59 protein-coding genes (1 of these 59 running past the window's edge) are annotated in these 56,827 nt (G+C 43.6%); 16 read left to right on the plus strand and 43 right to left on the minus strand.

Annotation, left to right across the window (positions count from 1 at the left end):
• From AC50YO_RS22405 to AC50YO_RS22440, 8 genes are all read right to left on the minus strand, one after another.
• Nucleotides 1-554: the start of an ABC transporter ATP-binding protein gene (locus AC50YO_RS22405; protein WP_494850446.1), read on the minus strand. Its footprint begins 1,288 nt before the window's first position; 554 of the gene's 1,842 nt are visible here — the first part of the coding sequence; it begins with the start codon at nucleotides 552-554; its stop codon lies beyond the left edge, outside the window.
• Nucleotides 555-654: 100 nt separating this feature from the next.
• Nucleotides 655-1,605, minus strand: a complete 951-nt coding sequence (locus tag AC50YO_RS22410) for an ABC transporter substrate-binding protein (protein ID WP_494850447.1) — start codon at nucleotides 1,603-1,605, stop codon at nucleotides 655-657.
• A gap of 170 nt (nucleotides 1,606-1,775) precedes the next feature.
• The gene (locus AC50YO_RS22415; RefSeq protein ID WP_494850448.1) at nucleotides 1,776-2,837 is read right to left on the minus strand and encodes a helix-turn-helix domain-containing protein; all 1,062 of its coding nucleotides are present in this window, start codon (nucleotides 2,835-2,837) and stop codon (nucleotides 1,776-1,778) included.
• 348 nt (nucleotides 2,838-3,185) lie between these two features.
• Nucleotides 3,186-4,493: an NtaA/DmoA family FMN-dependent monooxygenase gene (locus tag AC50YO_RS22420; protein ID WP_494850450.1), complete on the minus strand. Its 1,308-nt coding sequence runs from the start codon at nucleotides 4,491-4,493 to the stop codon at nucleotides 3,186-3,188.
• Nucleotides 4,494-4,703: 210 nt separating this feature from the next.
• A complete protein-coding gene (locus AC50YO_RS22425; protein WP_494850451.1) occupies nucleotides 4,704-5,534 on the minus strand; it encodes a helix-turn-helix domain-containing protein in 831 nt (276 codons plus the stop codon).
• 93 nt (nucleotides 5,535-5,627) lie between these two features.
• The gene (locus AC50YO_RS22430; protein WP_494850453.1) at nucleotides 5,628-6,539 is read right to left on the minus strand and encodes a CPBP family intramembrane glutamic endopeptidase; all 912 of its coding nucleotides are present in this window, start codon (nucleotides 6,537-6,539) and stop codon (nucleotides 5,628-5,630) included.
• A 242-nt stretch (nucleotides 6,540-6,781) separates the two neighbouring features.
• A complete protein-coding gene (locus AC50YO_RS22435; RefSeq protein WP_494850454.1) occupies nucleotides 6,782-7,360 on the minus strand; it encodes a cupin domain-containing protein in 579 nt (192 codons plus the stop codon).
• A gap of 213 nt (nucleotides 7,361-7,573) precedes the next feature.
• Nucleotides 7,574-8,587: a zinc-dependent alcohol dehydrogenase family protein gene (locus tag AC50YO_RS22440; RefSeq protein ID WP_494850456.1), complete on the minus strand. Its 1,014-nt coding sequence runs from the start codon at nucleotides 8,585-8,587 to the stop codon at nucleotides 7,574-7,576.
• Nucleotides 8,588-8,702: 115 nt separating this feature from the next.
• On the opposite strand from AC50YO_RS22440, the gene AC50YO_RS22445 reads away from it, so the two are divergent.
• Nucleotides 8,703-9,095 carry a winged helix-turn-helix transcriptional regulator gene (locus tag AC50YO_RS22445; protein ID WP_494850458.1) on the plus strand — a complete coding sequence of 131 codons (393 nt, stop codon included), beginning with the start codon at nucleotides 8,703-8,705 and terminating at the stop codon, nucleotides 9,093-9,095.
• A 130-nt stretch (nucleotides 9,096-9,225) separates the two neighbouring features.
• Here the strand turns inward: AC50YO_RS22445 and AC50YO_RS22450 are convergent, their stop codons facing one another.
• Complete coding sequence (locus AC50YO_RS22450) at nucleotides 9,226-9,957, minus strand: RNA polymerase sigma factor (RefSeq protein ID WP_494850459.1); 732 nt, start codon at nucleotides 9,955-9,957, stop codon at nucleotides 9,226-9,228.
• A 154-nt stretch (nucleotides 9,958-10,111) separates the two neighbouring features.
• Between AC50YO_RS22450 and clpP the strand changes: the two genes are divergently transcribed.
• Entirely contained in the window at nucleotides 10,112-10,696 is a 585-nt protein-coding gene (gene clpP / locus AC50YO_RS22455) for an ATP-dependent Clp endopeptidase proteolytic subunit ClpP (protein WP_494850460.1), read from the plus strand.
• Between the two features lie 89 nt (nucleotides 10,697-10,785).
• Here the strand turns inward: clpP and AC50YO_RS22460 are convergent, their stop codons facing one another.
• Together AC50YO_RS22460 and AC50YO_RS22465 are read right to left on the minus strand one after the other, a co-directional pair.
• Nucleotides 10,786-11,658, minus strand: coding sequence for a tetratricopeptide repeat protein (locus AC50YO_RS22460; protein ID WP_494850461.1), 873 nt, complete (start codon nucleotides 11,656-11,658; stop codon nucleotides 10,786-10,788).
• Between the two features lie 25 nt (nucleotides 11,659-11,683).
• Nucleotides 11,684-12,640 carry an ATP-binding protein gene (locus tag AC50YO_RS22465; RefSeq protein ID WP_494850462.1) on the minus strand — a complete coding sequence of 319 codons (957 nt, stop codon included), beginning with the start codon at nucleotides 12,638-12,640 and terminating at the stop codon, nucleotides 11,684-11,686.
• Between the two features lie 195 nt (nucleotides 12,641-12,835).
• Between AC50YO_RS22465 and AC50YO_RS22470 the strand changes: the two genes are divergently transcribed.
• Complete coding sequence (locus AC50YO_RS22470; RefSeq protein ID WP_494850463.1) at nucleotides 12,836-12,949, plus strand: YjcZ family sporulation protein; 114 nt, start codon at nucleotides 12,836-12,838, stop codon at nucleotides 12,947-12,949.
• A 101-nt stretch (nucleotides 12,950-13,050) separates the two neighbouring features.
• On the opposite strand, the gene AC50YO_RS22475 is transcribed toward AC50YO_RS22470, so the two are convergent.
• Entirely contained in the window at nucleotides 13,051-14,154 is a 1,104-nt protein-coding gene (locus AC50YO_RS22475) for a saccharopine dehydrogenase family protein (protein ID WP_494850464.1), read from the minus strand.
• A gap of 148 nt (nucleotides 14,155-14,302) precedes the next feature.
• On the opposite strand from AC50YO_RS22475, the gene AC50YO_RS22480 reads away from it, so the two are divergent.
• Nucleotides 14,303-15,391, plus strand: coding sequence for a helix-turn-helix transcriptional regulator (locus AC50YO_RS22480; protein WP_494850465.1), 1,089 nt, complete (start codon nucleotides 14,303-14,305; stop codon nucleotides 15,389-15,391).
• Between the two features lie 63 nt (nucleotides 15,392-15,454).
• On the opposite strand, the gene AC50YO_RS22485 is transcribed toward AC50YO_RS22480, so the two are convergent.
• The gene (locus tag AC50YO_RS22485) at nucleotides 15,455-16,084 is read right to left on the minus strand and encodes a type 1 glutamine amidotransferase family protein (protein ID WP_494850466.1); all 630 of its coding nucleotides are present in this window, start codon (nucleotides 16,082-16,084) and stop codon (nucleotides 15,455-15,457) included.
• A 426-nt stretch (nucleotides 16,085-16,510) separates the two neighbouring features.
• On the opposite strand from AC50YO_RS22485, the gene AC50YO_RS22490 reads away from it, so the two are divergent.
• The gene (locus AC50YO_RS22490) at nucleotides 16,511-16,750 is read left to right on the plus strand and encodes a hypothetical protein (protein WP_494850469.1); all 240 of its coding nucleotides are present in this window, start codon (nucleotides 16,511-16,513) and stop codon (nucleotides 16,748-16,750) included.
• 52 nt (nucleotides 16,751-16,802) lie between these two features.
• On the opposite strand, the gene AC50YO_RS22495 is transcribed toward AC50YO_RS22490, so the two are convergent.
• From AC50YO_RS22495 to AC50YO_RS22515, 5 genes are read right to left on the minus strand one after another with little or no spacing between them, the layout of a single operon-like run.
• On the minus strand, nucleotides 16,803-17,243 hold the full coding sequence (locus AC50YO_RS22495) for an SRPBCC family protein (RefSeq protein ID WP_494850472.1): 441 nt from the start codon (nucleotides 17,241-17,243) through the stop codon (nucleotides 16,803-16,805).
• A complete protein-coding gene (locus tag AC50YO_RS22500; protein WP_494850473.1) occupies nucleotides 17,240-17,689 on the minus strand; it encodes an SRPBCC family protein in 450 nt (149 codons plus the stop codon). The genes AC50YO_RS22495 and AC50YO_RS22500 overlap by 4 nt, the downstream gene beginning before the upstream one ends.
• Nucleotides 17,689-18,192, minus strand: coding sequence for a MerR family transcriptional regulator (locus AC50YO_RS22505; RefSeq protein WP_494850474.1), 504 nt, complete (start codon nucleotides 18,190-18,192; stop codon nucleotides 17,689-17,691). Before AC50YO_RS22505 ends, AC50YO_RS22500 begins: the two co-directional genes overlap by 1 nt.
• Before the next feature lie 54 nt (nucleotides 18,193-18,246).
• Nucleotides 18,247-19,410, minus strand: coding sequence for a sensor histidine kinase (locus AC50YO_RS22510; RefSeq protein ID WP_494850475.1), 1,164 nt, complete (start codon nucleotides 19,408-19,410; stop codon nucleotides 18,247-18,249).
• Nucleotides 19,403-20,092, minus strand: a complete 690-nt coding sequence (locus tag AC50YO_RS22515; protein WP_494850476.1) for a response regulator transcription factor — start codon at nucleotides 20,090-20,092, stop codon at nucleotides 19,403-19,405. The genes AC50YO_RS22510 and AC50YO_RS22515 overlap by 8 nt, the downstream gene beginning before the upstream one ends.
• A 117-nt stretch (nucleotides 20,093-20,209) precedes the next feature.
• On the opposite strand from AC50YO_RS22515, the gene AC50YO_RS22520 reads away from it, so the two are divergent.
• Nucleotides 20,210-22,183, plus strand: a complete 1,974-nt coding sequence (locus tag AC50YO_RS22520) for an ATP-binding cassette domain-containing protein (protein WP_494850477.1) — start codon at nucleotides 20,210-20,212, stop codon at nucleotides 22,181-22,183.
• Entirely contained in the window at nucleotides 22,183-23,982 is a 1,800-nt protein-coding gene (locus AC50YO_RS22525) for an ABC transporter ATP-binding protein/permease (RefSeq protein WP_494850479.1), read from the plus strand. Before AC50YO_RS22520 ends, AC50YO_RS22525 begins: the two co-directional genes overlap by 1 nt.
• Nucleotides 23,983-24,094: 112 nt before the next feature.
• Here AC50YO_RS22525 and AC50YO_RS22530 read toward each other — a convergent pair whose 3' ends face one another.
• The 5 genes from AC50YO_RS22530 to AC50YO_RS22550 form a co-directional block, all read right to left on the minus strand.
• Nucleotides 24,095-24,532 carry a rhodanese-like domain-containing protein gene (locus tag AC50YO_RS22530; RefSeq protein ID WP_494850481.1) on the minus strand — a complete coding sequence of 146 codons (438 nt, stop codon included), beginning with the start codon at nucleotides 24,530-24,532 and terminating at the stop codon, nucleotides 24,095-24,097.
• A 93-nt stretch (nucleotides 24,533-24,625) separates the two neighbouring features.
• Nucleotides 24,626-25,513, minus strand: coding sequence for a LysR family transcriptional regulator (locus AC50YO_RS22535; RefSeq protein ID WP_494850483.1), 888 nt, complete (start codon nucleotides 25,511-25,513; stop codon nucleotides 24,626-24,628).
• Nucleotides 25,513-27,078, minus strand: coding sequence for a M56 family metallopeptidase (locus tag AC50YO_RS22540; RefSeq protein WP_494850484.1), 1,566 nt, complete (start codon nucleotides 27,076-27,078; stop codon nucleotides 25,513-25,515). Before AC50YO_RS22540 ends, AC50YO_RS22535 begins: the two co-directional genes overlap by 1 nt.
• A gap of 2 nt (nucleotides 27,079-27,080) precedes the next feature.
• Nucleotides 27,081-27,443, minus strand: a complete 363-nt coding sequence (locus AC50YO_RS22545; protein WP_494850485.1) for a BlaI/MecI/CopY family transcriptional regulator — start codon at nucleotides 27,441-27,443, stop codon at nucleotides 27,081-27,083.
• 253 nt (nucleotides 27,444-27,696) lie between these two features.
• The gene (locus tag AC50YO_RS22550) at nucleotides 27,697-28,722 is read right to left on the minus strand and encodes an aldo/keto reductase (protein WP_494850486.1); all 1,026 of its coding nucleotides are present in this window, start codon (nucleotides 28,720-28,722) and stop codon (nucleotides 27,697-27,699) included.
• 156 nt (nucleotides 28,723-28,878) lie between these two features.
• Here AC50YO_RS22550 and sigZ point away from each other — a divergent pair, with 156 nt between their 5' ends.
• Nucleotides 28,879-29,397, plus strand: coding sequence for an RNA polymerase sigma factor SigZ (sigZ, locus tag AC50YO_RS22555; protein WP_494850521.1), 519 nt, complete (start codon nucleotides 28,879-28,881; stop codon nucleotides 29,395-29,397).
• 107 nt (nucleotides 29,398-29,504) lie between these two features.
• On the opposite strand, the gene AC50YO_RS22560 is transcribed toward sigZ, so the two are convergent.
• The 9 genes from AC50YO_RS22560 to AC50YO_RS22600 form a co-directional block, all read right to left on the minus strand.
• A complete protein-coding gene (locus AC50YO_RS22560; RefSeq protein ID WP_494850488.1) occupies nucleotides 29,505-30,242 on the minus strand; it encodes a hypothetical protein in 738 nt (245 codons plus the stop codon).
• A gap of 97 nt (nucleotides 30,243-30,339) precedes the next feature.
• Complete coding sequence (locus AC50YO_RS22565; protein WP_494850489.1) at nucleotides 30,340-30,783, minus strand: SMI1/KNR4 family protein; 444 nt, start codon at nucleotides 30,781-30,783, stop codon at nucleotides 30,340-30,342.
• Between the two features lie 41 nt (nucleotides 30,784-30,824).
• A complete protein-coding gene (locus AC50YO_RS22570; RefSeq protein ID WP_494850491.1) occupies nucleotides 30,825-32,039 on the minus strand; it encodes a hypothetical protein in 1,215 nt (404 codons plus the stop codon).
• A 19-nt stretch (nucleotides 32,040-32,058) separates the two neighbouring features.
• Nucleotides 32,059-33,081, minus strand: a complete 1,023-nt coding sequence (locus AC50YO_RS22575) for a hypothetical protein (protein WP_494850492.1) — start codon at nucleotides 33,079-33,081, stop codon at nucleotides 32,059-32,061.
• Nucleotides 33,082-33,105: 24 nt separating this feature from the next.
• Nucleotides 33,106-33,666 carry a DUF4303 domain-containing protein gene (locus AC50YO_RS22580; protein WP_494850493.1) on the minus strand — a complete coding sequence of 187 codons (561 nt, stop codon included), beginning with the start codon at nucleotides 33,664-33,666 and terminating at the stop codon, nucleotides 33,106-33,108.
• A gap of 120 nt (nucleotides 33,667-33,786) precedes the next feature.
• Complete coding sequence (locus AC50YO_RS22585; protein ID WP_494850494.1) at nucleotides 33,787-34,353, minus strand: Imm44 family immunity protein; 567 nt, start codon at nucleotides 34,351-34,353, stop codon at nucleotides 33,787-33,789.
• Nucleotides 34,354-34,381: 28 nt separating this feature from the next.
• A complete protein-coding gene (locus AC50YO_RS22590) occupies nucleotides 34,382-34,525 on the minus strand; it encodes a hypothetical protein (protein WP_494850495.1) in 144 nt (47 codons plus the stop codon).
• Between the two features lie 406 nt (nucleotides 34,526-34,931).
• Nucleotides 34,932-35,162: a hypothetical protein gene (locus AC50YO_RS22595; protein ID WP_494850496.1), complete on the minus strand. Its 231-nt coding sequence runs from the start codon at nucleotides 35,160-35,162 to the stop codon at nucleotides 34,932-34,934.
• A 337-nt stretch (nucleotides 35,163-35,499) separates the two neighbouring features.
• Nucleotides 35,500-35,847 (minus strand): hypothetical protein, encoded by a 348-nt coding sequence (locus AC50YO_RS22600; RefSeq protein WP_494850497.1) that lies wholly within the window; start codon nucleotides 35,845-35,847, stop codon nucleotides 35,500-35,502.
• Between the two features lie 201 nt (nucleotides 35,848-36,048).
• Between AC50YO_RS22600 and AC50YO_RS22605 the strand changes: the two genes are divergently transcribed.
• Nucleotides 36,049-36,777, plus strand: a complete 729-nt coding sequence (locus tag AC50YO_RS22605) for a VWA domain-containing protein (protein ID WP_494850498.1) — start codon at nucleotides 36,049-36,051, stop codon at nucleotides 36,775-36,777.
• A gap of 224 nt (nucleotides 36,778-37,001) precedes the next feature.
• On the opposite strand, the gene AC50YO_RS22610 is transcribed toward AC50YO_RS22605, so the two are convergent.
• The gene (locus AC50YO_RS22610) at nucleotides 37,002-37,472 is read right to left on the minus strand and encodes an Rv1443c family protein (RefSeq protein WP_494850500.1); all 471 of its coding nucleotides are present in this window, start codon (nucleotides 37,470-37,472) and stop codon (nucleotides 37,002-37,004) included.
• Between the two features lie 87 nt (nucleotides 37,473-37,559).
• On the opposite strand from AC50YO_RS22610, the gene AC50YO_RS22615 reads away from it, so the two are divergent.
• From AC50YO_RS22615 to AC50YO_RS22625, 3 genes are all read left to right on the plus strand, one after another.
• Nucleotides 37,560-37,943, plus strand: coding sequence for a hypothetical protein (locus AC50YO_RS22615; RefSeq protein WP_494850501.1), 384 nt, complete (start codon nucleotides 37,560-37,562; stop codon nucleotides 37,941-37,943).
• A 133-nt stretch (nucleotides 37,944-38,076) separates the two neighbouring features.
• Nucleotides 38,077-39,804: a MutS-related protein gene (locus AC50YO_RS22620; RefSeq protein ID WP_494850502.1), complete on the plus strand. Its 1,728-nt coding sequence runs from the start codon at nucleotides 38,077-38,079 to the stop codon at nucleotides 39,802-39,804.
• Nucleotides 39,805-39,945: 141 nt separating this feature from the next.
• Nucleotides 39,946-40,371, plus strand: a complete 426-nt coding sequence (locus tag AC50YO_RS22625) for a VOC family protein (RefSeq protein ID WP_494850503.1) — start codon at nucleotides 39,946-39,948, stop codon at nucleotides 40,369-40,371.
• 77 nt (nucleotides 40,372-40,448) lie between these two features.
• On the opposite strand, the gene AC50YO_RS22630 is transcribed toward AC50YO_RS22625, so the two are convergent.
• The 5 genes from AC50YO_RS22630 to AC50YO_RS22650 all read right to left on the minus strand — a co-directional run bounded on the left by AC50YO_RS22630 (nucleotide 40,449) and on the right by AC50YO_RS22650 (nucleotide 46,436).
• Nucleotides 40,449-41,672 carry an RtcB family protein gene (locus tag AC50YO_RS22630; protein ID WP_494850504.1) on the minus strand — a complete coding sequence of 408 codons (1,224 nt, stop codon included), beginning with the start codon at nucleotides 41,670-41,672 and terminating at the stop codon, nucleotides 40,449-40,451.
• Nucleotides 41,673-41,770: 98 nt separating this feature from the next.
• Nucleotides 41,771-43,252, minus strand: coding sequence for a nicotinate phosphoribosyltransferase (locus AC50YO_RS22635; RefSeq protein WP_494850505.1), 1,482 nt, complete (start codon nucleotides 43,250-43,252; stop codon nucleotides 41,771-41,773).
• 12 nt (nucleotides 43,253-43,264) lie between these two features.
• Nucleotides 43,265-44,068, minus strand: a complete 804-nt coding sequence (locus AC50YO_RS22640; protein WP_494850506.1) for a ribose-phosphate pyrophosphokinase — start codon at nucleotides 44,066-44,068, stop codon at nucleotides 43,265-43,267.
• A 148-nt stretch (nucleotides 44,069-44,216) separates the two neighbouring features.
• A complete protein-coding gene (locus tag AC50YO_RS22645; RefSeq protein WP_494850522.1) occupies nucleotides 44,217-44,891 on the minus strand; it encodes an MBL fold metallo-hydrolase in 675 nt (224 codons plus the stop codon).
• A 39-nt stretch (nucleotides 44,892-44,930) separates the two neighbouring features.
• On the minus strand, nucleotides 44,931-46,436 hold the full coding sequence (locus tag AC50YO_RS22650; RefSeq protein ID WP_494850507.1) for a cobyric acid synthase: 1,506 nt from the start codon (nucleotides 46,434-46,436) through the stop codon (nucleotides 44,931-44,933).
• Between the two features lie 163 nt (nucleotides 46,437-46,599).
• Between AC50YO_RS22650 and AC50YO_RS22655 the strand changes: the two genes are divergently transcribed.
• On the plus strand, nucleotides 46,600-47,004 hold the full coding sequence (locus AC50YO_RS22655; RefSeq protein ID WP_494850509.1) for a CBS domain-containing protein: 405 nt from the start codon (nucleotides 46,600-46,602) through the stop codon (nucleotides 47,002-47,004).
• Nucleotides 47,005-47,190: 186 nt separating this feature from the next.
• Here the strand turns inward: AC50YO_RS22655 and AC50YO_RS22660 are convergent, their stop codons facing one another.
• Nucleotides 47,191-49,032 (minus strand): eCIS core domain-containing protein, encoded by a 1,842-nt coding sequence (locus AC50YO_RS22660; RefSeq protein ID WP_494850510.1) that lies wholly within the window; start codon nucleotides 49,030-49,032, stop codon nucleotides 47,191-47,193.
• A 171-nt stretch (nucleotides 49,033-49,203) separates the two neighbouring features.
• Complete coding sequence (locus AC50YO_RS22665) at nucleotides 49,204-50,295, minus strand: DUF3626 domain-containing protein (RefSeq protein WP_494850511.1); 1,092 nt, start codon at nucleotides 50,293-50,295, stop codon at nucleotides 49,204-49,206.
• Between the two features lie 287 nt (nucleotides 50,296-50,582).
• Here AC50YO_RS22665 and AC50YO_RS22670 point away from each other — a divergent pair, with 287 nt between their 5' ends.
• The 3 genes from AC50YO_RS22670 (at nucleotide 50,583) to AC50YO_RS22680 (ending at nucleotide 55,001) form a co-directional block, all read left to right on the plus strand.
• Nucleotides 50,583-52,853, plus strand: a complete 2,271-nt coding sequence (locus tag AC50YO_RS22670) for a PA14 domain-containing protein (protein WP_494850512.1) — start codon at nucleotides 50,583-50,585, stop codon at nucleotides 52,851-52,853.
• Between the two features lie 191 nt (nucleotides 52,854-53,044).
• Nucleotides 53,045-53,500 (plus strand): MarR family winged helix-turn-helix transcriptional regulator, encoded by a 456-nt coding sequence (locus tag AC50YO_RS22675; RefSeq protein ID WP_494850513.1) that lies wholly within the window; start codon nucleotides 53,045-53,047, stop codon nucleotides 53,498-53,500.
• Nucleotides 53,501-53,627: 127 nt separating this feature from the next.
• A complete protein-coding gene (locus tag AC50YO_RS22680) occupies nucleotides 53,628-55,001 on the plus strand; it encodes an MFS transporter (protein ID WP_494850514.1) in 1,374 nt (457 codons plus the stop codon).
• A gap of 57 nt (nucleotides 55,002-55,058) precedes the next feature.
• Here the strand turns inward: AC50YO_RS22680 and AC50YO_RS22685 are convergent, their stop codons facing one another.
• The 3 genes from AC50YO_RS22685 to AC50YO_RS22695 form a co-directional block, all read right to left on the minus strand.
• Entirely contained in the window at nucleotides 55,059-55,241 is a 183-nt protein-coding gene (locus tag AC50YO_RS22685; RefSeq protein ID WP_494850515.1) for a hypothetical protein, read from the minus strand.
• A 108-nt stretch (nucleotides 55,242-55,349) separates the two neighbouring features.
• The gene (locus AC50YO_RS22690) at nucleotides 55,350-56,477 is read right to left on the minus strand and encodes a hypothetical protein (protein ID WP_494850516.1); all 1,128 of its coding nucleotides are present in this window, start codon (nucleotides 56,475-56,477) and stop codon (nucleotides 55,350-55,352) included.
• 172 nt (nucleotides 56,478-56,649) lie between these two features.
• On the minus strand, nucleotides 56,650-56,826 hold the full coding sequence (locus AC50YO_RS22695) for a carbohydrate-binding protein (protein WP_494850523.1): 177 nt from the start codon (nucleotides 56,824-56,826) through the stop codon (nucleotides 56,650-56,652).
• Nucleotide 56,827 lies beyond the last annotated feature (1 nt).

Genomic DNA, 56,827 nt, shown 5'->3' on the forward strand with positions numbered 1-56,827 from the left:
ATACGAGCCTGTAGCCAAAAGCCGAATCCGATCGGAATGAGCAGAACCAGCGCCAAACGCCAATCCAGCCAAAACAAATAGGCCAATAATAAAATGGGTATCATGATCGCACTGACGATATCGGGTAATTGATGGGCAATAAATTTCTCGATTTTTTCGACACTGACCTCGATAATTTTTTTTAATTCGCCCGTAGTCGTTCTCGTATGGTAGCCCATTGGCACTTTGGCAATATGCTCTGCAAGGCGTATCCGAAGCTGATAGAGAATATGAAACGCAGCGATATGTGAACACATCCCCCCGATATACAGAGCTGCCAGAGCTCCAATACAGGCTACAAACGCGAAGATACCCCAATAAAGTATAAGTTCCTTGTCGGCGCCCTTAGGACTTTGTGCATGGTTCAACAATTCCTCCACTATCTTATACACCGCGACGAAAGGAGCAAGCTGCAACAAGCTGGATAAGACAGAAAACAAGCTTGCGACCGTCAACAACCCCTTTTTCTCGCCGGCAATACGCAGCAGGCCCGACATTTCGGACTTGGAACTCATCTGCCCACCCCCTATCTTTTTTATTCTATTGAAAAACGAAATTATCCCTGCCCGAAAATCAAGCAGGGACACCCGGAGCTTCTATACGGACAAATTGGTTTTAGCTATTGGTCGCTTTATGGATTTCCAATATTTGCGCTCCGAATCGGTCAAGCAGCTCTTTACGACCGATAGCCGTGAAGGAATAATTGTAATTGTCTACATTCGATATTTTATAGACATTGCCTTTCTGTACAGCCTTGAGATTGTTCCAAACTTTACTGTCGTTCAATGTGTTTTCACTATTCTCCATTAGAATCAAGTTGTCAGGATCGATGGTCGCTAAGGATTCAAGGCTTATTTCCTTCCCTCCCCAGCTTTCAGGCTCTGGAATGCCTTCCGTACGTTTGAGTGCTAGTTCCTTATAAATAAGCTCAGCAGTTCCAGATGAGGAGTAGATAACAAGATTTTTAGGATAGGTTTCGATTACAGCAAAGGTTTCGTTCCCAAGAACAGGCTCTAATTTCTTGCTCCATTCTTCTACCTTACTGTCATACTCCGCTAGCCATTTATCCTTCTTCTCTTCTTCTCCAAAAAGCTCCGCTAAAAAGGTAAATCGGCTTCTCCAATCGTAATAGGGATATGGCACAATCACTGTCGGGGCAATCTTGGATAGCTGCTCGTATAAATCTTCATTAAATAGCGTTCCTAGTATAATCAAATCTGGTTTAGCGGACATGACTAGCTCCAGGCTAATCGGCTCTGCGTACCAGCCCAAATTGATGGTATCTGCACTTAAAAGATTTTTAATGGTTGGAGAAAATACTGCTCGATCGCCGAAATCGGCATTTCCTGAGGCAATCGGCTGTATTCCTAGCAGGAGAAGCTCCTCCGTTGATCCTGAGAGGTCAGCGATGCGCTTAGGATTAATCGGTATTTTAACCTTTTCTCCCTTGGCATTTTCAATCTCTCTAAATGTTGGTTCATTCTCGCCTCCATTGGTCTGCTGGTTTCCACATGCGGTTACTATCAAAATGCAACATAGGATGGCCAAAACAATTACTCGTTTCATTTTCTCTCCCTTTCACTTCTAGATAATGATAATCATTATCAATTGATGTATTTTTGAAAATGTATTACCGCTGCTTCCTAACAGCTGTCATGAACTAGTATCCCACTTCCCTCCTTAAGCCAGATACCCAAATCGGGAGCAAAAACTACAAATATGGATTTTGTTCCTTCTTAATGACGAAATTGCTGGAAGTACTCAGAGGGATTGACACCGTATTTCCTTTTGAATTGCTCTGAAAAATGACCTGTCTTCCCGAAACCTGCTGCATAAGCCGCCTCAGTAATCTTCATTCTGCCTTCTTCTAGCATGTGGAAGGCAGCCTCCAGCCTTCGGTCGATTACATAAGCATACACGGGCATGCCAAACAGCAATTTGAATCCTTTTTTTAGCTTGAATTCGTTCAAGCATACCAGCTTGGCGAGTGCTCCTAGACTGGGTGGGGAAATTAAGTCGGCTTCTAGTATATCTTTGGCGAGGTGAAGGCTTGCGACCTCCGTTCTGGTCAGGCCTACCGCGGGCGAAGAGTTATTCTTTTCCAGTATACCTTCGTATAGATACACCGCAATTAGCTCCAATACTTTTCCTTCCAAATAAATATGCTTGATATCACCATCGTAATAGCAATGCACGATATCATGAACGATACGTTTCATTCCAGATGTCATTTGACTGTTATAGAAAAGTCCCGCATTTCCCGATAAAGCGGCCGACATTTTGTGTAGTGGAAGATGCTGCAGGGCGCCCATAGACTCTATGTGGTTAAGCTTCAGAGATAGGCCTTGAAAGTGACTATCGACGTCATACTGGCATCGATTGCTAATTTGATTGTTGCCGAAAGCGGAGACCTCCCATGGATCGAGTCCAAATTCGCCCTTTCTCCCTTCTACGTTCCAACGGATGCTGTCTCCGAGACAAAATCCGAGATTAATAGTATTCCCTCCTTCTCTACTGCTCAGGGTCATCGTTTTAGTAAAGCGCACGTCGCATATTACTAGGTCTATAGAGGAATAGGTTCGAATACACTTCCAGTACCCCTTGCCCATCTCTTCTGGCACCTTCACTACCTGCTCAAAAGAGCATGTTCGATACATTTCATTTAGATTAACTGTGAGTGCGCAGTTCCTATTCTCTTCATTCGCAATCTCACAATATCGCTCAGCATTGTCCATAAATTCAACCCCGTTTCTATTAGAGGCCCTGCTCGCATTAGGAGCAGCTTCTCTAAAGACCATATCTTTCGCACTTTTTCTTCTTCCCTATCATCCAATCCTTACTTTGAAGAAAGTAAACTTAAGCAAATGTGGAATCTTTTTCTCAAGAATGCTTTTCATTGTTAATGATAATCATTATCAATATTTTAATCAATAGTAAAAGACTCCCGGGATGCTTTTACACCAGGATGCATAAATGAAAGCAAGGAGGACGCGATTGCTCGCTTCCCCCTACTCTCTCCATTAGTACGCACAAAAAACCTACTCTGCAAGAAGCAAAAACACGCCACATGGTCACATCAAAGCATTCTCCATCATGCGTCATGCAATCGCCTCACAGATCACAACCAGATTATAATCGCAACAAACTTATATCATCCCTAAATGTTCACGTAAAGTGGCCCCGCTATATTCGCTTCTGAACAAGCCTCTTTCAACCAACTGTGGCATCAGCTTTTCAAAAAATAGTTCCATAGATTGTTCAGAACCCCCTGGAAGGGCTATAAATCCATCAATAGCTCCAGCATCAAGCCGCTCCATAATATCGTTCAGCACATCCTCGGCCGTTCCAACAGATACCCAATGGGCAGATCCGACAACCTCCGGCCTTGCCAGTACCTCTTCCACTGTAGGCTGATGCTTAGTAATATACCGCCGCAACAGCTCGGCATGTGTCCGGCTGCGAACGGGCTGACTGGAATCGGGAAGCATATCGGCAGTGACCTGTTGCTCCAAAGGAAGACCTCTTAAATCAAGGCCAAGCACCCATTTAAGAGAGGCATGTCTGCGTTCATTACTTAAATGTGCATGCGCAACCTTATGCAACTCAAGCGCTTCTTCGCGCGTATCGGCCAGGAAAAAATATAAACCTGGCAAAACTTTGATGGCATTCGGATCGCGCCCCTGTTCTGCGGCTCTTCTTCTTAGATCATTGCGCAATTCCACTCCCGATTCAATATCCGGCATTGCCGCAAAAATAGCATCCGCTACGGAAGAGGCAAAATTCCGTCCAATATCTGAAGCGCCGGCTTGAAACAAAGGAATGGGCCCCGATTTATGAGAAGGCAAAGTAAGCGGCCCTTTCACACTGAAAAACTCACCGGAATGATCAATAGCAGTCACTTTATCCTTATCAGAAAATAAGCCTGACTCGCGGTCAATAACAACGGCCTCAGCAGGAAAGCTTCCCCATAACTTGCTTACAACATCCGTAAATTCCATTGCCTTGGTATACCTTTCTTGCGGGGAAGGCATGGGAGAATCCCCAAAATTTTCAGCCCCTTCAATAGAAGTGACAATGTTCCAGCCTGCGCGTCCATTGCTCAGCCAATGCAAAGATTGAAGCTGCCTTGCAACAACATACGGCGGATTGAAAGTGGTAGAAATTGTCGTAACCAGTCCGATTCGCTCGGTTTCACGGGCAATTGCAGCAAACATCATAGTAGGATCAGGGCTTCCGAAGCTAGCGGTATCACCGATCATCTGTTGGCTAACGTACAGATAATCCGCTCTGAAAAGAAAATCGAGCTTTGATTTCTCCGCCATCTTTGCCACATCAATGTAATAATCAATGGAACCCATTTTTTCCACTTCGCTATCTGGGTGCCGCCAGCCGTTTCCCTTCATCCAAGTTGCATTTAAGGACAAGCCAATACATAATGGTCTATTTACAGCCAATGCTATCAACCTTTCTTATAGAAATAGATTGCCTCCTAGACAACGCTTCGATCAAATAATGCATCTAGCAGACTATTTTGTGATAATGATTCTCATTATTAAATAAAGTTTAACAAGCACTCAAACAAATGCAAATACACAAATCACAAATTCTATATGCATAATTATCTAATTCAGGCTTGAGGATTTAGCTGACCATAAATCAGAAACTCAATAGATGTGATGATCTAATTTATGTATATATGCGGACGGGGACAAACCGAATTTCTTTTTAAATAATCTGCTGAAATATAGCGGATTGGCATAACCGACACTGATAGCAATATCACGTATAGGGAAATTGCCTGCTTTGAGTAAGTCACTGGCTCTTTCCATACGATAATTAATCACATAATCGATTGGACGCAGCCCGGTATATTTGTGAAACAAGTATGAGAAGCGTTTGGTGCTCATGGCATGCAGTTCAGCTAACTCATCAAGTGTGAGTGGATTCATATAATGTCCGTTAATATAGGCAATGGCTTCCTCTACCACCCTTTTGCTTGGAGAACTGTCACTCTCACGATAGCTGCAGCCAATCAGAACCTGATGCATAATGCTTAAGAATAATTCCTTGACACGAAGCTTTCCAATGCCTGCAGCTGTATGGGCATTCTGATGGAGCATAATCAGTAATTCTATTACTCTCGGATTTGCTCCCGGTTCCAGCTTGAAATGAGCGTCGCATTCATGAGTAACATTTGCATCGTCTAACTTATCCAATCTATAAAAAATTGAATAATACTCGAACTCAGATTGCCCTATAACTTGCGATTCCAGTTGCATACCTGGAGCCGCATGAAATACTGATCCTGGCTGTAACTCGTAGTCTGTTCCATTCACAGATATTCTAGCTCGTCCACGAATAATAAAAAGAAACCCATACTTTAAGGTGGTAAATTCACGTAATATACTTTTTGGCTGGATGACTAAACGGTAGACATCTTCTATTTCATAAGTGCTATCAGCAAATATCTCGGCTAATTTATCCAAATAGTTCATCGCTCTACACCTGCTTTCTTCCATCAACATAATAAAGTCTATGGGAGTCATCCCATAGACTCTCTTGCTTGCGTTACCGATTAACCTACATTTTTATTCGGGCGTTCTCTCGTTCCAGTTCACGGTATTCCTTCTAAGATAAGCCCCTGTCAACACAATTACAATGGCTAGAATCGTGGTTCCCAATGAAAGCAGCAAGTAGCCATAAGGAGACAAGTACTCCACTTCAATAATGGCGTAGCTGCCAGGAGTAATAACGTAGCGAATCATTTCCAGCCAAGCAATATGAAAGCCTATGCACATCCACAGATTTCCCGAATAGATTCGGCATAGCTGGAGAACGGTTCCAAAGGCAATCAGATTAATCACATATTCCAGCGTAATAAGATCCCATGTGCCTATGCCTGCAGCTACCATAATAGCAGTCAATGCAATTGGAGCAAGTACAAACAACACGACTTGAAATAGCAAGGCAAGCCACCTTGAGTATCTTACATTCAAATTTCGGAACAAATACCCGCGAAAAACCAATTCTTCGGGAAAGGCCTCATAGAAAAAGGCAATGGGAATGTTGATTAGAATAACAAGAAGCGTTTCTACAGGCAATCGCAGCTCTACAACCCTCAGCCAACCTATAGCCTCTCCAACCACCAAAGCTAACCATGCTGATCCAGCAAGAAGCCCTACCCCTAGCATAAGATAAGGCAGGCCTGATGGAGGAGAACTCAAGCCGAGGCCGCTCCATGGTCGCTTATCTACATATTTTCGGAGTACATAAATAAGAGGAACGGCGATGGCAGTCGTGACGACCGCAAGTAAAAGCTGTATCGCAATTCTCGGGAACTCATACGATTGTGCAATTTGAGCTAAGGCGACCGCTGCCCCCAATCCAATAACGAAGGACAGCCAACCGAGCATAATACGCCATAATAGCTTAATTCGTCCGTCTAAAGCATACAAAATACGACTTCTGAACCTCTGGTTATTTGATGGAATTTGATTCATACCGTCTCCTCTCTGAGAATATAAAACTCTCCTTTTAATCGAATGAACTCTCTCCCAATATATTGCGCGAATGATAGAGATGTGCTGCCAATTACGCGCCCGAATTATAGCTTAATAGTATGTTCATCCCTTTTTCAAAAGAAATGGACTATATTTCCATAAAAACAAGCTAGCTTCAAATTTCGAAGCTAGCCTAAGTATTGCTGATTGAGCTGCCATAGGACAGCGTTGGAAGCATCGCTTTAATAGTGATGTTGAGGATAGTAGCTGGAGGCTTGGGTGCCTGCTGCATTCTGATAGCAGCCCGGCGGAGGTCCAAGAATAACAGATTCTTGTAAAGGTGCCACCGCTTTGGCATAATCACTTTCGCTAATACAGTAAGCACGCTGCATAACCTCTTTGGGCGTATTGCGCAAGAAATCTGAGCCATAGACGATATCTGGAGTAGGATGATCGAAGATGGTCAAGATATGCGCATGTGGGGACACCGCAATAATCCAGTGAAACCAGCCCTTTGGCAAAATGGATACCTGACCCGGCTTCAATTGATAGGTCATCAGCTTCTGAGTGAAGGGATTAAAAACCGAAGTCATAACCTCACCACTAATGACGAAGATCATCTCAGTTACATTCGTATGCCAATGAGGCTGGATGATAATGCCCTTGGTCAGATGAACGTTAAAGAAACCGTTTTTGATCGCAGGAAGCTGATCACCGAATAACTGTGTAATATAATTGTGGGAATCAAGCTTATAATTAAGCACTTGGTTGGAATCTGCCGCTAATTGCAAATCTGGGCATTCCAGAACGTGTTCCTTCATTGTTATACTTCCCCCTCAATAGGTATACGTCTATTCAATGTATGCCCGGAAGGAAGAAGTGACACTTATTCTCGATGACATCTTGGTTAGTCATTACCCTTGCGTTGTACAGGAAGCTACCTTGGGATGTATCCTAAAAAAAATGCTTCACAAAAGTTCTTGTACCATTGAAGCGTCCGTCAGACAAGACCAATATAGTTAAAGACGAGACATTTAGAACCGAATGCATACTTTCCCGAAATGGGAGCCCTTCGCCAAATAATGCAGCGCATCAACAGCCTGATCGAACGGAAATACTTGATCGATAACCGGGCGAAGCCCGCTTCGCTTAATTGCAAGGTTCATCGCTTCAAACATATCGCGACTGCCCACATTAATTGCTTGCAAACGTGCTTTTCTTCGAATGGCTGGGATTATATCAAAGCCTTCTACTCGAAAGCCTGATAAACCGCCTACTAGGCTGATCTGTCCGCCAACACGCAATGCTGCGATCGAACGATTCAACGTTGCAGCTCCACCCAGATCAACGACATGATCTGCCCCTCGCCCATCCGTCAGCTCTAGAACAACCCTATCCCAATCCTCTATTTCCTTATAATTAATTCCATAATCTGCGCCAATGTCCTTCGCTCGTTCCAGCTTCTCATCACTGCTTGATGTCACAATCACTGTCGCTCCTTGAAACTTGGCGAATTGAAGCGCGAACAAAGACACTCCTCCGGTACCCTGCACGACAACCGTTTGACCAGCCCTGACCCTGCCTTCTTCAACAATCGCATGCCAAGCTGTTACGCCTGCGCAAGGAAGTGCTGCTGCTTCCTCGTCTGTCAAATGATCCGGCACATGAACCAAGCCTTCCTCGGGAAGCACAGCATATTCCGCAAGCAGCCCATTGAGAGGGCTGCCCAGTGAGCTCACCCAATTTTCTCTTGTTGCCTCTCCTGAAATCCAGCTTTGCGTAAAAATTCCGCTTACCCGATCTCCTATGGTGAATCTGGCAGTCTGTTCCCCCACAGCGATCACTTCACCGACTCCATCGGATACTGGAATTAGTGGCTCATTCAAGTCCGGATTATAAAACCCGTCGATCACGCCCAGGTCTCTAGAATTAAGCGAAACTGCCCGCAATCTAATCAGTACTTCCCTAGGACCAGGAACCGGTATCGGATAGTCTGCTATTTTCAATTCATCAAGCCCAAATTGACCTTGAATTTCATACACCTTCATGAAATTTCTCTCCTTTTATAAATGGTATAGACATACAATAATACACATACTACAATTAAGTAAGTAGGCACTATATAGTGTCTAGGGAACCTACAGGTGCACAGGAGGTCGACCTATGAAAGCCCTCGATTCAGCTAAGCATGTACAGCCCGACATTTCCATAACAGCATGTGCATACAGTAAAGTGCTTGATATCATTTCTAATAAATGGACCGCGCTTGTCATCTATTCATTGGAGGATGGTGTTATACGTTACGGTGAAATTAGAAGACGAATCGACGGCATCTCCAAAAAGATGCTAACACAAACACTGCGGCAATTAGAGCGTGATGGATTAGTTCAACGCGCAATTACGCCATCCGTTCCGCCCATCGTCGAATATTCACTTACATCGCTGGGTGAATCTTTACTTGGGCCGATGAGAGCTCTCAAGGAGTGGACGAGAATCCATTATTCCGAGGTTGAAGCAGCAAGAACATCCTACGATCTTACTGCTTCTGAAGAATGAATGGTGTTTAGCAGTGCAGTTGACCTACTAGACTTGGATGCAGCAGTTCCCATTGTGACAAAAATAAAAGCATGACCACTTCCCATGGAAGTAGTCATGCTTTTTTAGATCGGATTTTAACGACCATATGTTACGCTGCTGCGCTCATACGAATTCCATTGCTACTTTCTTTTGCTGCCATGCTTCTGCCAGTAATAATTTGTTGATACACAATGGCAACTGCGGACACAGGCTCCACTTCGTTTTGAATGAAGAGCTCCACCACTCGTGCTGTATCTCCTTTAAGATAAGCGGCGACCAAATTGCGCAGGAGAGCTTTGCATTCTGAATGCTCAGATAGAACAGAAGCATTCTCTGCCAAGTCATGCTGGACATCAGCCAATGACTTACGAGCGCGATGCAAGGCTGCTTTAACTGCCCCCTCCCCCATATTCATTCTATTGGCTATTTCACTATTGGAATAGCTGTAGACATCCTTCAATAAAAAAACCGCCCTTTGCAAAGGTGTCAAATACTTCATTAATGTGTGAAACAGAATTTCGAGATTCCCAAAGTCAGATTCCGACTTAGAGTTGGTTGTATTCTTTTCCAGCTCTAAATAGCTGTTATACAATTTCAGCCTTCGGCATTGGTCAATCCATGAGTTTTTGGCAATCTGGAATAAAAATGCCTGGGGGTTAGAGTGGCTGCACATTTTGCGTGTGCGCAAAGCCTTCAACCAAGTCTCTTGTACAAGATCATCCGTATCCCAATGGTTTCCTGTGAGGAATAAACAATATTGCGATAACTTTGCTTGTAATTTATTCATCGTTTCGATGTCCATGCCTAGACCTTGCTTAAGCTTTTCCATTGATTGACCCACTTTAACTCCTCCTTGCTGTACGACTATATAACTAATATAACGATTCAGCCTACAAAAAGGATACGGGTAAAATATATTTTTTTGGCGCGTATCTACGGTTCGCCTCTATTCGTTTACATTACGTTAAATAAAACGATAAAATGGAGGCAATAACATGACCATTCCTATTCCCTACGTTGTAGAACAAAGCAATCGCGGAGAACGCTCTTACGACATATACTCAAGACTGTTGAAAGATCGCATTGTATTTCTAGGCTCCGCTATAGATGATCAAGTTGCAAATAGCATTGTCGCGCAGTTGTTATTTCTAACGGCAGATGACCCGACTAAAGAAATCAGCATGTACATTAACTGCCCTGGCGGGTCTGTAACGGCGGGATTCGCAATTTATGATACGATGCAATACATCGAGCCGCCTGTTCATACGATCTGTGTCGGATTTGCCGCTTCCTTCGGTGCACTGCTGCTGCTTGCTGGTGCCAAAGGAAAACGGTTCGCTCTGCCCAACAGTGAAATTATGATTCATCAGCCGCATGGAGGCGCTCAGGGGCAAGCAAGCGACATTGCGATTAGTGCACAGCGCATATTGAAAACTCGCGAGCGTACCATTGCAATTACCTCGGAAAGAACAGGCCAATCCATCGAGAAGCTTGAGAAAGACATGGATAGAGATTACTTCATGTCCGCACAAGAGGCACTGGAATATGGCATTATTGACCAAGTAATAAGTCAAAAGTAATTGCTCTCCAATCGCCATAACAACAGTACAAAGAACCGCCTTCAGCAGGCGGTTCTTTGTTTTCTTAATAGTAGTAAAAAGCAGCACCATTACCTGCCTCTTCGCCTCCAACCGAATACTCGCACATGTACAATTGCTTTCGTCACCCAATGCGTAAGAATATAGAGCACGATAAAAAGCAGAATCAGAGGCTTAAATAAAAACCAAGCGACTAGCCATGTGACTAGAACCTGCCAAGATTTCATTCTCCGCAGAAATTTTGTCGGCCATAAAAAAACGCGAAACAGCTTATTGCTATGCTGTAGAGCTTCCAAATATTCATCCTGCAGTTGTTTATCTTCAGGGTTCAGCCTTACCGCATTCCGCATATAGGTTTCTTTGAGGTCGTAATCACCACGATTGCCGGCCGCCCAAGACAAGTAAGCAAGTACATAAGGCATCTCGGCATCATATTGAACCGCCTGGCGATCCAGCCGTCGCGACTCGGCAAAGTTGCCGAGCAAAGATTCCACATAACTCAGCATGGCCAAATAGAGTGGGGATTCGGGTCTCAGCTCCAGAGCCATGAGCAATTGCTCACGCCCTTCGTTGAATTTCCCTTTTTTAATCAAACGATTGGCTTTCATGAAATAATAATTGGGCTCATAAGGAGAAATTCGTAAGGCTTCCTGCAAAGATTCATTAAACAGTCGTTCATTATCCGTCTCATAATAGACAGCCACGCGTACATACCAAGCCAATTCATGCTCCGGCTCCCGCTTAAATACTTCCTGTGTCCAATGCAGTGCCTTATCATGTTCATCCATTAAGAAATAGATATGCGAAATAAGGGCAAAGGCATCTGGATCCTCAGGTTCCTGTCTCAGAATTTGCTCTGCTTCCACAAGGGCTTCCTTGTATCGTTTCCACTCGATGAGCTGGTGTGCTGCTGTATAGGCTGCTTGATTGGAACCTATTTCCACCGCCATAGCCTCCGTTCCTTAGCTGCTATTTGATTCCGTGCTTCTTGACATAATCCAGCACGATCTGATAATCACGGTTCACATCACTGAAGGTTGCGTAATTTCTAGCGGTGGAGAACCAGTCCAGCGTAGTTGCTTTACGCGACTTCACTGCTTTTTTCAAGTCGTCATTGGTAATAGGCTGAATCTCACCTGTCTCAAATGTACGCTCCATCGCGGATTCTACAGCATCCTTTACTACTTGCTCCAGATCGGCACCCGAAAAAAGCTTTGTTTCCGCTGCAAGCCTTGCTAAGTTCAATGATTCCGTTGGCTTGCCGGAAATCTTTAATTGAAGGATTGTCTCGCGCTCGGCCTCCTCTGGCGGCGGTACAAACACAAGATGGTTGAACCGCCCTGGACGCCGCAGCGCCGAATCGAGATACCAAGGGGTATTCGTTGCACCAATTACGAACACATTATCATTCTCTGTTTGCAGTCCGTCTAGCTCGAGCAGCAACTGATTGACAAGCATTCGGTCATGATGCTGACGCATCAGATGACGGCTTCCACCCATCGCATCCAGCTCATCAATAAAAATAACGCATGGTTTGTTGTCTCTGGCCTTCTCGAAAATATCATGAAGATTATGTTCGCTCTGTCCCGCATACATAGATAGAATAGCCTGAAGCTCGATGTGCATGAAGTTAGCGTCAATCTCACCTGCTACTGCCCGTGCTAGAAACGTTTTACCGCAACCCGGCGGGCCGAACAATAAAAGACTACCCCCAGCTTCTCTTCCATAGGCTGCGAACAATTCCGGTTGCTTCAACGGAAGAATGAAATTCATTCTGATCTTCTTCTTCACGTCCTCCAGACCGCCAACATCAGCAAAGGTTTGCTTAGGCTTCTCAGACTCGATTAGCGATTGGTCCTCTTTACTAAATTGAATAAGCTTTAAGTTTTTCCGTCGTTGCTCAGCAAGTTCGTCAAAATCAGACATTCTCTTCCCCCCTAAAATCACTATGATAAGTTTACCATAATTTCGAGGATTTTCTTCCCTTTCAAGAGAATAAAGAACTGCTTTTCTAAAAAATATTGGCTTAGGCCACTGTCATCCCCGGACATACATCCAATCACATAGCCGCATTGCTACATAGTCTATAGGGTAGTCAACAAGCAAGGAGGTGTATGTTACATGTCAGGATTCGTTGGTGGATATGGCAATAACAATATCGGTTTTATTCTGGTATTGTTCATTTTGTTGGTGATAATTGCTTGCAGCTGTGGTTTTTGGGGCGGCGGTTGGTAAGAATTATTCATTAACCGACGATTAACGATTTCACCTTAACACTACAATAGCTGAATGAGAATTTTCTTATTACACTTGATCGATAGAGCAGGTTGCCGAGATCATATCGGCAGCCTCCCTACATAGATGGAATACTGAATACTGTTTATTTCAGTAGACGCTTGCTCTCCAAGCCAGTCTTTCATGCTCTGCCAATCAAATAACTGATCAATATGATACACACCATGAGGATACTCGGTACGATAGAGAGCATCAGCAACGAATACTGCCGCTCTGGCAGTCATCTTGGATTGATCTTTGCCTGTAAGCAAGCACTCTACCACTGCACGCTCTCCACTCTTGCTTCCGAAGGCATCAACTTTAACGGCAAATTGATCTACTCCGATATGAAGCTTGCCGAAGCTGCGGATCATCGCATTGCGAATTCCCTTCAACGCTAATACTCGGAACATGCCTGTTCTTCGTAATCCCACCATGAATGCAGTCGCTATAGAGGAGTCGAAGCAGAGACGTGTAGCGACCGATGGAACATGAAGTGTTCTCGCTAGCGTTTGTTGGTCGGAGAATGGAAATCGATAGGCTCGTCTGCGTCCAAGCTCAGAGCCGAAGTCTGTAGCCTTGCCGTCCAAGAAGCTACCCACGGTAACTTTGCGGTTATTCTCAATGACTTGGAAGGTTGAGCTCAAGTTATCTATCGTCCATTCGATCGCTGCCTTGCCATGTTGATCCCCCAAGCCAAGCAGAATAGATAAATCTATAGCATCCGTCTGATCCAGCAGCCGATGGGCTTCAAGCGCCAGCAAATTGGTCAAGCCTGGTGCCAGCCCAACACTCAATACAGCAGTTGCGTGATTCGCTTCAGCTTCTAGCCTCCATCGCTCCACTTCCTCTAGAAAAGATCCATTTGCTGTTACGTCCATATAATGTGTGCCACTCCGAAAGCAGGCTCGAACAAACGCCGTATCCGTCTGATCCATGCACATGATGACAAGCTTGGCCTGATCCAGAATGTCTGGAGCGACCTTCTCCCTTATATCTAATCGCAAAGCTCTAACTTTGCCACCGGTTTCTCGGCTGAACTGCTCCGCACGTTCCAAATTTCTGCCTGCCGCATATATTTTTCCAGGGTAGATGTCCCCCAGCTCTTTGCATATCGTTTGCCCTACATGGCCATATCCACCCACCACAATAATCGTATCCTTCAACGAAATCTCTCCCTTTTCTGTCTCTCTCGAATGCTGTACACTATAATTAAGAATTATTCTCAATTATAAAGATTGCGCATGAAAGCACCATCCCACAAATATGGGATTCTTCGCGTAACAACATGAATGGACGGGAGAAGAATCAAGTATGCGTGTGCCAATAGAGACAATCAGACAGCAACTAATAGAGCTCGAGCAGCATGCTCTCACAGCATGGGATTATAGATCTGCATTAATTACTTATTTGAGTGAGCTAATTTCGTTTGATGGAGCATGCTGTACGAGTGTCGATCCTCAGACGCTTCTGTCCACAGGCGCAGTGACTGAAGCAGGCGTAGAGGTGATCCATCACAAGCTGTTCGAATATGAATACTTGCATGAAGACTACAATTCTTATGATCTGCTGGTGAAAGCAGCCGACCCTGTTGCTACATTAAGTGATGCCACAGAAGGTCAATTAGAGCGTAGCGCCAGGTACAGGAATGTACTGCTCCCTGCTGGATTCGGAGATGAAATGCGCGCAGCTCTAATGTATCAAGGGGGTTGCTGGGGCTATTTGACGTTATTCCGCAATCAGGGACAACCCTTATTCAATAAGGAGGAGCAGATGGATATTGCCTCCCTTATCCCCTTAATTGCATTCCATTTACGTAAAAGGAGCTTAGCATTACCGATTGCAGAATCGATGTCGATCGAGAAAGAACAAGGCATAATGATCCTCTCTGATCAGCTTGATATTTTATCTTCTAATTCCGCTTCTTCCTATTTCCTTAACCTGCTGCGGCAATGGGAGGGCATTGATGCGGCCACACTTCCTAGACCGATTCGAGCCGTTGGCTCCCGTGCCTTATTTGGTTCAGATGCAGCAGCTACCACGGTGAAGCAATCCTCCAATACCAAAGTTTGTATTCGGATACCAGAAGGTCCATTTCTAACGATCCAAGCCAGCCTGCTTAACGGTCCCGACTCTGTCATCCAGATCGCCATTCTATTCGAGCTAGCCAAACCGCTGGATGCTCTTCCTCTTCTTGCAGAAGCGTATGAATTATCCGAACGGGAAAAGCAGGTTCTCGATCGAATCATTAAAGGATTTTCCACCAAGGAGCTTGCCCTTTCCCTTCATATTTCTACTTATACGGTGCAGGACCATCTCAAATCGATATTTGCCAAAACAGGTGTAACAAGCCGAAGAGAACTCATATGGCAATTGTTCTCCCGCTTCCAGCGCCCACAATAACGATACATCTCATATAAAAAGGATAGAGTCATCAGATTACCTCTGATTCTCTATCCTTATCAGTTATTCGACAGAATTCATTAACTCGAAGAAGTATTTGGGTTCATGCGTTTTATAAAGATTGAACCATGAATGTAAGGTGTCGGGGGCAAATACATCCAGCAGCTTCAGCACATGCATAGCAAATTCCAGCGGGGCTACTCCTGATGCAGTAATTAAATTCCCATCTGCTACAGCTGATTCCTTTTCATAATAGGATTCTCCTCTGTAGTTAGGGCATATCATTTTCAAATAGTCCAGATCATTGCTAGTATGCCTTCTTGTATCTAGCAACCCCGTCTTCGCGAGTGCCAAGGTTGCCCCACAAATTGCTGCAACGACAGTCCCTTCTGTTAAAGCTATAGAAACCTTGTTCAATATAGGTTCGTGAACAGGTTCTGTCCAAGTATTCCCGCCTGGAAGAATGACAACATCCGTGCTTTCCAAGCTGCACTCTTCAACAGAAAGACTAGGCAGTATTTTTATTCCTCCCATTGTGGTAACCGGATTGTTATCAACGCCTACTGTTATTACCTCCAAGGGCGCTAGTCCTTTTTTGAAAAACCTTCCCGAGTTCAGCTCAGCAATTAAATAGCCGGTCTCCCAATCTGCCATCGTATCAAATACATAAAGATATACTTTTTTTGTATGCATCATACACGCTCCTATTAACTAATTAATCGTTATACCCTATTATAAAAAAACTTTACTGACAGCTGCTGTCAGTAAAGTTAGGAAAGTTGATCATATAGCCCAAGAACCTGTCATTAATCAAATATTTATTGCTGTAGGCAATCCGTATTGATTTACCATATAGAGTGAACTGGCACGCTATCATAACTCCCAAATCTCATCTCGTCAAGAAAAAATGTGCGAATGTGCGACATCGCAGGAAATCTCCCTCTATACTTGAGAAATAAGGATGAATTTCCGAGTATGAGGCGCGATATCGCCTTTTTCAATTTATCCAATCTCACGTAAAATTTTCATTAAGCGGATGGAGAGATGAGGAATATATACATAACGATCAGAACACAATGAGTTCAAGGCCATTCCAAATACTAGAAAAGGAGAATCTACATGCACAAAGTGATCAAAATCAGATATACACTCTTTTACAATGAAACCCCTGAAGCAAATTGCTATGGATATATGGAGTTGAATCAGGAAGACAATATGATCGCACTCTTCAATACATACGGTGAAGAAATAGATATGTATGGCGGTCATGAATATGTTAAGGTACGGACACTTGGCAAATTTGATAACGAAGACCGTGATCATTTTTATTCCCTGCTAGAAAGCGATGGCGTAGGATAATCTGCCAGGCACCCTGATAGGTGCCTGGCAGATTTCTATCTCAAATGCAAAGCTAATTGCGCAATTCCGCGAGCACCTGCCCAAGCCGATCAAGGTTTTGTTCGTTAGCTTCTAAGCAGATTGGCTTAACTAGTTCAAATTCCTCTTTATCCTTGAACAGCTGACGGAAGGTTACCTTAGTGCCGCGCTCGATCGTCTCGAAGGTAGCGGTTATTCGAAAGTCGTGGCCGGATAGATGATCAAGCACGACCCGCTCCGGCGATATTAGTTCAACAAAGACGCAATGGTTCGGATAATCCACACCATCTGGTCCATGCATGGTGAACACCCACGTCCCTCCCGGCCTCATATCGCACTCGTGAAACGTATTCGTAAAGCCTTTCGGACCCCACCATTGGGCTAATAATTCGGGAGTTGTCCACGCACGAAACACAAGCTCCCGCGGGACATCATATTCGCGAGTAGCAATAAGTTCATTGGCAGCTACAGTCATGCCCCACCCTCCCCTTCTACCACCTTACCCAAGGCATCCAACATAATGTTTGTACCATGCTCCCGTATTTCCACCGTATCATGTCCATCAAAGAACGCACCTTGCTCCGTAAAAATCAGCTTCGTACCGCCATCCAGCTCAATCAGCTCGATGGTAGTGACCGAGACGGATATGCGTGTGCCATCCGAGTCTAACGTGTACGTATAGACAATACGCTGCTCTGGAACGAGCTCTTGGTAGATAGCGTCGAAGGTGAAAATAGGCCCATCTGGCGGCCCGCCGCTGCTATACTCGCGTCCTCCAACTTGGAAATCGAAAATGTCTGGCTTCGAAAACCACTTCGCTTTGGCAATCGGGTCAGCCCATGCATGATAGACCCTCTCTGGCGAAGCAGCATAAGTCCGTTCGACGACGAAGGTTCCATGCTTAACGAATCGTTCATTCATTAATTATCCCCCTTAAGTTTTGATCGTTCACTCTTCTCGGCAAGAAAGTCTCCCAACTGGTCCAAATGTCGGCCCCAGCTTTTTTGTCGCTCAAGCATTGGTTTCTCAAATTCCATCTTCATCGCTTGCAAAAGACTCGTAAAATCTTCAACGGTTAATTCCGCCTTGCCCTGCATCAGCTTGGATACATGTCTGAGCTGCTCCAATAGCTTCTGCTGCTGCTTGATCTGTTCATGGATTTGGTCTATCTGTAGGTTGACGATCTCAAGCGCACTGACCTGACCGCCTAATAAAACAGTCTTGATTTCCTCAAGGGACAACCCCAGCTCCTTAAGCGATACTATTTGGTGCAATCTCGACAAATCCAATTCATTGTACAGCCTATGCCCCGATTCGGTTTGTCCCGACGGAGAGAACAACCCGATCTGATCATAGAACCGCAAGGTTCGTACGGTAAGCCCCGTCAGCTTGGCAAGCTCTCCAATCTTCCAATATCTCTTCATGACCATCTCCATTCTATTGTGCTAGCTTTGTACCGGTAGCTTTATTGTAAAACATTACGTTACGTAAGGTGCAAGTGAAATTGTAATATGAAAGCAAGTTCCGCCATTTTCATTATCCGTAACCGTAATCGTACCTTTGTGCTTTTTAATAATACTGTCTACAATCGAAAGTCCTAAGCCCGCACCACCCACTTGGCGGGAGCGTGATTGGTCAACCCGATAAAAAGGCTCAAATATATGCTTTTTATTATTATCGGGAATGCCGATGCCTGTATCATTAATTTTGATCGAAACCTGCTCTTTATTTAATCGCTTTATAATAACCCCAACGCTTCCACCGTCAATATTGTACTTAATTCCGTTTTCCACAAGATTATAAAAAGCTCGATACAATAAGTCCGTGTTACCAGTAACCATGCTATTATCACAATTTAAAGACAGCGCAACCTTTTTATCTTTAGCAATGTGAGAAAGCTCGGAAGTAATATCCTCAAAAATATTCTTTAAACAAATGCTGCTTAGCTCATCGTTATCGTCCATATTCGTCATATTTAGAAGGTTGTCAACGAGTCCTCTCAAGCGATAGGTTTGCTTTTCAATAACGGAAATAAGTGCATCATATTCCTCGTTTGTATGATTAGTTTTCTTCTTAAACACATCGACCTTTGTTTGCAACACGGCAAGAGGTGTCCTAAGCTCGTGAGCAGCATTTGCTGAAAATCTTGCTTGCATCATAAAAGCATTATCCAGCTTGTCTGTCATCTCATTGAATGTGACAGTAAGCTCAGCAACTTCATCCTTTGTAGGCGGCACAGCTAATGTTTCAGATAGATTATGCACATTTATGTTTTTCACCTGACCATTGAGTGTATGAAGAGGTTTTAATGCCTTGCCCGAAATATAGTAGGTTAAGAATCCACCGCCTACAATAACAAAAATCATATAAATAATGCTTTTAAATCTAAAATCCATTCTTGCTTGTTGGGCATCAATAGATGGAACGATATTGATCATACCGCTTGCCGGTGATTGCGGGCTTTCCTCAACCTGTCCATGTTCGTCGAGTTCTTTTGCCGGTACTACCAATGTGGCATCAATTCTTGATGCCATCGTATCAGCAGATAAATTAAGTATGAAGGTAAGGCCTACACAACAGACCGTCAAAAGTGCAACGGTCATAACCGTAAGCCGCAGTCGAATTGGCATTTTTTTATGCATGGGCATTACCTTCCCTATCTGATAATACGTAGCCTTCGCCAATTTTCGTACCAATGGGGTCATAGTTTAATATAGCTTTCAGCTTCTTTCGGAGAGTTGCAATATGAACCCGAATAGCACCACTAAAGCTATCCGCATTCTGATCCCAGATATGTTCAATCAGCTCTTCTTGGCTAATCACTTTATCCTTGTTAAGCAAGAAATATTCAAGCAATGCAAATTCTTTTTTTGTAAGCAATATTTCATTTCCATTAATAACGGCAACACGCTTTGATAGATCCACTTTAATTGCGCCGCAGGAATGCATATTACTTTCTTGTACAAACCTTCTTTTTAACAAATTTCGTATTCTTGCTTCCAGCTCGGCAAAGTCAAAGGGCTTCCCCAAATAATCATTTGCTCCTAGATCTAAACCTTTAACTTTGTCATGGACACTGCTTCTTGCACTGAGAATAAGCACCTTTAATTCTGGCCTTTCATCTCGTATCTTAGCTAAAACCTCAAGCCCATCTAATTTCGGGAGGTTTAAGTCAAGCACAACCAAGTCGTAATTCACTTCATATAGAAGCTCGTAAGCAGCTTCACCATTGTCACAAGTATCAACAGCATAACCATCTATTCTAAGCCCATCTGCAATCGCTTCTTGCAAATCAAGCTCGTCCTCTACAATTAGTATTCTCATATGCCAATCACCTCTTCACCTATTGTAACTAAGTATAGGTTAAATCCTTGTTAAGCATTTCATTCAACATGAAAAAAATTGCTTAACAAGGATTTAACATCAGGTGTTATACGATAGTTGTATCAACAAGCAGAAAGGAATAAACCAATGTTTGAAATTAAGAATGTATCCAAATCATATAACGGCGAATTCGCTTTGAAAGACATTACCTTTTCAATGGGAAAAGGGATGCATTTCATAATCGGTGCATCGGGCAGCGGCAAATCAACTCTTCTGAAAATCATCAGTGGTATGGAGCAAGATTTTGATGGAGAGGCTTACTACTGCGGTAAAAGCATTAAAGAATTAACTGCCAAAGAAAAAAGCTATTATTACAACCATATCTTCGGCTTTGTTTGGCAGGATTTCAATTTGCTCGAAGATTCATCGGTCCTTGACAATGTGCTGCTACCACAATATTTAACAAGCAATCAAAATCACAAACAAGCTGATAATATTTTAAAGGATCTTAAGATAGCTGAGCTTACCCATCAAAAGGTGAAGTATCTCTCTGGCGGCCAAAAACAGCGTGTTGCCATTGCTAGAGAGCTTATGAAAAATCCACAGGTTATTATTGCTGATGAGCCTACCAGTGCTTTGGATGAAAAAACTGCAAAAGCAACTATGGAAATTTTGCGAGCTATTTCTAAAAAAAGAACAGTTATCCTTGTAACCCACGACACCCATTTTATTGATCCTCAATCCAACCTTATACATTTGGATAAGGGAGAATTGATTGAAGCACCACATGAAATAGTAACTGCAACAGACAAGCTTAACTACGATAAAGGTCATTCCATATCCCTGATGAATGCTATTAAGCTCACCAGATCGAATGTCAAAAACAAATTTGGACGGTTTTTGGTATCCACCCTTGCTCTAATGCTTGCAGGAGTATTATGTCTTACAACTATAAGCGGGGCAATTGGGGGCAGCGGTCAAGATGAATTCAACAAGTTGATTGATACGTATGGCGAGGGATTTAAAGATATTAGCGTAGTTGGCAGCTTTATGAGCGCGGGAGGAACAAGTGGTAATCAGGAAGAAAAGCCCAACGCTGACGTAACACAAGATATTAACGGCTTATATGATAAATACTTAGGCGATGAGCGCGTTGCTTTCACTGCTTTTTTACAAGCATTTGATGATATTAAAGTATCGGTTAATGACAAGGAATATAACATACAGAAAACAGGAAGTACTCCGGTAATCAATAAGCTGGTGGCAGGAAAAATGCCGTCTGGCATCGACAATGAGGTTGTTGTCCCAAAAAGCTTTGTTGAAACGTTAGCAATATCAAACGAGTTAGCAATAGGACAAAAAATTGATTTTAGCGGCTCTATATACAATTGGGACAGCGGCGAGCCTGTTCTAAAAGAAACGTCCATAACCGCAACAATCGTAGGTGTTGTAGATACGACTGTCTTTTATGAATATGAAGGAAAGATGACATCTTATCAAGTTGAAGACTCTTTCTTTTTCAGCAAAGTTGCGCTTGATGATATGAGAAAACAAGCAGCAATTGAGAAGAACACGATGAATTTTCTTATTCGAGCAAAGGCTCCTGCTGATATGATCTCCATTAAAGACGAGCTTAACGAAATAGGAATTGTCCCTCTTGGCAGATTTGAGCTTGTTGAAGATATTGTTAGATTAAATGAGCAAACAACGAAGCAATCAGGCTCTGCAAGTGTGATCATAGGAAGCTTATCTGTCGTTATGGTTATTGCTATCTTCCTTATTACAGGTTTAATCAGAAAAAGAGAATTTGCTATTTATAAAGTCAGCGGCTTTAACAATGCTCATTTAAGCCTGGTCAGCTTGATGGAATTGATGGCACAAACTATCACAGCGATCCTATTGATGCTAGTTACCTCACCTCTTATTAATATAGCTACCAAAGGCTTGTTCAATGTGAGTATTCTTCATTCAACAATGTTGTTTACTGGAATGCTGTTGATTGCTGCGGTAGGTGTTGTGGCTTATTGTACAACGGCTATCACTATTATAAAGACCCGCACAGTCAAAGCATTAAAGACAGGTGACCACTAATGATTGAGATCAATAACGTTACAAAAAAATATGACCGTTCACTCATTCTTGATGATGCAAGCTGTACTTTGCCTAGCAAAGGACTTATTTGCCTGTTAGGTGCGTCAGGCTCTGGTAAAAGCACACTGCTCAATATGATTGCAGGCTTTGACAGTCATTATAGCGGTGATATTACAGCTTGGGGTACCTCAATCAGTAAACTGAATACCGAGGAATTGTGTACGTATCGCAGAGATCATATCGGATTTATTTTTCAGCATTATCATCTTCTAAGCGGCTATACCGTACTTGAAAACATCTTGCTCGCTTGTGAGCTAAATCAATCAAGTGATGAACAAAACAAAAAAAATGCCAGAGAATTGTTAAATAGACTGGGATTATCAGCGAAGACGGACGAAAAAATCGAAAATCTTTCAGGCGGCCAAAAGCAAAGAGCTGCTATCGCAAGAGCATTAATTAGTAATCCGCGTATAGTTTTGGCTGATGAGCCCACTGGTGCATTAGACCGCAGCAACTCCAATGAAATTATGGCGCTTTTAAAGGAGATTTCAAAAGACCGTTTGGTTATTGTCATTACACATGATCAAAAGCTCTGTACCTTTGCAGATGATGTGATTCATATCGAGAACGGAAAAATTATGGCCAAAGATATCGCTGCTCAAACAGATCATACTGATTCTAATAGACTACGCTTAACTAAGGTTGCCAAAAAAGGATCTGCGTTCAAACGAGGGCTTAAGAATATCAAGGTTCATATTATACGATTTGTTGCTGTCAGTCTCGCCATTTCCATTGGTATCCTTGCCTTTATGCTGTCTCTATCTTCAGGCAATATTATGGAGCAATCCATATCGGAGTTTAAGGACAATAACACGGCCTTTAACAACGGATACATCAAAGGCGAAGATAATGAAACGGTATTTGAAATGCTGACTTCCGATCAACGAATCGAAAATGTCTATTACCAATACAAAATTACGGATGTTACTTTGAGGCTTGGCGAAAAAAGTGAAGCTTTAGCAGACAAATACCCCATGCCGAAGGCTACTGAAGGGATGTCATACGGTGCGATGCCAAGAACAAATGAAAAAGAAATCGCGCTTAGCCCCAGCCTTGCCAAAAAATTTGGCAAGGATATCAAAAACTTGCTTGGTAAAGAACTAATCTTACAACATGATGAACAACAATACTCGCTAGCGATAAGCGGCATTTATAATGCTGGCTATGATGATTTCTTTGTAAGCTCCGATATTGAACGGGATTTGTATGTAAATACGGATGACGATAAGTCCTATTCCATTAGTTACGATGTTATAGCATTCAAAGACATTGTTTCAGTAAGTAAAATGCTGGCTGACAAAAAAATAGACAGTAAAACTGCAGCCACAGAAGTAGAACATTTGCAAAGTACATTCAAAAGCCTTAGCCGTTTGTTCTTAATCGTATCTATTCTAATCTTAGCAATTGGCTTATTTATTAGTACAGTACTGCTTATCAAGCTTCAAAATTCCAGATACAAGGAAATAGGGCTGCTATCCGCTTTGGGATTTAACAAAGGAACGATACAAAACATGATTGTCAGTGAAAATCTTCTTCTAACGACAATGTCCGCTTGCTTTAATGCTATCCTAGTTGGCTGTACTTATTTAATCGCCAGGGTCCTTCATTTAGCAATTATCCTTACCCCGGCGCAAATCTTACTATCCATACTTTCCACAGGTGTAGTCGTTATTGTCATTAGCAGAATAGCCAGCTACAAGTTAATTCGTACAGAACCCGCTGTAGCGTTGAGAAAATAACAGATTATCCATACAACTTACATTCCAGTGAGCTTTCCTACAAAGAAAATTGCCCCTGCTAAGCAGGGGCAATTTTCTTTGCTACATAAATGTGCAAGATATTCTCTTAAGCTTACCCGATCATGCATGCCGAATGTCCAAGCGTACCCTCTACATCGTTCCCCTCTTTACGCCAGTATTCTATGCCTCCAAGCATTTCTTTCACCTGAAAACCGAGATGGGATAACCGAGCTGCTCCTTTCGTTGCACCATTGCAAGCCGGACCCCAGCAATAGACAACGATTATTTGATCTTTGGACAGTGTCGCCGTTGTTTCTTCACTGATCGTGTTAGAAGGAAGACTCAGTGCACCCGGTATATGGCATTCTTCATAACTACTAGCACTCCGAACATCGATAAGCACAAAATCATTGAGACCATGCTTCATATCGTGATGCACATCCGAGACATCCGTTTCCATCGAAAGCTTGTTCATGTAATGCCGATGAATATGCTCCGGCGATAAGGCTGGCGTCTCGAGGACGAGGGAACGGCGAGCTTGATTTATCATGCGGGTTACCTCCAATAGGGATGTTTTCTTTCTTGGAATGAATATAACACAGCCCCAGACCATGGAGTTATTGATAGAAATCTATACTATACTTCAATCATTCTGATGATTGGTACCTCCGATCAACTCCACGAAATCTTCAAACGCCTTGGACCTCCATTTTTTCTTAGAGTAAATTAATTGCGTATAGAACCTGCACTCCGAATGAATGAAAGGAATTGCTGTGATCTGGCCTCTGCGGATCTCCTCGGCAACCGCTACCCGCGGTAACAAGGCAATACCAAGACCATAGATCACACACTGCTTGATCGCTTCCAGATTGCCGAATTCGTAAGACAAACTATAATTCACTTGGTTTCCCTTCAACACTTTGAGCAGCATTGCCCGGTAAGTGCAGCCATCTTCCGTCATGATCAAAGATTCCCCCTCCAGGTCTCCAACGTGGATGTCACTTTGACCAGCTAATTTATGATCAGGCTTAGTAATAATAACTAATGCTTCTTCCCTCAGAATACTACAGTGAAGATCGGGATCCGTGAATGGAGGGTCCAGAATGATCCCGACGTCCAGTTCGCCATTTTTGACCGATTCGATAATGTAGGGCTCGTTCCCCGGCTGAATAATCACATTGACCCCGGGATAATAACCGCGATAAGTCTGAAGATGAGGCGGGAGATAGAAGGCCGCTAATGTCTCGATCGTCCCGATAGAGAGTGTCCCCGTGGCTTGCATGGAAACGACTTGCTTCGACTCTTCATGCAGCCTGTATATATCGTTGGCGTATTGCAGAAGCGCTTCGCCGGCCATCGTCAGCTTCATGCTTCTCCCAAAGCGCTCCAAGAGAATGACTCCGTAGGATTCCTCCAGCTTCTGAATCTGAGTCGTAATGCTCGACTGGGCATACCCCAGAGTTTCCGCGGCTCGCGTATAACTTCCCCATTTCGCCACTTCCCGAAAGGTTTTCAAATAAGTCAGTTCCACTAGCGTCCTCCCATTTTTTCAAGCTTTTCAAAAACACCATCAACCCATACTTGGTCATCCCATAGCTTTGGATCATGAAGTTTTCTAACAGCGGGATGCCCTGTTACAAACGTATCTATACTATCTTTGTTTCCAAAGTACAAATCAACGATTGTTAATGCCTTCTTTTCAGCTTGAACTAACATCTCAAAGCTGCTTCCAGACCCTTGGTTTGAGAAAGGTAAGCTTACATAGTAGAGATTTTCATCAAGCTTTTTGAGCTCTGCTTTCTTGAATTCATTATTCAAACCGAAATTCACACTGGTTTCTCCCTTTAGTTTCTTTGCTTGTTCTAGCTGTAACATTTTATTTGTATAGTTAAGAAGATTCTCGTTAGATATGTAATGATGAAATGATACTGTTTTCTGTTCTGCAATAGCACCGGCATATAAATTCACAAAAGCTTTTCCCAATGCGACAACGGTTTCTTGATCGCTGACTTGATTTCCATTGACTGCAAATTGTTGATTGGCTAAGTCACTTAATATTTCTCCTGCTGACTTCTCTCGTAGTTCCAAAGGAACCTCTTCACCTGATGTTGTATTCGTTGATCCAGTAGTTTGTTCTAGTGCATCTCTCCCTTTTACTACAGGGTTTGCTAGTAGTCCTATCCCAACTGCTAGCATAATGACGATTGAGCAACCAAATAACCAGAATCTTGGTTCTCTATAATTCAACACATTTTTTATCCTCCCTTTTACATTTCCCTCGCCAAAAGCAAGGGGGCTTCCATTCACAATTTGTCTATCCGTAGCAAGCGATAATAGGGATGACGCATATGATTTTTTTATATCCATATCAGAATTCATCTGTTTCAGTACACGTTCATCACAGGAAAATTCCATATCCCTACTCATTAACAGGAAGGCTACCCATACAAGAGGATTACACCAGTGCACCAATACGATTAAGAAAGCTAATGGCTTAATAATATGATCATATCGTTTAATGTGAGTCTGCTCGTGCAGCAGAATATAGCTGCGCTCCTCAGCATGAAGTCCCACGGGCAAATAAATCTTTGGTCGTATAAATCCAAGTACAAAAGGTGTTTGCAAATTTTTAGCCTCGTAAATATTCTGCTCTACCCATCGTGCATTTTTAAGCTGTTTTTTTAAGAGCAATACAGATGCAAGACTATAAATAAGCAATACCATCATACCTAACACCCACATATATGATCCAATCTGGATGTAAATCTGCAGGGGATTGACACTATCCTCCACATGCAGTGCTGGTAATGTCCCTACCACAAAGGAATCAACCACTTCTATTCCGCTGTTAATCGGCAGGCTTTGCTGCTGGATGCTTTCTTGAGGAATTGAATTCCTATCTCCAGTCCTTGGCAACAAGCTAAACACACTCTCGAATGAGACTGGAACAACAAGTCGGAAAGCTACCACAACCCATAAAGCATAGGAGATGACCTTTGGGGCTTTTTTAAATAGCAGTCTGATTATAATCACAACAAGAATGACATAGCTGGCTGTAAGGCTCATGTTCAACACGGATAGAAATAGATTGCTCATGATTACACCTCCTTGTGCTCATCAATCAGCTTTTTCAGCTCCTCTGCTTGGCGATTATTTAATTTTTTTCCTCCCATAAACGCTGTTAAAAATTTAGGCAACGACCCTCCATACGTATCCTCAACGAATCGTACGCTTTGATATTCGTCATACCTATCCTTTGAAATCAACGATGAAACTACTGAATTTTCATTTTGAAAAAAACCTTTTTCACACAGCTTTTTCAGTACGGTATAGGTTGTGGACTTTTTCCAATTCAGCTCTTCTTTACATAGTTTCACAAGATCACCAGAACCAATCGGTTCGTTGTTCCAGATTAAATCGGTAAACTTTATTTCGCTTTCTGTAAGCTTGTAGCCTTTCATTTCCCCACTCCCTGGTCTATAAGTTATCGACCTCATAGCTGTAGTCTATAACTTATAGACCAGATGTTCAATAGTAAGCTGCAATTTATTTATAAAATGGCAAATTGAATCAACCGTTCTTATTAATGATAAGGTTCTCTACAATTCTCGGGTAAACTGAAGTTTTCTAGGAGCTTCACTCTGCCTAAGCTTACGAGGGCAAGACAGATCGTCAATAGCCATCTGCCGCCGACGATCTATTCTTGACTATAGTTTAATATTTTGCATGCTTTCTTACGATAGAATCATCACTTTCCAAAAATGGCCATGCCGGGTACTCGATTGGTAAGCGGCTAACCTCATCCAGTCTGAGCAATTCATCACTTGTTAGAATAATCCCGCTTGAAGCAAGGTTCTCCTGTAATTGATCGGGCCGTTTTGCACCAATAATGACACTCGTTACGGCTTTCTGATTCAGAACCCAAGCAAGAGCGATTCTGGCCACCGTGGACTTGCGCACTGCCGCAATATCCTGAAGTGTGTCGATAATTGGAAATACTTTGTCTTTGTCGACCGGAGGGAATGGAACATTCGTATGACGGTCATTGTCATTGCCCGGATTATCCCGCGTGTATTTCCCAGACAGGAAGCCCCCGGACAGCGGACTCCAGACGATTAAGCCCATATTTTGATCCTGAAGCACTGGGATGATTTCCCGCTCGATATCACGCGCGGCGAGAGAGTAGTAAGATTGGCTGCTCTTGAAAGCGTGAAGTCCGTGAAGCTGCGAGAGACCCCGAGTTTTCATGATATTCCATCCGGTCATATTAGAATTGCCGATGTAGCGAACTTTCCCGCTCCGAACCAGATCATCGAGAGCCCGAAGTGTCTCTTCCCAATCCGTTAATTGATCGGGGTTATGGACTTGATACAGATCGATATAATCCGTTCCAAGCCTCTTCAAGCTTGCTTCGACTTGCCCAATGATATGCAAGCGAGACAACCCGAGCTCGTTCGGACCAGCTCCCGTGCGTCCTCTGACCTTCGTGGCGATCAGGGCTTGATGCCTTTTGTTCTTCAGCGCCTTCCCGAGAATTTCTTCCGATTGTCCGTCGGAGTATACGTTGGCCGTATCAAAAAAATTCACGCCAGCATCCATCGCTTGATCGACTAGAATGCCCGACTCCTTTTCGTTCAGACCACCGAAAACACCCCACTTTTCGCCGCCGCCAAATGTCATTGTTCCAAGTCCTATCTCCGATACCAGCACTCCCGTATTGCCAAGCAAGTTGTATTTCATCTTATTTACTCCCTCCAATATTTGGTTTATATTAATGGAGACGTAGCCAAATCGAAATGGACGCAAATAAGAGAAATATTTTTTGAATAAATTTCGTGGAGTGAGGGGACCGCACCGATGAATCTAGAGCAATTATGGGATTAATACCATGAGCACATCCGGAATTTCGTTTTGCAAAAAACGAATCATCACACGGATACCGAGGACATTGTACAGATGACTTTTATGAAAGCTTATGAAGGGATGGCTCGTCTGCAGGATGAGGAAAAGAGACGCACATGGATTTTTCAAATCGCAAGAAATAGCATCATTGATCATTTCCGGAAGGAAAAAAAGGCAGAGGAACTCCTAGATAACGTGAACATTGTGGAAGATGAACCAATCGGAGATTGTAATTCGGAGGCCACTGAAGGGATGATGAACATCCTGACTCGCATGCCTGATAAATATCTGGAGGCGCTTGAGCTTTCTGAGCTGCAGGGCATGTCGCAGAAGCAGTTAAGCGAACATCTGAATATCTCCTATTCGGGAGCGAAATCCAGAGTGCAGCGAGGCCGCGAGCTAGTAAAAGAGATGATGACAAGCTGCTGCGCTATCGAAGCGGACCATTACGGGAATATCGTCGAATACTCCATCATTCAGAATGAACCAAAATCAAAGAAGAAGTCCGATTAATAAATCCGGCATGTCATGAGTTCCCTGAGAGAACTGATCACATGCCGGAGTCTCCGGAGTAAAGCCAGCTTCATGACTATTCACGCATCTAAGGTATACCGAGATCATTATGAAATCGTTTCGCAACCTTTTGACAAGAGCCATTGCTTTATGACGGCAAATGCCTGAAATGCATCCTGTTCATAGAAGACGGCTACCTCTTGTTGGTAAGCATAATTCAATCGTACATAGCCACCCAGTTGCCGATAAAACAGGAAGCAAGCATACGGAGTCTCAATGGTCAAATCCGTTGGAAGATCCGCTTGGCACTCTCCAGCCAGCTCAGACAGAGAATGCTGGTCCTGTCTCGGTGGCAGACGCAAAAAGAGATGGCTCCGAGTGCCCGTCCACGGTTCATAATAGACGGCTTCCTGTGGGCTGCTTCCATATACCTGGCGGTATAGTTCGTCTAATACCAAGGCATACGTCCCTTCATCTTCTTGCTCCCGTGCCTGCAGCGAAATGGACGTTATGCACTCCGCATGCCGCGGCAGCCAGAGCAGCCCGGCCGATTGGGGATGTACGGCCAGAAAATCACCGTCCACCGTCGTGCCTATAGCAATACACTCACTGATCTGCTGCTCAGTAATGGGACTGTTTTCGTCAAACTCCCACAACCCGTACTCAGCAAAAGGCACTAGTACCTCTGAATCTGGTAATTGGACATTTATCCACCCTCTGTAGGTCCCTTCACCGAATCGCTGCAAAAACTGAAGATAACCTGGTGGATAAATAGCGGCGTTTCCCTTCGCAAGCACTTGGATTTGGCTCTCAGACAGCGGCTTTGGTCGAGATACGATGTACATGAATACTCCCCCTGTCTTTCAATTCGCTAATAGATTGCAAGATGGACGTGCAGGACTCCATACCACCTCGACCACATAATCTATTGAATTGGACTAATTACCATTCACAAAAATTTTCCTCGATCATTTCCTCGAATGAGTCTGCCAATAACTTGATCTCCCCGGTATCGTGATAACAGATGAATACCTTTCCTGCCTGATTAATAATAATCGGATCGCCTGACCCGTCCATAGAAATGACATAACAGGTTTCCAACACCTCTGCAAAAGGAAGTTCCTTGAACTGCTCTCGAAACCCCAGCGTCAAGTCGACAACCGTCTCATTTCCGAGGCTAGAACCATTAGAGAATGCATGTATGGCAAGACCTGCATATGCTCCTCCAAACGTCTTGATAAAGTGTATGTAGTCCTCATGAAAGCTCACATTCAGCAACTGCTGGGCCTTAACTATCTCCTCTTGGCTCGCTGGAATGCCTACTAATGTTTTATTATCATCCCGATTGAGAAAAATCTTTAATCTGTCCATTAACGCATCTTTCATAGGATATCTCCCTCCTAGCGCCTTTCACAATCTCATTGTAATCAGTAATCTCGCGCTGCATCGAACCAGCGTTGAGCCATCTCCTCGGCTATAGGCTGGCCAATCTGATGATTGGACTGGCTGAGTTGCCATACTGCTTCTCCGAGGTCCTCTCTTTCGGTGGTTTCGATGCCTTTAACGGTATTGAAGCGGACGGTGAAAGCGGTAATGGCTTCCTCGGCATCCGCAAAGGTCCGGGCCAGGGCCAAAGCTGATTCTGCAACGCAATAAGCTTCGTTAGCCAGCTTGGCCTGACGTTTGGACCAAGACGAGAACGGGCGCCCATATTCGGTCGTCCACCACTCAGGCTTTCGCAATTGGCTCACTGAAGCATAGTCGGTCCACGGGCGGGCTTTAGCGCGTGTTTTCAGTTGCTGCCTAAGGCGCTTGCCTGCGGTATCCTCCACATTATAGGCGATTAATCGGTCAAGCAAAGGCCAAGTATCCAAGGGCGGCAGGTCCTTCAGATCAGGCATGAAGCGGAGCTCCAGAGTCGTTAACCCGGTATGACAAGCCAATGCATCCAGATCGCAAAAGTTCCCCCATAAACTCAGAGAGTTAAGGTTTGGGAACCGATCTAGACACTTCAGCGAGATGGGCTGTCCCAGCGGCGTATTTTGCAGCGTCAGGTTCGTCACTTGGTACAATTCGCCCAGGTCGGGCAGCATGAAAGGAGAATCATTCTGGCGTCGACTGGTACGAGGCGCTAGTATCAGTGAAGACGGCATATCGCCAGTGGCTAAGAAGCGTGATAGATGACCAGACACGCTCAAGCGGAAAGGTCTCTTCGGAAGCTTCAAGCTCAGGCTCCCTCCCGAGCCGCCCAACTCGATGTGCAAGCCATACAAAATAGACTCTCTGGCATCCACCACCATATCATCGGACAGGACCGGAGCCCACGTCATCTCTTCAATGGGACGTTTCTGCGCCCAATCTAAGAAGCTCGTGTCACTGCCTGTATAGTACAGAAAACGTGGCCAAGGTGAGCCAGCCGGTGTAGTAAAGGCATCGAATACAGTCCAATCGATACGCGCATCTGGCGCGACGTGAAGGTCCGCCTTATTCCCCAATTGCGGCGATCCAATGGATAGGCTGCCCACACCGGGCTTAATGACAAGCGTATGGCTATGAGGACCCGTCAGGTCAATGGAATAACGACCGGCTTCACTAATAGAAGCAGAAGGGCGAGCTTGGTTATCATTTGGCACTTCCTTCATCCTTTCTTCTGCCCTTGATTTAGATGCTCCACTTTTGAAAACCCAACTTGGATAAGGAAGCTTGTATTTCTTGATCTACTTTGCTTCTGAAGGTCGTGAATTCCAATTCGGACAATGCACTCGGAAGCTTTTGCTCGATGAAGGAATCAAAATGGATAGCCGTTTTTTCAACGCGGAGCTTGCGCAGCGAGGGCAACAGCTCCATTCCCGACAAACGAGCCAAGCCTTTACAATTTGAAATGGTTAGCTCCTCCAAAGCTTTTATCTCACGCTCAAAGCCGATTTCATTCAGTTGGATTTGATCCTCGATGACAAGGCTCGTTAGTGCTCGGAAGTTCGTAATATTGGTCAGGTCATGAAAACCGCGAACTCTACAAATCTCCAGATGATCGATTTCATTGTCTTCGATTTCCTGAATATGCTCTCGCCCACCAAGCAAAATACGAAGATGCTTCAACTTTTTCAATCGGTTTATAAAATGTAACGGTAATTTACTAATCGAGTGCAGCGCGAGGTAATTCAAATCTTCCAAATACCCTATAGCATCCAGGTTTTTCACCTTGCCCCCAACATGCAAATGTTCCAAATGAGAGAACTCCTTAAAATATTGCAAGTTGAGAAGCTTTCTATCCGAGAAAACAACTAACTCTCTTAACGAGCGCAACGAGTCTATTCCCAAAATATCCGAATTCTCCTGCTCATAAATGTCCAGATTCAAACTGTGCAAATGCTCGAGCTCGGCCAATGTTTCGGTGTTGTGGGCCTGGACGAGACTATTGAGATACAGCATTTTGACATGGGGAATTCTAAGCAGCGTACGACCATCGAATGAGAGGGAATAATGCCCATAAAAACGCACGCCAAAATTTTCATCAAAGATTGTGCAGAGCTCATCCACTTCCTCCAAAATAGAGCCATAAAAATCCGGGTGGGAGAACTGAACAATCACATTGTTACCATCATTCAAATCCTGCTTGATCTGTACCCGATCCAGTTCAACAGGATCATTGATCAGGATCCTTCTTTTCCATTTCTTACGCATTCGTATCCTCCTATGTGCCTGCTATTACTCCGCCGCTTCCGCCAACCATGCTTGCATAGCCGGGAACTCCACCCGATTCAAACGCCGGGCAATTTCGGTATTGATTTCAACCGGCGGCATAACCTCGACAAGTACGCACACTGACTCCCGCAGTTGATTCAAAGCAAACAGGCCTTCTTCATCAAGCATTTTCATCGCCAACTCTATCGCATACAGCCTCAACTCAAGCTCACGATTCCTTTCGTCAGCCTCAAGTCCCTCCATAGCAGGACGCTCAATAAATAATTGTTTAACCTCATCGAAGTTCTCATCCCTGAAACAACAATAGGGCGAATCAGCATAGGACCATTTGACGAGCTCCGCAATCGTTGATTCCGGCATGTCGCTATCGTTACCTTGCCTAACCGCCTCCCTCTCCAAGGCCTCCCATGACCAAGCGGAGATGCTAGGAGCATGACCCTCCTCAGTAGTAAATAGAGTGCAGTAATAGAACCGCTCGCCATTGTCAAAAAGAGTGCGAAAAGACATTCTGGCTGCACCAGCGATCTTTGCCGCCAGCGCCTCAATTTCTTGCGTCGGTTTCATAACTTTTGCCCCTTTTGTTTTTAATTGTCTGAATCGTCACTAGCGATCCCATTCCATAGAGATGTATGACAGTTGTAACCTTATTGTCAGAGCTTCAGCATTTTTTCCCAAAGTTTCATTCTACAACTGATATGGCGGGGCTTTTTCTGCTGCGACATTGTCCGGGTGAATATCAGTTGGCTCATAGTCATGCATGCGGAGAAGGATATACTCTATTTCCTCTAGTTGCATTTGCAATCGTCGGCTGACCTCGTAACCCCCCATATTCTGCGCAAGTAGCGTCCTTGCTTTATTGATTCTTCCCTCCAACCAATTATTTTCTAACATCCAATTTTTTACCCTAATCAATAATTGATCTTGTGTTTTCTCATCTACGTGCTTTTTATACTTTGCAACAGTCTCCACCATATAATCATAGAGATAAATGCCTAGAGCTTCGCGTTGTTCATTCTTAGACATCCGTTGATAATGCTCATAGATAATGCTGATGTCTATATATAGAACGTGATCCCTGCTATCAAAACGTCTGGATGTTTTTCGACCATAATTTTCAGGTAAAACGCGCAATACAAAAAAGATATCATACGGAAACTTCCATGTTTCTGCCAATTCCTCTAACGGCAACAATTCATCTCTCAATTGTCCGACGCATGTTCCATGTGTATCTAATGAGAAATCTAGCTTCATTCATGCCTCCTTGGAAAAATGCTGACTTTCAAAGAATTTCTTTATTTATAACGAACAGCCGTAAGTGTCGCTTCTTCATCAGATGACTTGCATACACAATCCAATGATCAGAAATAAGCGGATTAATCTGCGGCCCATCTCCTGTTATCAATGTCTCGGTTCCCTTCTCCAAATCAGCTAGGTATATGCTATTCCCCTCCAATATAACGACGCTGTTTTGCAAAGAAAGTTCCTATTCACTTACAATAATAGTTGGAAATACTTTGAATACACTTTCGCCAGCCACGATAAGGCCATACTCGTTGCCGCGAAACCCGTCGATGATGTTCAATCAAGGAAGGTGCCATACATGGAGCTAATTGCTTCACAAAAAAAAGAAGACAGGTCGTCAAGGTAATTCTTGACGACCTGTCTTCTAGTTAAAGTATTTAGAAGGCTTGCTGCAATAGCGCCTCCTGAATGTGGGTGTGGGTCAAAACCACCGCTCCATTTATTAAATATGTAACCTCATAGTGCTACTCATTAAAAGCGATTGCTATTTTCTTCAATGCTGCAAGAAACTACTCCGGTCTCTGCTTCTATTGTGAGGGTGATACTTTTTTCAATGCCTCTTTCAATTCATCTTCGGATTCTGCGAATTTATAAAAGAAAATGCCATTAATATCTTTTATTTCATGCTCAACTAAATCTAGAGCTTCATAATATAAAGCGACTTCCACTACAGGTCCTTGACCTACTATTTCGACCCCTTTTTTAATTGGGACAACCAGAAAACCATCCTCTGTCTTATCGGAAAGGGTATTAAACACGCACTTGCCACCTTTGCGCGTCAAATAGTCTAGTTTTTCGGGATAATAGTTTTTGGAACCACATGGTAGCTTGAATGATGTTCTAAGAGACAACGAGATAGCCCTCTTTCATTTATTTTTTATATAAGTATAACTAATTTCATTCGTATTGCAACTAATAATTAATGGTCAAATCTATCTCTGCCCAAAATCTTATTGGCTTCATCACATATTATCATTATCCCCTGTGTTGCTCTGATTCGTTTTAAATTTCAAATATAATTCATCAACTTCTCCTCTTGTAAAACCATACCGTTCCTCTATAAGAAATAACATGTCAGAGTCTATACTTACTCCTTTATACTTTTGTAAGACTTAGTTTATAAAAAATAGTATCCCGATTAGCTGGAATTACAGCAGTAGTAAGTAACCCATTCTTAACATACATCGTGTCCCCTTTATAATACCATTGCTCGGCATCACTTACAGCTTCACCCTTCTCATAAGACCATTGATCATTCGTTACCAAATATTCAACTGCATAGCCTTCAGGAAGATTAGTCTGTATCTCTAATTTAAAAGAAGTGCCATTTCTTAATAGCAGCAAAGGCTCTGAAAAATGTACATCGAGCGGCTCCTCTTTGATATTACCGCTGCAACTGGATAATAGTAGAACAAACAAACCAATTATCATCATTTTCTTCATATCAAAATCCTCCAAAATACCTATTTTTACAATCATGATCATGACTTTAACAGATTAGAATATAATTAACAATCATTAACATATAAATATATCATTCTGCCCCTATCTGGAAATACATAAGGCAAGCATAGTATAATCATCTAGAATAAATTTACCATTTGCGGACAACATGTCTATTGCGAAATTGAAGGAGGATTTATTTTGAGTATTGAATTAGCGAAGAAGCAATTTATTGATCTTAAGAAGAAAGCCGCCGGCTCTATCGAATCGTCTGGCCTAGGAAATCAAAAGGCAAAGGTTGCTTTAGCACTAGATATTTCGGGTTCCATGTCCGAGCTATTCAGAACCGGCAGAGTACAGAAGGTTGTTGAAAATTTATTGGCACTTGGCGTTAAATTCGATAATGACCAAGCCATAGATATCTTTTTATTTGGCGAGAATGACTATTATGTTGGTGAGCTTCGTGAGAATGACTTCTATCAATATGTAGAAAAGAAAATCACACCTAAGTATTCGCTTGAGGCCGGTACAAATTATGGCGGCGTTATGCAAAGAATTATTTCTCATTACATCGAGCCGAGTAAGGGTCTATTCGGCAAATTATTTTCCAAGCCAGATGCCAAGCCGTTGGAAGAGCCTGTCTTTGTTATTTTTATTACGGATGGAGATAATTCAGATAGGGTTAGAACCGAGAAAATTATCAAGGAAGCTTCTAATAAAGGGATATTTTGGCAGTTTGTTGGAATCGGCAATGCACAATTTAATTTCCTGCAAAAGCTCGATGATCTCAGTGGAAGATTCATTGATAATGCCGATTTCTTTAAATTAAATGATATTAACCGAATCAGCGAAGAAGAACTGTTCAAAAAGCTGCTGACGGAGTTCCCTACTTGGATTAAAGAAGCAAGAAGCAAAAATTTGATTAAATAATATAAGTTCATATAACAGAACAAAATGATAAGTATATGACAAAATAGCGTTACAGGAGCCTATTCCTGTGACGCTATTTTCATGTGCTCTATGACAATCTGCTTAAAGTGAGAATATGGGAAGCGAAAGCGACCCAGCCTCTAGTCTTACTTGTAGCAGCCTGCGAAGTAGGATTGCCCCGTTTATATTATCCCTCACAGCCTCATGCTGCGATCGTTGTCGGCTCAACTGCCTTGTTTTTGCTCCAGTCCACCCCGCTTCACTAACTGCTTCAACCTGAAATGTCTATATTTGAAAAACAAATAAACACCTGCATAGGTAGGCCAGGACAATAACCCATTATCAAAATATAATTCGTCCTTAAATATCGTCATTCGAGAATCCGTTTCAATAACCCGCATCGTGTGCCGCCACGTTCGAATTAATTTCCCAGACTCATCAGTTGCCAGCAGGGCATTCGTATCATCTATTTGCAAGAAAGAGATACGGTGGATGCCCAAAGGGAACACTCCGCAAATAAACATGTTAAATGCATAAGTATGTCCCTCCGACCAGATCTCAGGAAAGCCATCTTTACCTGCATACTTAAAGGCCATCAGAGGAGATGCTACTTTTCTAAAGGTAGATGTGCTCTTTAAATTCGACCATAGAAGTTCTGCTGGAACTGCAAGCTTCGACTGCATTTTAATAATCATGCGATCCCCCTATTCGTTTCACTAGGCAACTTTATTGGTGCAATTTGCGTCTAAAGGGCATCATTTACAGCGAGGAGATAGCCACCTATGAAGAAATGGATCATTAGCTTGCTTGCTATCGCAATAATAGGCGTAGGAGTGGGCATTGGCATTGTTATATATACCAAATCCTATTATCCCCCACTCCCCATAGACTCCGTTACAGTAAGGGATGCCGTTAAAGCAGGCAAACAATCTTCGGAAGAGATGGTTAAGATAGCAGAGGAACAACACGGTTCCTGGTACATCTTTCGAAGGAATGACAGCAATGCCTCAGATCATCTGAAAAAACATATGAATCGTGAGGGATGGACCTTCAAAGAGCAAGAAGGCTCCGGATATTTTTTTGAAAAAGACGGAAAGACTGTCATTGTCGGAAGCCAAATGTGGACAAGACGCTATGTTTTATTTCAAATCCCGCAATTGGGCTAACGCTTTGTCCTGCCCAATTACTCTCTGTATTCCCCAACTATATATACATGGGTTCACTTAACTGGACAATAATTACATATTATGCTTTGATAGAGTGGTGCACTTATTTTATACATATAGAGGTGTATCCAGAATGAACACTTTACTGAATGAACCGATTAGTCTTCTTTATCCTTCAAATAAAGGAGGCTATGAGGTCCGTTTCTCAGAACAAGACTTCAAAGAGCTTGAGCTCACTGCTGTCATTCATGTAATGGATGCCGACCATAAGCACTTTAATGAAATCAAAGCTATTTTTCAACAATTAAGCTATAAACCGGAGGTCATCCAACATAGGCTGGATATTATCGAGGATTTGCTAGAACATCCACAGCTTGCCCGCTGTTTGGAAGATAGCTTGCCGACAATCTCTGAGCTGAGATTTACTTCCGGCAAAAACTATGCCATGGATAATGAATTGCTGCAAACCGTATCCCGTCTTAAGGAGCTCGGCATTTATGTGGAGTTTATTAATCAATTGCTTAACGCCTTCACTGGAGCAACACAGTTGAAATCAGCCGGACTATGTCGTCTTAGAGATCGCATTATTTCCCTATCCGAGCAAACTGAGTATCAACATCTGACTACTCAATTGCCCAAATTAAAAAAAGGGCTTGATTCAATCTCCAGCGTGACGGTTGGCATCAATTTTGATGCCCAACTAAATCCAGTGCAGGCTACCTTGATTTCGATCAATGACGAGAGGTTCACAGGAGCATCCCTTCTCGGCAAATTGTTTACGGGCTCTAGTCACTATCAAGGCATTTCCGAGCTTTACAAGGACCCTGACCAAATTGAAACTAACCTCTATGTAAGCAAAGCAGATAAGATTTCCTATGAAATGTCACCTGAAGAAACGGATTTGAGAAGGTCCTTATTCCGAGATCTTAAGAAGGTACTTAAAAATGTTCTGAAGCCCATCCAGCCTGTTATAGACAGCTATTCAAATACTCATTTCAATTGGATTCTGTCTTTAGAGACTGATATTGCTTTTTTTGTAGGAGCCATTAAATTCATTAACAGAATGCGTGACACAGGTCTGCCGATGTGTAGACCAAATGTTCTTCCTATGGAGAAGCGGGTTTCCATTCTACACAATAATTATAATATCAATCTTGCCTTGCGAATGTCCTCGAAATACCCCAATGGCCGACTAGATGAATATTTAGTTTCGAATGATGTCACCTTCGATGAGCATGGCCGCATTTTTATATTAACAGGGCCCAACTCCGGGGGCAAAACGACCTATGCGCAGGCGATAGGCCTAACGCAGGTATTAATGCAGGCGGGTCTGTTCGTTCCTTGCAGCAGCGCAAATATAAGCCCCGTTGATGGCCTGTATCCCTACTTTAACGTTGAAGAAAACGCTATTCTTGAAACAGGTCGACTCGGTATCGAGTCCCAACGGATCGGTGATATTTTTCAGCATGCAACCCCCAATAGCTTGATCTTGCTGAATGAGTCTTTTTCTTCTACTAGTCCAGGTGAAAGCCTCTATTTAATGAAAGATATCGTTTGTGCGCTTAAGCTTCTTGGCTTGCGTGCCGTAATCGCCACACATTTGCATGATTTAGCGGAAAGCATTGATCAAATTAATGCCGAGACTGGCGGAAGCAGCAAGCTAATCAGCATGGTCTCTGGCATTAAGGAAGCAGCTGAACAAGCATCTTCCTTATCGAATCGTTCCTACAAAATCCGGCCCGGCCGCCCACAAGGTCAAAGCTTTGCAAGAGATATCGCTAGACAATACGGCATCAGCTTCGACCAGCTTATTCAAACCATCCAGGCTCGAAATGTAATTAACGGCAGTCTGGAAGACTAGGAACCGAGCATGTTGATTAGCACCGCTATACCCTTCATAATAAAGACAGGCTCAGCGAGAGTCGGAATAGCTTGCTGGGTATAATGAAACGATAACTATACGGGAAACCTAAGCAAATCAAATGGACAAGGAGTGAGACTAGTGGCGATTAATATTTACTTTAATTTCAATGGGAACTGTCGTGAGGTCGTTGAGTATTACGCAGAAGTATTTGGTCTAGGTACACCGCAAATTATGGCTTTCGGTGATTCGCCTCCTAATCCGGAATACCCGCTTCCTGAAGAAGCGAAAAACTTAGTTATGCACGCACGACTTGACGTTAATGGAAGCACATTGATGTTTTCAGATGTTTTCCCAGGAACGCCGTTTATCGAAGGAAATAATATTACTCTAGCCTATGTCAGCAATAATCAGGAAGAAATCATCGACTTGTTCCATAAGCTGAGAAACGGCGGTACAGTCATTATGGAATTGCAGGAAACCTTTTGGAGCAAATCTTATGGACAGGTTACCGATCGCTTCGGAATCCAATGGCAGCTAAGCTATGATAATGGTGAGAATGCTTAACTAAATAATAACGATAAAGGACAATCATGCCTCTTATTACAAGAGCTCGATTGTCCTTTATTTCATTATCATGAAATTTAGTCCTTGTAAGGATCGAATTCATCTGCGCCAGCCATACACACACCAATAGGCCTCAGGATATGCATAACATCCAGCGTATCTTGATGGGCAGCGAGAACCTCATTTAGTTTTTTGTACACAAACGGACTTTCGTCGGTGCCTGCTCCACGAAGCTCCACACCGAAATCGTCAATCGCCTTCTTCATTTGTGCTGGCGTTATTTTTCCGCCGCTTCTTGTACGTGTCTTCCAATTCATCTTCCCCGCTGCCTCCGTACGGCTCATCAATCGGCCTGCACCGTGTACTGTACTATAGTAGGAATCCACATTCTCCTGTGAGTCCTTCCCTTTTACGATTACGGACAGGTCACCCATACTTCCACCGATAAACCCTAACTGATCGGGAGCAGACGGAGTCGCGCCTTTTCTTACCACGACATACTCTTTATTGTTGTGCATTTCCTTCCATGCAAAATTATGATGATTATGCACCTCGAAGGTTGCGCTTGCCTGTAAAATTCGCAGCACCTGCTCGATCACATAATCTCTTCCTGCGTAGGCATAGCGTCCTGCGATATTCATAGCACGGTAGTACATATCGCCTAACTCCGTATCCAAATTAATTAGAGTCGGACGCTGATCCATACTTTCCCCAGCAGCTTTATCACTAAATTTCCGGCCAGCTGCCAGGTTCAAGAAGCCGCTAGCTGTTTTATGCCCGAATCCACGACTTCCAAAATGATTCGCGATCCATACCGCTTGCGTTGCTTCTTCTACAAAAATATCTACGTAGTGATTGCCGCTGCCTACTGTTCCTAGTTGATTTCTTGCCAGAGCCATCAAGGAATCATGCTCCTGTTCCCCAATCTGCTTATATACGCTCCAGTTTGGATCATCGAACAAATCATGATCTACCTTCTGATCATTGGTTCTTCCTATTCCAAACGAAATTTTCTTTGCAATTTCATTCATAATCATTGGAAGGTTAGCTTTTATATCCTCATATTTCAGATTCGTTCTTACCGCCTTATTCCCGCAGGCAATATCATAGCCGACGCCAGAGGGAGATATCTGGCCTTCATAGACGACAACTCCGCCAACGGGCTGGGAATAGCCTTTATGATGATCCGCCATCAGCAGAACCTGAGCAACATTCCCGTGCTGCGAGCAAGTAACTGCCTGAGATACGGCATTGTCCAGCGGATTGCCCCAGACTCGTATTCCATCAATGATTTGATACACATGAACAGCTCCTCTACGATAAAAGCCCTTTGCAAAAAAAGGATGCGACAAAGCAATATGACTGCCCTGTACATCCTCTTTTTTGTACTGCCTAATTTTTATAGCTGGCTAAGCAGCAGCGTGCGAATCTCGCTTAGGCTTTGCTCCCTTATGAGCTTGCCATCTTCAAATACCGTTTCAAGCAAATCTTGACCTTGAAGGGCTGCCTTATCCGCTTTACTAAGCTCATCCTTATATTGAATAACCCCTTCATGCTCAATAACCGAGACTAGCCCTTTTTGTGATCTTTTCATACCATCATCGGTTTTGGGATCTTTGAATATTTGATGCTCTTCACCGTTAATTTCGACGAAGGTAGCCTTTAGCGCAAAACCAAAGGTATCTCTCGTATTATACTGATACGTATACGAGCCGATGCCATAGACCATATTGGTCGAAGCGAAGCCCTTCGCCTTCAGCCCTTCGCAGATAGCAAGGCAGCGTTCTAATGTAATAGAATCTCCGTAGATTGCTCCAATATGGGGATCAAGCTGCTTGAAGCCTTTCTCTGTAACTGTGCCTCCGAATATATCCCACAGCACTTCTATTAGCCCTTTGCGGACAACCTCATCCTGTGCATCTGGATCGCCTACAATTATTTTGACCGGGTCCCCACTATCTGGACGAACAACGACTCGGCCCTCTCGTGCCATGATCGTATCTTTCAGATTACGATACACGACATTAACGACATGCCAGAAATCCCACGTATCACTGACTATGGAAACGAACCCTTGCGGGTAAACTTCTGTAATCAGGCGTTTAATCACTTCTACTTCGTCATGACCATTGGCACACATAACCGAGTGCTCCGTTGCAGGTATGGAAGTTCCGATCAGCTCCGTCTCCATATTCGCGTTGTAGAATTCCTCCAAATGCAGAATCGCAGGAATCGTATCGGTTCCAGTAAACGACAGCAAATGGCCTGCACCTGACGCCTTCGCTGCTTCAAAGCTAGCCATTCCGCGCATTGAGAAATCATGGCCTTGGAAAGGAACGCCCGAGGTATCGCCATTGGTTTCTTTAGCATAGCTCTCCAGAATTTTGCGGTATTCAAAAGCCAGAGTCGCATCTGTCGATGGCTGCCACAGCTCACAAGACATTAGCGTTTCAAGATAGTTCGTAAGCCAGAAAAACGCAGGATGAGTATTCTCTATCGTCAGCATTGGAACGCGTAAGGGAACCAGCGTGCCTTCTTTTACAGCATTCACTCGAATAGGTAAATAGCCAAGCTGATGCAGCGCTATAATATGAGTCGTATCGGGCTCAGGATTGCCTAACGTGAATTGGATAACCCGTTTGTATTCCGCCAAGACGTCTTCTAAAGGGCGATTGAAAAACTGATCATTGAAATATTGGATCAGGTACTTTTTGATAAAGGCTTGAAATCCGAACGCTACTACCTCATTCACCTCAGATATACGAGTCGTACGAGGCGTCCATGTCGAGAATACGAATTCTGTACCCTGCGGATATTGCTCCTTGTGACTCACTTTATAGAAATCGCAGAGCAGAGTAGCTGGATAAATATAAGGGTTCATGATGTACGCCTCCTATAGTGGTAATACTTTTATTTTTGGTGATTCTGTAAGAGTAAGAATAGAGCTCGTAGTAAAGATTGTTTCAATATATTGATCCGACTTCAGCAGGTCGCCTTTGTATACGGAATCCTCACAATGCGCCACCAATAAATAAATCTGCGCTGCCCCTATTTCTTTTAACGCCTGTGCGCTTAGTTTGAAGGTTCCGCCATAGGAGCATAGATCGTCTAGAATAATGACCTTGCAGCCTTCATGCTCCATTTCCCCTACTACAGATAATTTAGTAATCTGACCTGTTGTGAAATCTCTATTCTTATGGCCGACCAATTGTTTGTAGCCTGTCAGCTTGCTATAACGCTTTTGTGCGCCCGCATCCGGGAAAAAAAGATAATCCTTCTCACGGTCAAAGCCTATCGCTCGGACTACCTCTTCAAGCAGCTTTAGCGTAGGATAAGTCGCATAGCCGCGATCAATCAAGGCTGGTGTCACATCAGAATGTGGTTCTATAATTTCTACCGAAGCGAACTGAAGCGCGTTGATGAAGTCGGCGACATACTTCAAAGTGAATGCGGTATTCCCTTCGCGACGATCCATTCGACTATACGGCATGTACTGAATGACCAAATCCGCTATGGCCTGTTGTTCATCCAAATACTTTTTCACGAACATCAGCTTGATCAGATCACTGTCATTTTGATACTTGAAGGTAACCTTATTTTTGGGCTGAAGATGATCTAGTATTTGCGTTTCTACCATCCGCGTTTCTCCATTAGGGAACACTTCAAATTCCAGCTTCTCTTCATTAAGATAGATCATCCTCACACCTCCAGCTTATATGTTCCAAATTCATCTTCTCCGTCTATAATAGAATATAACAGTGAATTAAACATATTATACGAGTAATGCAATATCTATTTTTAATACCTTACCAATAATTGTATTGCTCTGCAATATATTCTTATCATTACGAAAAATTTATGGCACTTTTTTGATTAGGCCTCATTCGAACCTTAATGAAATCCTCTTTTGTATCCAGTTGAAAATAAATATTATGCCGGAGCAAATGTCCCATCGTATAGCCGGGCGCTTTTCCGAAGGAATGACCTGGATACACACGTATATGATGAGGAAGCTCTCTCTTCAATCTTTGAATAGATTCAAACATTTGCTCGGGACTTCCTCCAACCGTATTGCATATTCCACAGCCTTCAATAAAGACGGTATCCCCGCTAAACAGATCATGGCTTAAAGAATAACAAAGACCCCCGGCAGTATGGCCTGGGGTTAGCAAGCAGACAATCGGGGTATTCCCTAGCCTTATTATCTCTTTATCCTTGAGTGCATACAAATTCGCACAAGAATAACGATAATAATCAATTTCCTCCTGTGCCATATAGACGACAGGGCTGTATCGCGTAAGGAATACCTCGACCAAATGGACATGATCAGTATGGGAATGAGTCAACAATATCTTCGTCACTCGGACACCAAGCCGATTAATTGTTTCGCAAATCTTATCTTCCTCCCAAGCAGGATCAATTAAAGCGGCTTCCTTTGTTATACGGTCAACAATCAAATAGGTATAGTTGATAAAATGATTGTGCTGAACTCTTATAGGATAACAATCATAAGGCTGCATTTCTTTCACCTGTCTTTTATCAAATTAACGAACGAACCATCATCCTATTATTTCGTAAAGCTTCTTCAAATCCAGATGAGCGCGAACATGCTCCGCCAGCCGGTCAAAAGCATCTGCCTGGCGGCTTCGGAAAGGTAGAGTCGAGTGAATTGGCTCCAGCCCCTTCAAGGCTCGAACTGAATTCAGCCAGCTGCGACGAAAATCATCATTATGAAAAACACCATGGAGGTAAGTGCCCCATACTTGCCCATTATCCGATATTGCTCCATCGAGACCATCGCCAAGCGAGAATAAGGAAGCAACAGGCTCTAACTGCTCAGTCTGACCCATATGTATTTCGTAGCCTTCTATAGTTGCTCCAAGGAAAGACGACCAAGACTCTACATCGCATACGACTTCCCCTTGCACCCGAAGGGTACGCTTTTCCTTGCTGAACGTCGTTGACAGCGGCAGCAAATCGAGGCCGTGCACCTCACCAAGCACCGATTCGATTCCGAACGGATCGCTTAATGTGCGACCGAGCATTTGATAACCTCCGCAGATGCCAACCAGCCTGCAGCCGCTTACTGCCAAACGTCCGATCGCTTCCGCCAGTCCTGATTGCTGCAAGTAGAGCAAGTCCTCCACCGTATTTTTTGACCCTGGCAATATAACAACATCCGGGTGCTGTAGCTGGTTCACACTTTGCACATAGCGTAGGGCTATATCCGGCTCAGCAGCAAGCGGGTCAAAATCAGTAAAGTTCGATATTCGAGGAAGCCGAATCACCGCAATGTCCAGCTCATTCTCCGTTGCTTCCACATTGGGAAAATGCTCAAGTGCTACCGAGTCCTCAGCCTCGATATCGAGCTGTGCCATATGAGGGATAACACCTAGCACAGGTATGCCGGTGCGCTCCTCCAACCACTCAAGACCTGATTGAAGCAAGCTGATATCTCCCCTGAATTTATTAATGATAAAGCCTTGAATCCGCTCTCGCTCATGTGCATCCAGTAATTCTAACGTACCAACGATGGAAGCAAACACTCCACCCCGGTCAATATCGGCTACAAGCAGCACCGGCGAGTCCGCCCATTCGGCTACACGCATATTGACAATATCGCGGTCCTTGAGGTTAATTTCCGCTGGGCTCCCCGCCCCTTCTATAACGACAAGCTCATAGTCTTGTCTAAGGCGGCTCAATGCAGTCTTCACAATTTCTGCGGCCATAGGCAAATACTCTTGCCGATAGCGCTGTGCGCTCATCTCTTCATGCGGCTTCCCATGAACCACAATTTGCGCTCGCATCTCGCCTGTGGGCTTGATTAGAATCGGATTCATATCCGTTGTCGCCGGAATGTCGCAAGCCTCTGCTTGCACACCTTGAGCGCGGCCGATCTCCTTGCCATCGAGCGTTACGTAGGAATTCAGCGCCATATTTTGCGACTTGTAAGGAGTCACTTTCCAGCCATCCTGCTTAAAAATTCGGCACAGCGCTGTCGTAATAACGCTTTTCCCAACATCCGAAGCGGTTCCTTGAATCATAATCGTTCTAGCTTGCTTCATGAGACTCCCTGCTTTCTCTAAGTATGATGTATGTAATTGAGGGCTTCTCCAAATAACGCTCGCATTCGTATGCTGGAAGCAATTTCAATGTGTTTCATTATCAAAGTATGTTTTAATAAAGGTAGCGCTATTTGTTCATTCTACAGTAAAGGAGTTCTTAACTATGCAAATTAGCTCTTTTCTACTGCCTAAAGATGCAGTAGCTTTCATTCAATCCTCTGTCTCCATGCGAGAGGCGATGGAGCAGTTGGAAGCTCATCACTATACATCCATTCCTATTATAGACCATGATGGCAAATATATTGGAACCTTATCTGAAGGCGATCTGCTTTGGAAATTAAAAAACACGCCGGGTCTAACCTTTGACAATATGGAGCAAGTATCAGTCAACGATATTAAGAAGCGTATCTATAATGAATGTGTCTCCATTAATGCATTCATGGAGGATATGCTGGCATTGGCTGCTGATCAGAATTTCGTGCCCGTCGTAGATGATCATGGCATTTTCCTTGGCATTATTCGTCGCAAAGATATTATCGCCTATTATACGAGCAATATAACGGATTGAAAAAGTCAGGATCTTGTTGTTGTTCCTCTTTCCGCATTGCAGTTGAAACAGATTAACGTCTTATCGTCTTCGATAATCCCTTCAAGAAATCCATCACTGCAATAAATAGCCTTATTACAATACTTGCAGCGACCAATCAGCTCTCTAATTGGAATCACATCCTTGTTATCTTGTCTAGGTCTTTCCCTAATCTTCCTCTTGATTTAGAGTCTTCACAAGATGAAATACCTGTAAGGATACATGTGCCCATTGGTCGACTGCAAGATTTCTTGGAAGACGTCTGAGCTCAAGCACCATACCCTCGCGCCCATTCCCAATATCCACAGCACTAGACATATGAAAATCGTTCAAGCTTCTTCCGTCTGATTCTTCATTATCATCTACTTCACTAATGGATTCGCCAAATTCTGATAAACGATCCTCTTTGCTCTGAAACAGCTTAGTCAACCATTCTTTATTCGTCAATTTAACCAGATTTTTACTAAAGCCTTCATATTCATATAATCCTTCTTCTTTAAATCGGCTAGCACCCTTTACGGGGAAGAGATCCTTCTCAGCTACACCAGCAATCTCCATAATCTGCCCGATGGCTTCCGGTTTCATCATAAAGGCAGCATCTTCATCAGTAAATGTACTTGCTATGGTTCCGAGATTAATACGAGACATGAAAGCAGCTATTCCCTTCGCATCCTCAAATACAGTACTCGCCCAATCCGCTGAAACGAGATAGTTAATAATAATGCTTAGGAAGCCTTTGAACTTTTGTGATAATCCATGCTCAGATTGCAAATCACTCCAGCAAACATCCAGATGATTAACTGAAATTAAGGTATGACTTCGCTGCTGCTCAGCTCCGACTTCCGTTTTTGTATCCCAAATATCCGCAGTCTTCTTTCCATCCTCTTTAGCTTTAATTGCGCCTCGAGATATGACATCCATCATCTTATGCACCTTGGTCATCTTGATGCCTACAGTTGCCTGCGGATGGGATAATATGCGATCTGAGTTAAGCCTAATCCCCCAATCCTTCGTTACACTAACAAATTTATTATCTGCAAGCTCAAAGCGACTTTCATTCTCTTTGCTTTCTGCCTCTTCGTTTACAGGATTCATGTCGTGCATAATTTGATCAAGCGTATTGATCTTACCTTTATTCTCCTTATTTTGTGCCTCCAAATACTGCACGAATTGTGTAATTTCTTTGAGTGCTTGTGTTAGCTGACCTTCGCCTTGCGGTTCCTCAAAGGGCTTCGTAACAACTTCAAAGTAACCATTATCGCTTTCAACTGAAAATAAATTCGAATTCAGCAGGTTTGCTTTCTCTTGGTCATCACTATGCTCATCACCGTCATCCTTAATAATTTTAGTGCCGCGTGATTCAAATTCAAAGCCTACTATCCGCTGAATAGGCTGGCTGACGGCGGGTTTATTAAAGCTGGCCTGTTTGAACTTCTCCTGAGCGACAGAGGAAGACTGCATTCGACTTGCTCTAGCTCCCATGATATCCGCCTCTTTCTCTAGCGACGCTTCATCATTAACAGGAAGTCCTTTTGCTTGCATCGTTGCCTTTACACGGCCTTGTCTCTGCTGAACAACATGCCAGCCTTCATGAGGAAGATGCCGTTCTTGCCCAGGCGCTATATGAATATCATTTCCTTGTGCATAAGCCAATGCTTGCAATTGATGAGGTTTATCCGAATTATAATGGACCTTTACATCCGATAGATCCATGCCCGATAGACTTTCCAAGCCCGTTTTTAGCTGATCCGGCATTCCTGTCTGGTTCTGTCTTTTCTGTATAGGCTTTGTCGCTTGGGACTGCGATTGCATCAATTGAAGCACAGCGGCGTTCCCAATCGTTTGTTGTAATTGTGCAATATGGGAACGGGACATTGGCAAGTCAGATCCAGCAGATCTAGACCATTCTTCTTTCGTTTGTGACGTGCTTGCCTGTTGCGAGGCTCTTAACGACTTAGATGATGCAGAATCAGAAGCTTTATAGCTTGTTGCTGGCTCACGCTCTTGCAATAATCCCACCTCCACTACATATAGATCGTTTACGAAAAACGGCAATAATTCGAATTCATTGTATCACAAAAAATAGCAGTTTTTATTTAAATTCATTCTTTTTTCCAGTTTAATCTTCCTGTTTAGTTTCATACAGTAGCAGCTGATATTAGCATACCGTCAGACTTCAGCTCATCCGTATCTCACAAGGATGTGCCAAAGCTGTTTGAAATGCTGGGATGTCTCGTTAGGGGTGCCCCAGTCTTGCCAACTTTCAGGATGATAGTGGAGCGCTGCTGCTGCTCTGCCCAAGGTAGCTGCATCTAACTCGCCTGGTCTTATAGCGAACCCTCGATTCACACGTTTTGCAAAATGAGGCATCGCCGGACCTCGAAAATCGTCCGGAACAGCCTGCGCCGAAATCCTGAAACCAGGATGCCAAGCTAGGGTTACGTTGTATTTAGAGCACAAGCTTTCAAGTTGATAACCTATCTTCGTCTCTTTAAACGACGAGTCCGCGACTAGAGCCTCGACATCCCTGGACATTCTAATGTCTCCATGGACTTGAGTCTCAATATAGTCATCTAGCGATCGCCCAAGATCAGCACAAACATCGTCGGGTGTGACTTCGTGTAGCTCGAGGAGGCGTTTTACAAGAGCAAATACATCAGTATTTGAAGAGCCAAGCGCTTCGCGGGTGATGTCGGTGCTTCGAAGCAACTCGGCTAAGACCGTATCGAATATATCTATCGTCCCTAAATGCTCGGGACCGATATGGCTATCGCCGAATGTAAATGTACTACGACTTAATATATGAGGTCGCAGTCGAAGATAGCATGAGCCAAATCGTGGGGATGCACCATCCGCATAATTCATTAGGTTGAGAGCACCGTATTTCGGTCTCTCGTAGTCTTGTACACCGTACGATTGATAAGCTCCACCGAAAAGCTTTTCCTCCCAGAGATCGCGATCCCCGCCTAAGAACGCCGTTCGATTTCCATTGGAAACTCCCGTCACAAATTGGCTATGGTAGCTGCCCTCTCGCAGTAGACCCTCAACAACGGTCAGGCCGCTCGGCAGAATTCGGTCCGGATGGAAGTTTAATGTGACACGAGCGTGCATACCGATGCGCGACAGAAGATCGTCAAATGTCTCGGAGATCAAGCCATTGCGCACTAGAATTTTCTCGGCTGACTCACGCATGCGACTTCGCATTAGCATCGCATTCGATTTGACATGATTAAGCGCAAGCGCCTGTACTGCTGTCAATAAGCTTTCACCCAATTTTCAGTCCTCCTCGTATTGAAATTGATGACGTCACTCCATGACATAGATTTCGCAAGTCGATGCCAACTGCCTCCTGATAATAAGCCAAAGAAGGATGGATTACTTTTATCTACTATTCTACCAAATCTTAATAATAAATAGATTGCACACCAGCTTAATTCGGAGTAATATCATGGGTATTAAGGGTTAATCCCTTAAAGTTTGTCCTTAACTAGACAGGCGGTGATGAGAACATTCAATAATCGTTATACGAAGTGAATTATACATAGAAGAGAGGTATAGTAATGAAATTAACCAAATCAATTGTTGTAAGTATTGTACTCGCCTTATTCATTGCCTTGTTGCCGGTATCTTCAGCTTTTGCAGCAGCAACCGGTGTTCCTGGTACGCCTGCATTGGCCCATAATAACTGGGATGGTGACGGCAGCTATACATTAACGACCAATCTTTATTGGGGCAACAATGGAACCACGCTAGAAATCTATGAAAATAACGTATTAATAGATTCCCAGAGCTTGCCGGATCAAACCCCGAGTTCTCAAACTGCAACTACTGCAATTAGCGGCAAGGCTTTAGGCAGCTATACGTATACAGCCAAGCTGATTAATAGCTTTGGTTCAACTACAAGCCAACCCATTACAGTATCCGTAACGAATAGCAACACACCTCCCCCTACGAGAGGCTTGACCGGATACTACTTCGACAACAAAGACTTGTCCAACTTCAAGCTCAGACGGACAGATGCTAATGTGAACTTTGATTGGGCAGCTAATTCGCCTGCTGCCGGACTTAATGCCAATACCTTCTCTGTTCGTTGGCTCGGAGAGGTGGAAGCCTCTTATAACGAAACGTACACCTTCACTACAGCATCTAGTGATGGCGTACGTCTATGGGTGAATAATCAGCTCATTATTGACCAATGGCATGATCAAGCCGTGACGGAGCATAGCGGCTCCATCGCCCTTAGCGCAGGACAAAAATATGCGCTCAAGCTGGAATATTATAAAAACACCGGCAATGCAAGCTCTAAGCTTTATTGGAGCAGCCCTTCCATCGCCAAAAGCATTATTCCGCAAGATAAGCTTCTAGCACCAACTAAGCCTGACATCGATGTCACCAATTTTGTTAATAACGAGACGATCGGATATGGCCTTCCCCTAATTCGCGGCCTGTTGAGCGATACAGGCGCAACTTCCGTCACCTTAACCAACACTTCCTCTAATTGGAGTACGAATGTATTCCTAGGTGAAGCGCATCAAGGCCATTTCAAAGTATTTGCTGATCTTGTGCCAGGTGTGAATAATCTGGTGATCCAGAATGGCACGAAGCAGACAACATTAACCTTGAATTACGAGCCTTTGAATAATAAAGCAAAAACCCGTATATTCTGGTATGTTCCTAGTGATGGCAATACGGAATACCAAACAACATTCACGAATGACCCGCAGAACTATGCTGCCAAGCTAAGCACCTATGCGAAATTCATCCAATCGTTAACTGCTGAATCACTGAACAACAATGGTCAAGGCAGGTCTACCTTCGATTTGGAGACGAACCTAACGACTGGCAAGGTAAATATTAACGTTCTGCAAAGCACGCACCCTACCTCTTATTACTATAATACGTCTTATAATAAGGACAATCTCTGGCCAGAAGTCGGGGATGCAATCACACAGCAATATCCACAAGCAGGCACAAAAAATCTCGCTTTCGTTGGTTTTACCAAATATGATGCAGCGGCCAATTACATGTATGCTCATATAGCCCTTGGCGGAGGCGATCACGGTGTATTCGGAGGCTCTACGGTGTATTTGTTCCCAAATAGCGAAACTGAGATTCAAAGCGCCTTCGCAGATCTTAGTGCAGTAGATTCTAACTTTGTCGGTGAACCTGCCACAACAAGACAAAAAGCACTATCCATAGGTTATGGAGCTGCTTTGCATGAACTTGGCCATGCTCTCGGGCTGCCGCATGAAGGCGGTAATAATTCCATCATGTGGCGCGGTTTTGACTGGCTGCATCGTTTCTCCCTCTTAAAGGATGCGAACGGCTATGTGTTTGGCGATAATGAGCTCCCTGAGTGGGACCCAATTAGCACTGCCAAATGGATTAATTACCCCTTCTTCAAAAAGAACACCCAGCCAGTAGGACTTACCCAAGGCGGAACTATAACGGTCAGCAATACCAATAGCCCGCTGAATGAGACTGTACAAAATCTATTCGATCATAATGATGCTACCAAGTGGTTCGTATTCGACGGCAATCCATCCGTTCAATATCAATTCGCCGGCACGAACAGCTATGCGGTGAAATCATATTCCCTTACTTCAGGCAATGATTATTCCGAGAGAGATCCGTTGAGTTGGACGCTGTCAGGCTCTAACGATGGAACAAGCTGGACGGTTCTCGATACGCGTTCGAATGCCAGCTTCGCGGACCGCTATACGACCAATACGTATACAATCAGCAATACTACCAATTACCGCTATTACAAATTCGACCTTAGCAATAATAACGGAAGCTTGCAGCTTGCAGAGATTCATCTGTACGATTAATTGCTAGTGATTTACTATTAAAAGAAACAATAGACTGGCGCGACATTCAAACCGTGCCAGTCTATTGTTTTCTTTTTTTTACCCCATGCATGATCTATTTCTGCTCGGTGCGCTTCACATTTTGCCACATATCGCATCTCGTGTAACCCAATCTCTTGACAGCAATATTGTTTAGCTACTATACTAAAATCATGAAAAAAGATACTTTTACTCCATCCGATTCTAACAATAGCGGCAGCCGCAGTCTCGGCCGACTGATTATGCAGCTTCGCAGACTGGAACGCCAGCCCCATCACTTTGGAGAAGCAGGTGCCTTAACTCCTAGCGAAATTCATACGATTGAGGCCATTGGTCCTGATCAAGGTGTTCTTATGAGTGAACTCGCGGCACGTCTTGGCGTTACAAAGGGAGCTATTACACAGCTCGTCACACGGCTTGGTGCCAAAGAGCTTGTCCGACGTTCCCCGCATCCGAATGATTCAAGGGGTGTCCTGATTTCACTAACCGACTTAGGAAAGGAGGCTCATGCAGCCCACGAGCTTGTCCATCTGCAATTCTATGATCAGCTTCGTTCGCAATTAAGCAACCAGGAGATCGAAATCTTCGAAATATGCATCGAAAAATTAAATCATCTTCTACAGAAATGATTTTTTTTACTTATATAGTATAGTTTCTATACCATCATACCCAACCATAACAAACGGAAATGTCGGTGACTACTAAATGAAGCTTCCCAACAATCAAGCTATATCTCGTACTCATGGAGTACTCCTATTGATTGCTATATGCATAGGAGCATTTATTTCACATTTTACAGCAGGGGTTGTCAATGTTTCTCTACCGCTCTTTGCAAAAACCTTTCACACTGCACCTGAGACCATTCAATGGATTACGACAGGCTACTTGCTCGTTATCGCTTCCCTTCTGCCGGTGATGGGAAAATTGGGGGATCGTTATGGTTATCGCCTTATTCATAATTTTGGATATGTGCTATTTGGATTGAGCTCTGTCCTTATCGCATTTTCCTCTACGATCACGGAGCTTCTCATCCTAAGAATCATACAAGCTGTAGGTGCCGCCATGTTTCAAGCCACCAATATTGCGATAATTACCATTCATCTCCCTATGGAAAATCGAGGACGGGCACTTGGTACCGTAAGCTCGTCAGTAGCTCTCGGAGGGATGAGCGGTCCGATTACAGGAGGATGGATTGCAGAATGGCTCGACTGGAACTGGTTATTCTTAATTCATGTTCCTATTGCCTTCGTTGGCATATGGCTCGCTTTTCGCTACATACCCAAGCGCTTAGTGGAAAAAAAGCCCGCTTCATCTGACTTCGTTGGTGCTCTGTTGTTCCTTATAGCAATAAGCTCACTCATTCTTGGAATATCCAATGCACACAAATGGAGCTCGTTGTCTTGGGATAATATAGCTATCGTGGCCATTGCTATCCTTGCGATACCTTTATTTCTACTATGGGAAATGTCGCATTCCACCCCATTCATACCAATAAAGGTTTTCCGCATACCTGCTTTGTCATACGGCTTGCTCATAAGCTGTGCTACTTTTATAATGTCCAATACCGTCTTAGTCGCTCTACCCTTTTATTTGTCGGGAAGACTCTCCTTATCCTTATCTTCTATAGGGACCATTATGGCTGCTTACCCGATTCTGCTGGCATTCGCTGGGCCTATCTCAGGGCGCTTGTCTGACCGATATGGCGCTAAACGCTTCCTATTGTTAGGCTTATGCGGGATGGGGAGCGGTCTTACTTTGTTCGCTCTCTGCCTTGAGCAATTGTCAATCGTCTCTATTATTGCTGTACTATCCTTGATTGGCCTAGGAATGGGACTTATTGCCTCTCCTAATAATAGTATTATTATGCAGCATGCTCCTACAGAGCATGTCGGTTCCATAGGAGGAATGATCGCTTTAACACGAAATGTAGGCATGGTTATAGGCGCGGCATTAGGACTCGGAGGTATTGGTAATGGAGCAGGAACAGGACAAGAATTGGAATTTAATTCCTTTGAATTGATCTTTTATATGAATGTTCTCATTTGTATAGGTGCCTTGCTTCTGCTTGGGTATGGCGTATATTTAGAAAAGAGCAGAAAAACAATTGCATTAAAGGATAGCAACCTTTGAATCCTAGAGGCGTCATATTGTTTCTGTTAATGAGCCCAGACTTATATAAATCTCTGATTAATTCTCAAAGGCTACTACCTCATTCTCTTCAATTACTAGAGTAAATTGCAGCTCTTGCTCTAAAGTTTCCCCTGTTGCATCATAGACTTCACGAGCAATAGCAGCTATATTTTGTTTAAGAATACGCTCGTAGTCTTGTATTCTGTGCAGGTAGAAAGCAGATGTTATAGTAGCCTGCATCTTAAAAGGGATAGATAGACGTGAACAGGGCGGATGTATGGCAACATTGATTTTCAAGCGCCAGATTTGCTCTTTATTTGAGCAATCGTCTTGTAATAGTTTGCGTATCTATTCTTCTTCATTAGAAACAATCAATGTGATCTGATGCTTCTCGGTCATGTACAAGGTATAATGAATGCCATTGCGTACCGTATTCCCTTCCCAGTGCCCAGCATTGCCTGAAGCTTCATAGAAGCCTAGGTCTGACAATACCTTACTAACCTCATCCGAAGACAGCCCAGGATTGGTTATTCCGATGATCGATCGCATCCCCAAATAAAATTCATGCTCTTCTTCATCATAATTCACTTGATGCGCAATCACGATTTCTTTGATCCTATTATTGTCTTTATTGATTGTACCCATGATGCTAATCCGCTTGCTAAGAGGGGCAATATAAGTATGCTGGAACTCCCCTTCATCTACAATAACCTCTGCAATAGCCTCATTCATATTTTGTTCAGTGGCTTGTTGATTAAACTTCTCTTGGAACTGATCCACGGTAAAAGCTACCGTCCCTGAGGAGGCTGGTATAGATTCCTTCTCAGCAGCAGCCTGCTTCATCGCCTCTGTCAATTTAGTTAAAGAATAACTATCGGCCAAGAACCAGTTCGCATCCGGATTCGCATAGGTTTTATTGACCGTTACTTTAATCGCATTGTCCCTGCTAAAAGCAATTTGGCCAGTACCCTGGTTACCCCAGCCATCATCATCATATTGAAAAATGAGCTGTCCATCTTCATAGACGGCTTCTACTTCAATAGAAGCATATCTGCTTGCAGGTGGGCTTTGCGTGCTAACGATCTCTACGTCGTATTTATTGCTGTCAGCTTGCTTCTGAATTTCTACATAATAATAGGCCGCTTCAACAGTCGGTGCCTCGCCCCACTCGCCAATATAGCTTTCCTTATCTGAGTTTTTATCTACAGTTGAAGAGCTTTGCAGCTCTCCGCCTTCATTTAAGACTACAGCCTGTCCTGTCTGTTGTTGATTAATAGCGACATTCAGCAGCCGATTCGCTTCTGCTGTCGGCTTCAGCGCTTTCGCCTCGCGAAAGTAGTTGATCGCTTCATTGTAGTCCTGATTATCCAGCGCTTCGATCCCTTGTTGTAAATTCACTTCATAATCATCTGGCTCTTCTGAGGAACACCCCGCAATGAATACAGCCAGTAAAATAATGATTGCAGCGTACTTCACCTGACATAGCCCCTTTTATAGGTATAATATGAATGCGTTTCCATATTTCCTATTCTACCTCAACCTCTTTTTTTGTAAAGCATAAACTGACACTGTTCGACAAAAAAATAAAAAAGAACACAGCTCCGAAGCATCGGAACTGCGTTCTACTTGGTCTATTGGGCCTATTCAATTACGATTGCACTCTCCATAGTGCTGGCACATTGGAAGGCTCCCAGCCTGCAAGGGAAGTATGCGGTTGAATGCACACATACGTTTTGCCTCCATACGTCACTACATCATTCACTTTGTAGCTGATGCCTGTTGCCCATGCAGTTGGACCGCCCGGCGCATCCGTCGTTGCATTAATG

Source organism: Paenibacillus sp. J22P59, assembly GCF_059383895.1.

What these genes read in the sequence shown, in the direction of transcription:
- AC50YO_RS22410 (WP_494850447.1), bottom strand. Translation starts at nt 1,605, where the DNA reads ATGAAACGAGTAATTGTTTTGGCCATCCTATGTTGCATTTTGATAGTA.
- AC50YO_RS22415 (WP_494850448.1), bottom strand. Translation starts at nt 2,837, where the DNA reads ATGGTCTTTAGAGAAGCTGCTCCTAATGCGAGCAGGGCCTCTAATAGA.
- AC50YO_RS22425 (WP_494850451.1), bottom strand. Translation starts at nt 5,534, where the DNA reads ATGAACTATTTGGATAAATTAGCCGAGATATTTGCTGATAGCACTTAT.
- AC50YO_RS22430 (WP_494850453.1), bottom strand. Translation starts at nt 6,539, where the DNA reads ATGAATCAAATTCCATCAAATAACCAGAGGTTCAGAAGTCGTATTTTG.
- AC50YO_RS22435 (WP_494850454.1), bottom strand. Translation starts at nt 7,360, where the DNA reads ATGAAGGAACACGTTCTGGAATGCCCAGATTTGCAATTAGCGGCAGAT.
- AC50YO_RS22440 (WP_494850456.1), bottom strand. Translation starts at nt 8,587, where the DNA reads ATGAAGGTGTATGAAATTCAAGGTCAATTTGGGCTTGATGAATTGAAA.
- AC50YO_RS22445 (WP_494850458.1), top strand. Translation starts at nt 8,703, where the DNA reads ATGAAAGCCCTCGATTCAGCTAAGCATGTACAGCCCGACATTTCCATA.
- clpP (WP_494850460.1), top strand. Translation starts at nt 10,112, where the DNA reads ATGACCATTCCTATTCCCTACGTTGTAGAACAAAGCAATCGCGGAGAA.
- AC50YO_RS22465 (WP_494850462.1), bottom strand. Translation starts at nt 12,640, where the DNA reads ATGTCTGATTTTGACGAACTTGCTGAGCAACGACGGAAAAACTTAAAG.
- AC50YO_RS22470 (WP_494850463.1), top strand. Translation starts at nt 12,836, where the DNA reads ATGTCAGGATTCGTTGGTGGATATGGCAATAACAATATCGGTTTTATT.
- AC50YO_RS22480 (WP_494850465.1), top strand. Translation starts at nt 14,303, where the DNA reads ATGCGTGTGCCAATAGAGACAATCAGACAGCAACTAATAGAGCTCGAG.
- AC50YO_RS22485 (WP_494850466.1), bottom strand. Translation starts at nt 16,084, where the DNA reads ATGCATACAAAAAAAGTATATCTTTATGTATTTGATACGATGGCAGAT.
- AC50YO_RS22490 (WP_494850469.1), top strand. Translation starts at nt 16,511, where the DNA reads ATGCACAAAGTGATCAAAATCAGATATACACTCTTTTACAATGAAACC.
- AC50YO_RS22495 (WP_494850472.1), bottom strand. Translation starts at nt 17,243, where the DNA reads ATGACTGTAGCTGCCAATGAACTTATTGCTACTCGCGAATATGATGTC.
- AC50YO_RS22500 (WP_494850473.1), bottom strand. Translation starts at nt 17,689, where the DNA reads ATGAATGAACGATTCGTTAAGCATGGAACCTTCGTCGTCGAACGGACT.
- AC50YO_RS22505 (WP_494850474.1), bottom strand. Translation starts at nt 18,192, where the DNA reads ATGAAGAGATATTGGAAGATTGGAGAGCTTGCCAAGCTGACGGGGCTT.
- AC50YO_RS22510 (WP_494850475.1), bottom strand. Translation starts at nt 19,410, where the DNA reads ATGCATAAAAAAATGCCAATTCGACTGCGGCTTACGGTTATGACCGTT.
- AC50YO_RS22515 (WP_494850476.1), bottom strand. Translation starts at nt 20,092, where the DNA reads ATGAGAATACTAATTGTAGAGGACGAGCTTGATTTGCAAGAAGCGATT.
- AC50YO_RS22525 (WP_494850479.1), top strand. Translation starts at nt 22,183, where the DNA reads ATGATTGAGATCAATAACGTTACAAAAAAATATGACCGTTCACTCATT.
- AC50YO_RS22530 (WP_494850481.1), bottom strand. Translation starts at nt 24,532, where the DNA reads ATGATAAATCAAGCTCGCCGTTCCCTCGTCCTCGAGACGCCAGCCTTA.
- AC50YO_RS22540 (WP_494850484.1), bottom strand. Translation starts at nt 27,078, where the DNA reads ATGAGCAATCTATTTCTATCCGTGTTGAACATGAGCCTTACAGCCAGC.
- AC50YO_RS22545 (WP_494850485.1), bottom strand. Translation starts at nt 27,443, where the DNA reads ATGAAAGGCTACAAGCTTACAGAAAGCGAAATAAAGTTTACCGATTTA.
- AC50YO_RS22550 (WP_494850486.1), bottom strand. Translation starts at nt 28,722, where the DNA reads ATGAAATACAACTTGCTTGGCAATACGGGAGTGCTGGTATCGGAGATA.
- AC50YO_RS22560 (WP_494850488.1), bottom strand. Translation starts at nt 30,242, where the DNA reads ATGTACATCGTATCTCGACCAAAGCCGCTGTCTGAGAGCCAAATCCAA.
- AC50YO_RS22565 (WP_494850489.1), bottom strand. Translation starts at nt 30,783, where the DNA reads ATGAAAGATGCGTTAATGGACAGATTAAAGATTTTTCTCAATCGGGAT.
- AC50YO_RS22570 (WP_494850491.1), bottom strand. Translation starts at nt 32,039, where the DNA reads ATGAAGGAAGTGCCAAATGATAACCAAGCTCGCCCTTCTGCTTCTATT.
- AC50YO_RS22575 (WP_494850492.1), bottom strand. Translation starts at nt 33,081, where the DNA reads ATGCGTAAGAAATGGAAAAGAAGGATCCTGATCAATGATCCTGTTGAA.
- AC50YO_RS22580 (WP_494850493.1), bottom strand. Translation starts at nt 33,666, where the DNA reads ATGAAACCGACGCAAGAAATTGAGGCGCTGGCGGCAAAGATCGCTGGT.
- AC50YO_RS22585 (WP_494850494.1), bottom strand. Translation starts at nt 34,353, where the DNA reads ATGAAGCTAGATTTCTCATTAGATACACATGGAACATGCGTCGGACAA.
- AC50YO_RS22600 (WP_494850497.1), bottom strand. Translation starts at nt 35,847, where the DNA reads ATGAAGAAAATGATGATAATTGGTTTGTTTGTTCTACTATTATCCAGT.
- AC50YO_RS22610 (WP_494850500.1), bottom strand. Translation starts at nt 37,472, where the DNA reads ATGATTATTAAAATGCAGTCGAAGCTTGCAGTTCCAGCAGAACTTCTA.
- AC50YO_RS22615 (WP_494850501.1), top strand. Translation starts at nt 37,560, where the DNA reads ATGAAGAAATGGATCATTAGCTTGCTTGCTATCGCAATAATAGGCGTA.
- AC50YO_RS22620 (WP_494850502.1), top strand. Translation starts at nt 38,077, where the DNA reads ATGAACACTTTACTGAATGAACCGATTAGTCTTCTTTATCCTTCAAAT.
- AC50YO_RS22635 (WP_494850505.1), bottom strand. Translation starts at nt 43,252, where the DNA reads ATGAACCCTTATATTTATCCAGCTACTCTGCTCTGCGATTTCTATAAA.
- AC50YO_RS22640 (WP_494850506.1), bottom strand. Translation starts at nt 44,068, where the DNA reads ATGATCTATCTTAATGAAGAGAAGCTGGAATTTGAAGTGTTCCCTAAT.
- AC50YO_RS22645 (WP_494850522.1), bottom strand. Translation starts at nt 44,891, where the DNA reads ATGCAGCCTTATGATTGTTATCCTATAAGAGTTCAGCACAATCATTTT.
- AC50YO_RS22650 (WP_494850507.1), bottom strand. Translation starts at nt 46,436, where the DNA reads ATGAAGCAAGCTAGAACGATTATGATTCAAGGAACCGCTTCGGATGTT.
- AC50YO_RS22655 (WP_494850509.1), top strand. Translation starts at nt 46,600, where the DNA reads ATGCAAATTAGCTCTTTTCTACTGCCTAAAGATGCAGTAGCTTTCATT.
- AC50YO_RS22670 (WP_494850512.1), top strand. Translation starts at nt 50,583, where the DNA reads ATGAAATTAACCAAATCAATTGTTGTAAGTATTGTACTCGCCTTATTC.
- AC50YO_RS22675 (WP_494850513.1), top strand. Translation starts at nt 53,045, where the DNA reads ATGAAAAAAGATACTTTTACTCCATCCGATTCTAACAATAGCGGCAGC.
- AC50YO_RS22685 (WP_494850515.1), bottom strand. Translation starts at nt 55,241, where the DNA reads ATGCAGGCTACTATAACATCTGCTTTCTACCTGCACAGAATACAAGAC.